At 41.8% G+C, this 57,671-nt stretch carries 50 protein-coding genes, 2 tRNA genes and 1 riboswitch (2 of these 53 only partly in view); of the genes, 15 read left to right on the top strand and 37 right to left on the bottom strand.

Going from position 1 to position 57,671, the window contains the following annotated elements:
• Positions 1–496, bottom strand: partial view of a penicillin-binding protein 1A gene (locus tag AC1DU2_RS01785; protein WP_477382496.1) — the 5' end (the start) only. Its footprint begins 1,757 nt before the window's first position; 496 of the gene's 2,253 nt are visible here — the first part of the coding sequence; it begins with the start codon at positions 494–496; the stop codon falls past the left edge of the window.
• Positions 497–501: 5 nt separating this feature from the next.
• Positions 502–3,549: a type IX secretion system periplasmic lipoprotein PorW/SprE gene (gene porW / locus AC1DU2_RS01780; RefSeq protein WP_477382494.1), complete on the bottom strand. Its 3,048-nt coding sequence runs from the start codon at positions 3,547–3,549 to the stop codon at positions 502–504.
• Positions 3,550–3,627: 78 nt separating this feature from the next.
• On the opposite strand from porW, the gene AC1DU2_RS01775 reads away from it, so the two are divergent.
• The 12 genes from AC1DU2_RS01775 (at position 3,628) to AC1DU2_RS01720 (ending at position 17,714) form a co-directional block, all read left to right on the top strand.
• Positions 3,628–3,861, top strand: a complete 234-nt coding sequence (locus AC1DU2_RS01775; RefSeq protein WP_477382493.1) for an AtpZ/AtpI family protein — start codon at positions 3,628–3,630, stop codon at positions 3,859–3,861.
• Complete coding sequence (locus AC1DU2_RS01770; RefSeq protein ID WP_477357593.1) at positions 3,858–4,244, top strand: hypothetical protein; 387 nt, start codon at positions 3,858–3,860, stop codon at positions 4,242–4,244. Before AC1DU2_RS01775 ends, AC1DU2_RS01770 begins: the two co-directional genes overlap by 4 nt.
• 32 nt (positions 4,245–4,276) lie before the next feature.
• Positions 4,277–5,347: a F0F1 ATP synthase subunit A gene (atpB, locus tag AC1DU2_RS01765; protein WP_477382492.1), complete on the top strand. Its 1,071-nt coding sequence runs from the start codon at positions 4,277–4,279 to the stop codon at positions 5,345–5,347.
• A 55-nt stretch (positions 5,348–5,402) separates the two neighbouring features.
• A complete protein-coding gene (gene atpE / locus AC1DU2_RS01760; RefSeq protein WP_274213861.1) occupies positions 5,403–5,645 on the top strand; it encodes an ATP synthase F0 subunit C in 243 nt (80 codons plus the stop codon).
• Between the two features lie 103 nt (positions 5,646–5,748).
• On the top strand, positions 5,749–6,240 hold the full coding sequence (gene atpF, locus AC1DU2_RS01755) for a F0F1 ATP synthase subunit B (protein ID WP_477357587.1): 492 nt from the start codon (positions 5,749–5,751) through the stop codon (positions 6,238–6,240).
• Positions 6,241–6,373: 133 nt separating this feature from the next.
• Positions 6,374–6,922, top strand: coding sequence for an ATP synthase F1 subunit delta (gene atpH / locus AC1DU2_RS01750; RefSeq protein ID WP_477382491.1), 549 nt, complete (start codon positions 6,374–6,376; stop codon positions 6,920–6,922).
• Between the two features lie 33 nt (positions 6,923–6,955).
• Positions 6,956–8,530: a F0F1 ATP synthase subunit alpha gene (atpA, locus tag AC1DU2_RS01745; protein WP_477357582.1), complete on the top strand. Its 1,575-nt coding sequence runs from the start codon at positions 6,956–6,958 to the stop codon at positions 8,528–8,530.
• Between the two features lie 149 nt (positions 8,531–8,679).
• Positions 8,680–9,561, top strand: a complete 882-nt coding sequence (atpG, locus tag AC1DU2_RS01740; protein ID WP_477382490.1) for an ATP synthase F1 subunit gamma — start codon at positions 8,680–8,682, stop codon at positions 9,559–9,561.
• Between the two features lie 628 nt (positions 9,562–10,189).
• The gene (locus AC1DU2_RS01735; RefSeq protein ID WP_477357576.1) at positions 10,190–13,426 is read left to right on the top strand and encodes a SusC/RagA family TonB-linked outer membrane protein; all 3,237 of its coding nucleotides are present in this window, start codon (positions 10,190–10,192) and stop codon (positions 13,424–13,426) included.
• A gap of 26 nt (positions 13,427–13,452) precedes the next feature.
• Positions 13,453–14,889, top strand: coding sequence for a SusD/RagB family nutrient-binding outer membrane lipoprotein (locus AC1DU2_RS01730; RefSeq protein WP_477382489.1), 1,437 nt, complete (start codon positions 13,453–13,455; stop codon positions 14,887–14,889).
• Between the two features lie 27 nt (positions 14,890–14,916).
• Complete coding sequence (locus tag AC1DU2_RS01725) at positions 14,917–15,807, top strand: BT_3987 domain-containing protein (protein WP_477357572.1); 891 nt, start codon at positions 14,917–14,919, stop codon at positions 15,805–15,807.
• 179 nt (positions 15,808–15,986) lie between these two features.
• Positions 15,987–17,714, top strand: coding sequence for an ArnT family glycosyltransferase (locus AC1DU2_RS01720; RefSeq protein ID WP_477382488.1), 1,728 nt, complete (start codon positions 15,987–15,989; stop codon positions 17,712–17,714).
• 7 nt (positions 17,715–17,721) lie between these two features.
• Here AC1DU2_RS01720 and AC1DU2_RS01715 read toward each other — a convergent pair whose 3' ends face one another.
• The 5 genes from AC1DU2_RS01715 to AC1DU2_RS01695 form a co-directional block, all read right to left on the bottom strand.
• Complete coding sequence (locus AC1DU2_RS01715) at positions 17,722–18,666, bottom strand: PIG-L family deacetylase (RefSeq protein WP_477382487.1); 945 nt, start codon at positions 18,664–18,666, stop codon at positions 17,722–17,724.
• Positions 18,667–18,689: 23 nt separating this feature from the next.
• A tRNA-Cys gene (locus AC1DU2_RS01710) sits at positions 18,690–18,762 on the bottom strand.
• Positions 18,763–18,886: 124 nt separating this feature from the next.
• On the bottom strand, positions 18,887–20,326 hold the full coding sequence (locus AC1DU2_RS01705; protein WP_477382486.1) for a SusD/RagB family nutrient-binding outer membrane lipoprotein: 1,440 nt from the start codon (positions 20,324–20,326) through the stop codon (positions 18,887–18,889).
• Positions 20,327–20,331: 5 nt separating this feature from the next.
• Positions 20,332–23,514, bottom strand: coding sequence for a SusC/RagA family TonB-linked outer membrane protein (locus tag AC1DU2_RS01700; RefSeq protein WP_477382485.1), 3,183 nt, complete (start codon positions 23,512–23,514; stop codon positions 20,332–20,334).
• A gap of 421 nt (positions 23,515–23,935) precedes the next feature.
• On the bottom strand, positions 23,936–24,508 hold the full coding sequence (locus AC1DU2_RS01695; protein WP_477382484.1) for a peroxiredoxin family protein: 573 nt from the start codon (positions 24,506–24,508) through the stop codon (positions 23,936–23,938).
• Positions 24,509–24,630: 122 nt separating this feature from the next.
• A riboswitch (SAM riboswitch) is annotated at positions 24,631–24,745 on the bottom strand.
• Between the two features lie 345 nt (positions 24,746–25,090).
• Here AC1DU2_RS01695 and AC1DU2_RS01690 point away from each other — a divergent pair.
• From AC1DU2_RS01690 to obgE, 3 genes are all read left to right on the top strand, one after another.
• Positions 25,091–25,164, top strand: a tRNA-Arg gene (locus AC1DU2_RS01690).
• 98 nt (positions 25,165–25,262) lie between these two features.
• Positions 25,263–25,844, top strand: a complete 582-nt coding sequence (locus tag AC1DU2_RS01685; protein WP_477382483.1) for an adenylate kinase — start codon at positions 25,263–25,265, stop codon at positions 25,842–25,844.
• Positions 25,845–25,964: 120 nt separating this feature from the next.
• Positions 25,965–26,972, top strand: a complete 1,008-nt coding sequence (obgE, locus tag AC1DU2_RS01680; RefSeq protein WP_477357551.1) for a GTPase ObgE — start codon at positions 25,965–25,967, stop codon at positions 26,970–26,972.
• A 73-nt stretch (positions 26,973–27,045) separates the two neighbouring features.
• Here obgE and AC1DU2_RS01675 read toward each other — a convergent pair whose 3' ends face one another.
• The 30 genes from AC1DU2_RS01675 to AC1DU2_RS01530 form a co-directional block, all read right to left on the bottom strand.
• Positions 27,046–28,617: a hypothetical protein gene (locus AC1DU2_RS01675; protein WP_477382482.1), complete on the bottom strand. Its 1,572-nt coding sequence runs from the start codon at positions 28,615–28,617 to the stop codon at positions 27,046–27,048.
• A gap of 135 nt (positions 28,618–28,752) precedes the next feature.
• On the bottom strand, positions 28,753–29,307 hold the full coding sequence (locus AC1DU2_RS01670; protein WP_477357545.1) for a WcaF family extracellular polysaccharide biosynthesis acetyltransferase: 555 nt from the start codon (positions 29,305–29,307) through the stop codon (positions 28,753–28,755).
• Positions 29,300–30,715, bottom strand: a complete 1,416-nt coding sequence (gene xrtY / locus AC1DU2_RS01665) for an exosortase Y (RefSeq protein ID WP_477382481.1) — start codon at positions 30,713–30,715, stop codon at positions 29,300–29,302. Before xrtY ends, AC1DU2_RS01670 begins: the two co-directional genes overlap by 8 nt.
• Complete coding sequence (locus AC1DU2_RS01660; protein WP_477382480.1) at positions 30,712–31,851, bottom strand: XrtY-associated glycosyltransferase XYAG1; 1,140 nt, start codon at positions 31,849–31,851, stop codon at positions 30,712–30,714. The genes xrtY and AC1DU2_RS01660 overlap by 4 nt, the downstream gene beginning before the upstream one ends.
• Positions 31,848–33,257 carry an exosortase Y-associated Wzy-like protein gene (locus AC1DU2_RS01655; protein ID WP_477382479.1) on the bottom strand — a complete coding sequence of 470 codons (1,410 nt, stop codon included), beginning with the start codon at positions 33,255–33,257 and terminating at the stop codon, positions 31,848–31,850. The genes AC1DU2_RS01660 and AC1DU2_RS01655 overlap by 4 nt, the downstream gene beginning before the upstream one ends.
• Entirely contained in the window at positions 33,247–34,401 is a 1,155-nt protein-coding gene (locus AC1DU2_RS01650; protein ID WP_477382478.1) for a glycosyltransferase family 4 protein, read from the bottom strand. Before AC1DU2_RS01650 ends, AC1DU2_RS01655 begins: the two co-directional genes overlap by 11 nt.
• Positions 34,402–35,295: an FkbM family methyltransferase gene (locus AC1DU2_RS01645; protein ID WP_477382476.1), complete on the bottom strand. Its 894-nt coding sequence runs from the start codon at positions 35,293–35,295 to the stop codon at positions 34,402–34,404. It abuts the gene before it with no gap.
• Complete coding sequence (locus AC1DU2_RS01640; protein WP_477382475.1) at positions 35,282–36,562, bottom strand: glycosyltransferase family protein; 1,281 nt, start codon at positions 36,560–36,562, stop codon at positions 35,282–35,284. Before AC1DU2_RS01640 ends, AC1DU2_RS01645 begins: the two co-directional genes overlap by 14 nt.
• A gap of 3 nt (positions 36,563–36,565) precedes the next feature.
• Complete coding sequence (locus tag AC1DU2_RS01635) at positions 36,566–37,525, bottom strand: hypothetical protein (protein ID WP_477382473.1); 960 nt, start codon at positions 37,523–37,525, stop codon at positions 36,566–36,568.
• Positions 37,515–38,723 carry a glycosyltransferase gene (locus AC1DU2_RS01630; RefSeq protein ID WP_477382472.1) on the bottom strand — a complete coding sequence of 403 codons (1,209 nt, stop codon included), beginning with the start codon at positions 38,721–38,723 and terminating at the stop codon, positions 37,515–37,517. Before AC1DU2_RS01630 ends, AC1DU2_RS01635 begins: the two co-directional genes overlap by 11 nt.
• Before the next feature lie 13 nt (positions 38,724–38,736).
• Positions 38,737–39,888, bottom strand: coding sequence for a glycosyltransferase family protein (locus tag AC1DU2_RS01625; RefSeq protein WP_477382471.1), 1,152 nt, complete (start codon positions 39,886–39,888; stop codon positions 38,737–38,739).
• Entirely contained in the window at positions 39,889–40,866 is a 978-nt protein-coding gene (locus AC1DU2_RS01620) for a glycosyltransferase family 2 protein (RefSeq protein WP_477382470.1), read from the bottom strand.
• Complete coding sequence (locus AC1DU2_RS01615) at positions 40,851–41,768, bottom strand: hypothetical protein (protein ID WP_477382469.1); 918 nt, start codon at positions 41,766–41,768, stop codon at positions 40,851–40,853. The genes AC1DU2_RS01620 and AC1DU2_RS01615 overlap by 16 nt, the downstream gene beginning before the upstream one ends.
• 38 nt (positions 41,769–41,806) lie before the next feature.
• Positions 41,807–42,718 (bottom strand): glycosyltransferase, encoded by a 912-nt coding sequence (locus AC1DU2_RS01610; protein ID WP_477382467.1) that lies wholly within the window; start codon positions 42,716–42,718, stop codon positions 41,807–41,809.
• Positions 42,711–43,247 (bottom strand): acyltransferase, encoded by a 537-nt coding sequence (locus AC1DU2_RS01605; protein WP_477382466.1) that lies wholly within the window; start codon positions 43,245–43,247, stop codon positions 42,711–42,713. The genes AC1DU2_RS01610 and AC1DU2_RS01605 overlap by 8 nt, the downstream gene beginning before the upstream one ends.
• Positions 43,235–44,386, bottom strand: coding sequence for a glycosyltransferase family 61 protein (locus AC1DU2_RS01600; protein ID WP_477382465.1), 1,152 nt, complete (start codon positions 44,384–44,386; stop codon positions 43,235–43,237). Before AC1DU2_RS01600 ends, AC1DU2_RS01605 begins: the two co-directional genes overlap by 13 nt.
• Positions 44,387–44,422: 36 nt before the next feature.
• Positions 44,423–45,640, bottom strand: coding sequence for an acyltransferase family protein (locus tag AC1DU2_RS01595; protein ID WP_477382464.1), 1,218 nt, complete (start codon positions 45,638–45,640; stop codon positions 44,423–44,425).
• Positions 45,633–46,571, bottom strand: a complete 939-nt coding sequence (locus tag AC1DU2_RS01590) for a glycosyltransferase family 2 protein (RefSeq protein WP_477382463.1) — start codon at positions 46,569–46,571, stop codon at positions 45,633–45,635. The genes AC1DU2_RS01595 and AC1DU2_RS01590 overlap by 8 nt, the downstream gene beginning before the upstream one ends.
• Before the next feature lie 3 nt (positions 46,572–46,574).
• Positions 46,575–47,525, bottom strand: coding sequence for an FkbM family methyltransferase (locus tag AC1DU2_RS01585; protein ID WP_477382462.1), 951 nt, complete (start codon positions 47,523–47,525; stop codon positions 46,575–46,577).
• Positions 47,526–47,618: 93 nt separating this feature from the next.
• A complete protein-coding gene (locus AC1DU2_RS01580) occupies positions 47,619–48,611 on the bottom strand; it encodes a glycosyltransferase family 2 protein (protein ID WP_477382461.1) in 993 nt (330 codons plus the stop codon).
• The gene (locus AC1DU2_RS01575) at positions 48,560–49,342 is read right to left on the bottom strand and encodes a DUF5672 family protein (RefSeq protein ID WP_477382460.1); all 783 of its coding nucleotides are present in this window, start codon (positions 49,340–49,342) and stop codon (positions 48,560–48,562) included. The genes AC1DU2_RS01580 and AC1DU2_RS01575 overlap by 52 nt, the downstream gene beginning before the upstream one ends.
• Positions 49,339–50,184 (bottom strand): FkbM family methyltransferase, encoded by an 846-nt coding sequence (locus AC1DU2_RS01570; protein WP_477382459.1) that lies wholly within the window; start codon positions 50,182–50,184, stop codon positions 49,339–49,341. Before AC1DU2_RS01570 ends, AC1DU2_RS01575 begins: the two co-directional genes overlap by 4 nt.
• Complete coding sequence (locus AC1DU2_RS01565) at positions 50,124–51,074, bottom strand: nucleotide-diphospho-sugar transferase (RefSeq protein ID WP_477382458.1); 951 nt, start codon at positions 51,072–51,074, stop codon at positions 50,124–50,126. Before AC1DU2_RS01565 ends, AC1DU2_RS01570 begins: the two co-directional genes overlap by 61 nt.
• Before the next feature lie 8 nt (positions 51,075–51,082).
• Positions 51,083–52,105 carry a glycosyltransferase gene (locus tag AC1DU2_RS01560; protein WP_477382457.1) on the bottom strand — a complete coding sequence of 341 codons (1,023 nt, stop codon included), beginning with the start codon at positions 52,103–52,105 and terminating at the stop codon, positions 51,083–51,085.
• 27 nt (positions 52,106–52,132) lie between these two features.
• The gene (locus tag AC1DU2_RS01555) at positions 52,133–53,266 is read right to left on the bottom strand and encodes a glycosyltransferase family 4 protein (RefSeq protein WP_477357490.1); all 1,134 of its coding nucleotides are present in this window, start codon (positions 53,264–53,266) and stop codon (positions 52,133–52,135) included.
• Complete coding sequence (locus AC1DU2_RS01550) at positions 53,266–54,315, bottom strand: glycosyltransferase family 2 protein (protein WP_477357488.1); 1,050 nt, start codon at positions 54,313–54,315, stop codon at positions 53,266–53,268. The genes AC1DU2_RS01555 and AC1DU2_RS01550 overlap by 1 nt, the downstream gene beginning before the upstream one ends.
• Positions 54,300–55,169, bottom strand: a complete 870-nt coding sequence (locus tag AC1DU2_RS01545) for an alpha-1,2-fucosyltransferase (RefSeq protein ID WP_477357485.1) — start codon at positions 55,167–55,169, stop codon at positions 54,300–54,302. Before AC1DU2_RS01545 ends, AC1DU2_RS01550 begins: the two co-directional genes overlap by 16 nt.
• Positions 55,156–55,797, bottom strand: coding sequence for a CatB-related O-acetyltransferase (locus AC1DU2_RS01540; RefSeq protein ID WP_477357483.1), 642 nt, complete (start codon positions 55,795–55,797; stop codon positions 55,156–55,158). The genes AC1DU2_RS01545 and AC1DU2_RS01540 overlap by 14 nt, the downstream gene beginning before the upstream one ends.
• Entirely contained in the window at positions 55,781–56,389 is a 609-nt protein-coding gene (locus tag AC1DU2_RS01535; protein ID WP_477382456.1) for a CatB-related O-acetyltransferase, read from the bottom strand. The genes AC1DU2_RS01540 and AC1DU2_RS01535 overlap by 17 nt, the downstream gene beginning before the upstream one ends.
• A 33-nt stretch (positions 56,390–56,422) precedes the next feature.
• On the bottom strand, positions 56,423–57,671 hold the 3' portion of the coding sequence (locus AC1DU2_RS01530) for an ABC transporter ATP-binding protein (protein WP_477382455.1). The gene runs 44 nt beyond the window's last position; 1,249 of the gene's 1,293 nt are visible here — the last part of the coding sequence; its start codon lies beyond the right edge, outside the window — the gene reads right to left on this strand; its stop codon occupies positions 56,423–56,425.

Here is a 57,671-nt window from a genome sequence, read left to right as displayed (position 1 = left end):
TAACGGCTGTTATCCATTCCTGCAGTTTTTGGGTTATCCGTACAAATGGGTTGTTTGATTTTTCGGTAAATAAATTTTTTGCAAGTTGTTGGGTTATAGTACTGCCGCCCTGTTTTTGGCCGATAAGCAGGTGCAGGAATATAGTAAAGCTGCGCCCGAAATCAATCCCCGAATGGTCGTAAAAGCGTTTGTCTTCGGTAGCAACTAAAGCATTAATAACGTTAGGTGACAGCTCTTTATAGGTAACGTTTGACCGGTTCTGAACATAATACGTACCTAAAACCTGCTTGTCAGATGATATTACTTCTGATGCGAGGTAGCTTTTCGGGTTTTCCAAACGGTAAAACGGAGGAAGCTGCCCAAATACATCAAAAACAGTAAGCGTTATCATCAACCCCACAAAAGCAAAAAGGGCTATTACGGCGCGCCATATATACCAGTTGTAGTGTCGTATTTCCTGCGGACTAAGGGCTGGTTTTTTATTGTAGATTTTCATTTTTTTCAATAATATCTTTGATAGTAATCAATATAGCTATCTAATGTTTTTTTGTCGGCTAATTTATCCAGATTTTCCCTGGTAATGATAAAAAAACTGTATTTATCCTTTGGCACCTTCATAATATCGGGCATTACCGGGATAATAGAGCGGGCATACTTTTTAACATCCTCGAGGCTATAAAAGCGGCCCACGTATATAAGCTGATTATCGTCGCCCAGGGGCTTCAAATCGTGTTTGATGGTACTACCCGAAAACCTGCTGCGATTGAATTGCCCTATACCAAAACGCGACGATGCCAGGTTAGTTGTACCGGTGCCTACATTTACAACAAAATAATAATTGCTGCTATCGCGCAAGCTAAATATATAGTTTACAGGCGTAGCGGCTATTACAGGTGTAGCGCTTGCCGGTGTTTGTGTTTGTTGTGCCTGTTTGGCTGCGGCAAATTGATCAAGTAATTTCCTAACTGAGTCAACGCTTGGCGCGGCGTTGGCATTATTTGGTTGCGAAGGTAGCTGAACCACTGTTTTTACAGAATCCTTGTGGGGCACGATTACGGCGCTAACCGATGTTTTTACAGAATCTTTACGGGATGTAACTACAGTGCTAACCGCCGGTTTCACCGGAGGGCTGGATTTAGGCTTTTCGACAGGCGGAGCTGGTTTTGCCACGGTTACCGCGGGAGGCGGCACAGGTTTTCGCACCTCGGGTATTAACGCAACCGCTGCGGATGGATGATACTCCGGGCGGTATTCTGTTTGTTTTTGATATGCCACCGGTGGTGTAAAAGGTATATCATTAACATCGTTGCCGGTTAATACCACTGTACGGGTTTCCATCTCCACCCGGTTCGAGTCGATGTAAGTTAAATGCTGGGCAGCTAAAGGAGTTACCAGTTTATCATCCGGGTATTTGGCTACTATCTGCTGCAAATCGGTCATGAATGGTGCAAGCTTTTCCTGGTGGCCGGCAGCTATGGCGCGTAAATAAAATAGCTGGGCTGCAAAGCGGTTGTCGGGATATTTGGCCAGCAAATCATTTGCGCGGGTAATTACTTCGGTGTATTTTCTTTGTGCGTACAAATCATAAACGCCGTTATATAAAATCGTGAATTCTGCATTGGCATCGTCAAGGTGCTTGCTGTACTCAGGGTCGAGGATGATCTTGGCAAAAACACTTTGTCCGAATTCTTTCAGGATCATGTTCTTGTAAGCTTCGGATTTGCTTGCATCTATATCGGCATAAAGGCGGTACAGGTTATAATATAAGGCCGCTTTATCGGTGCTTTTGGGGAAGCGCGTTAGTATAGCTTCATATGTTACAATCGCTTCTTTTTTATCACCTAACAAATCGCGGTAAAAATTGGCCATATCCATGTAGGCGTTATAAACCCGCAGGTTTGAACGGTTAAGTAAATCGGGGGTCAGGGGCAGGTTTTTAATCAAATCCTGCCGGTAGCTGCCTGCATCGCCATTGGTCTGTGTAGTTGCATCCTGTGTGGTGGGGGCAAAAGGATCATCGGCCGCCGGTGCGTTGGTGCCATTGGCTACCAAGTTGGCGGTCGATCGTTTACTGCGGCGCCAGTTATCTTCCAGTTTGCGGTTGCCCCATTGTCTTTTAAAGTCGTTTACGCCAAGGCTTATTGCGGTGGAGTTATAAAAATAAAATGTGCTGCTGCCGCTTTTATTGGCCTGTTGGTTATTGAGATTATTGCCGCTTCGGCTATTTTCAAACTGTCCATTGTTACTTGCCGCTGTAACAGTTGCCGCTTTATCCTGTAATATTTTCCGGTTAACCATGGCATCAATGCGGGCGGCCCGTGTTTGCTCGTCAAGTGAGGCAAGCATTTGCAGGGTATCTTCGCGGCTGATGGTTTGCAGCAGGCCCGTTAGTATTTGCAGGTTATTGGCCTTTTTGCGAATGATCTGGTACCCCGGATAGGTTGGCGCCAGGTAGGTAAGCGTACTATCGTAATATAATTTGGCGCCTGCATAATCGGCTTTGTTCTTAAAATCGATATCGGCAATACGCAGGTACGAGAGGCCTTTCTGATTTTGGTTTTTAACGCTGTTGCGTACCGATAGTTTATAGTTTTTTATAGCGCCGTCAATATCGCCGGTGGCGTAAAGTTGTTGTGCTACCTGGTAATAAATCTGATCGGTAAACTCTTTGTTGTTTTGATTTTTAAGGAGCTTGCGCAGGCGTTCAACCTTATTTTGTTTGATGCCGTTTTCCTGGTCTTGCAGGCGGATGCGGTTCAGGTTGGCGTTAAAGGCCATCTCAAACGACGAATTGCTTTTGGCGATGCCGGCGTAATTAACTATGGCAGCATCGGGTTTTTGATTAAGCTCCTGCAACTGGGCCAAAATGAATGTCCAACGGAGCTTCAGTTCGCCATCGTGGCAAAGTTTCAGGGCTGTTTTGGCACTTTCCTCGGCGGCGGGGTAATCTTCGGTATTAATATTGTATTGCAGCTGTGTGGCATAAATGCCTGCCGGAATACTTTTTTTAGGGTTGATGTTTTTGATGGCGGTATCTATCGCCACTTTAGCTTCTGATGGATTATTGAGATACAATAGTGCCCGGCTCTTCCATATCAATGCTTCCTGCTTAAGATTAGCCTGCTTGCCGTACGATGCAATTACATAATTAAAATATTCTATCGCATCAAAATAACTGCCTTCCAGGAAACGGGCTTTGCCCATAACCAGGTAGGCATCGCCCAAATAATGGCTTTGCTCTTTAATGTTGATGATTTTATTGGCTTTGCTAAAAGCCAGTTCCAGGTCTTTATCGGGTGTGCTGCTTTGGCTTACCGTATCGGGGTAAACATTTAGCAGCTCGTTATAGGAGTCAACAAAACCGGCGGCATAGCTTTCCTGCTTAAGGCGCAGCAATTCATTTGCATTAAACAGAATATTGTAATGCGCCGTAAGGTTTTGCATCTGGCGGTTAAAACCGCTTTCCTTTTCGAGCGAGCAGCCTGCTATGATGAATAATAGCCCGGGCAACAATAATTTACGTGTTTTAGATAGGGAAAATATGCTCACTCGCCTCAAAATATGATCTGGTTATAAAAGCATTGCTAAAATACTAAAGATTATACAATAGGTTTAATAAATTTGCGCATGGCCCAAAATGAAAAAGATGACGATAAGGATAACGCTGGTAAAGAAGTAAACAGCTATGCTAAATTTAGCGGCGTGGCTTTCCAAATGATAGCCGTTATTGGGGTGTTTGCCTTTGCCGGTTATAAAATAGACCAGGCCGGTAACCATCAAACCAAATGGGCCACGGCCGCTTTATCGCTTGTTGGTGTGTTTATTTCGTTGTACATTGTTATCAAATCTGTAAAAAGTTGAAACTACTTCCTACCGCATTATCTTTTCTTGTATTTATTGTTATTATATCGTTACCTCCACTGCTTTCGGGCTACGGCGGCTTTGCCGGTTTACTTATAGAAAAGTTTTGGCTGCTGTTTTTTTTCGTCGGTGGCCTTACCTTTTTTACCGTAATGGCCATTGTATTTGTAGGTCAAATTAACAAAGAAATGTATGCACAAGCCTTTTTAGCGGCTACAACGGTTAAGATATTGGCCTGCTTGTTTTTTGTGCTCTTTTTTTTGAAGAAAAACGCTGTGAACAGGTACGTTTTTGCCGGCGATTTTTTTTACGTATATTTTCTAAATATGGCCTTTGAAATTTATGGTTTGTTACGTAACTTGCGCAACCAAAAAATAAGGTAGAAAACTTCATTTAGATGTATAACAGCTCGATTTTGAACTCAAAAATATTTAAAACATTCCTGATTTCCGCGCTTTTTTTGTTGTTAGGTGTAATGCCTACACTTTCATTCTCGCAAGAAAATGTCAAAAAAGAAGAGTCAAAACCTTTTGATCCGAAAGAGGTAGTATTTGAACATATCGGCGATTCACACTTCTGGCCAGTAACAATTCCGTTGATGCACGAGCACTTTATTTCGCTGCCGGTGATATTGTATACTGATAAAGGATTGGAAATTTTCTTGTCTGGTTCTTTATTAAAAGAAGAAGGTAAAGAAGAAGGCCCGGTTTATAAAGGCACGCACTACAGCTACAAGCTCGAAGGCAATAAAATTGTTGCGGTAAACGAAGCTGGTGAGGTGGATAAAGCTGCCAAGGTTTACGATTTTTCAATTACCCGTAACGTAGCCAGTATGTGGATGGGGATGATTATTTTGTTAATCGTTTTCTTCGCTGTTACTTCGGGTTATAAGAAAAATGTTGGTAAAGCGCCTAAAGGCATCCAGGCATTGTTGGAGCCGGTTATTCTTTTTGTACGCGATGATGTGGCTATTCCTAACATAGGTATTAAACACGGAAGGTACATGCCTTTATTGCTTACTATATTCTTCTTTATTTTAATCAATAACCTGTTGGGCTTAGTCCCGTTTTTTCCGGGAGGCTTTAACTTAACGGGTAATATTGCGGTAACCATGGTTTTATCAGTAATTGTGCTGATAGTTATTAACTTTAGCGGTAACAAATACTACTGGAAACACATTTTTACTCCTGATATCCCTTTTTGGTTATATCCTATCATGGTTCCGGTTGAGCTTATTGGTATCATTTCAAAGCCTTTTGCGTTAATGATACGTTTGTTTGCAAACATTACAGCAGGCCACATTATTGTTTTGAGTTTAATATCATTGATCTTTATCTTTAAAACCGCATGGATGTCGACAGTTTCTGTTCCGTTTGTGGTTTTTATGGATATGATAGAATTGCTTGTGGCATTTTTACAGGCGTTCATTTTTACGATGCTTACATCCCTGTTTATAGGTATGGCTGTTGAAGAGCATCACCATTAATCTGAATTAATTATAATTATATATACACGTTTTAAATTATCAAACAATGAGTGGAATGATTGGAACAATTGCTCAAGCTGCTGCAACAGGTGTTGTTAGTCTTCAAAAACTTGGTGCAATTGGCGCAGGTTTAGCTGTAATTGGYGCAGGTATCGGTATCGGACAAATCGGTGGTAAAGCCGTTGAAGGTATTGCCCGTCAGCCAGAAGCTGCCTCAAAAATTCAAACTAACATGATCATCGCTGCAGCCCTTGTTGAAGGTGTTGCTTTGTTTGCCGTGGTAGTAGCTTTGCTCTAATTAGTTTTAGGCAAAAAAGAAAAAAACAACCCGGGGCGATTGGCTCCGGGCTTGTTTTAATCCCGTTAAAAGAATAATATACAAGTAATAGCTATACAGAATTATGGATTTAGTTACTCCCGCATTAGGCTTAGTTTTCTGGACAACGATATCATTTGCGGTACTGTTGTTTATATTAGGAAAATTTGCCTGGAAACCAATCTTGGGCGCATTAAGTGATCGTGAACGTTTTATTGAAGACTCTCTTCAGAAAGCCGAAGCTGCCAAAGAAGAAATGTCCCGTTTAACTAACGAGAATGAATCGTTATTAAAACAAGCCCGTGCCGAGCGCGATCAGATCCTTTCTGATGCCCGCAAGGTTAAAGACCAGATGATTGTTGATGCTAAAGAAATAGCACACAAAGAAGGGGCACGTATGATTGAACTTGCCCGTGTTGAAATTAACAATCAGAAAGCTATCGCGATGGCTGATGTTAAAAACCAGGTAGCTACCTTATCGCTGCAAATTGCCGAGAAAGTATTGCGTAAGCAATTTGAAGATCAGCAAAAACAAGACGAGCTTGTAAGCCAGTTATTAAAAGAAGTGAAATTGTAATTTCGGATTTCGGAATTGGGATTTCGGATTTTGAAATCGCAATTTTAGAATTGTTATTTAATAGGGAATTTTGAATTGGAGGCCCGGGTGATAAATCCGAAATCGAAAATCCGAAACCCCAAATAAAAAGAATATGTCAGAATTAACGGTAGGAACCAGGTACGCTAAATCCCTTATTGATCTTGCACAGGAACAAAACAGTGTTGACGTGATTAAGGCTGATATGGATCTTTTTATCCATACCTTAAAGGCAAGCCCGGAGCTTAAAGCTGTTTTGAGCAACCCCATCATCGCCCACAGCAAAAAAACCAAGATACTTGATGCCGTATTTTTAGGTAAAGTAAATAAGGTTACCATTGCGTTTTTTAAACTGATGGTTGATAAAGGCCGTGGCGAGGTTTTATATACAACTGCCCACGAGTATATAAACCAGTTTAACATTAAAAAGCACATAACAAAAGCTAAAGTTACATCGGCTACCGAGTTATCGGCAGCTAATAAAGCCGTGCTTACCGCTGAAGTGCAAAAGGCAGTTGGCGGAACCGTTGAACTGGAAGCTAAGGTTGATGCATCATTAATTGGCGGTTTTGTACTAACCGTTGGCGACAGGCAGGTTGATACCAGCATTGCTGCAAGCTTGAAAAAATTGAAAAAAGAATTTGCCGAGAAGGTAATTCAATAATAATAAAAACAAAACTCTAAATAAATTTAAACAATGGTAGAGGTAAGACCAGACGAAGTATCGGCAATTTTGCGTCAGCAATTGGCAGGCTTCAAGTCAGAATCTGAATTAGAAGAAGTGGGTACTGTACTCCAGGTGGGTGACGGTATTGCACGCGTTTATGGATTAACAAAAGTACAATCAGGTGAGCTTGTTGAATTTGGAACAGGTTTACAAGGTATTGTACTTAACCTTGAAGAAGATAACGTGGGTGTGGTATTGTTAGGTAAATCTGACGATATTAAAGAAGGTGATACCGTTAAACGTACCAATCGTATTGCATCAATTAACGTAGGCGAAGGCATGCTTGGCCGCGTTGTGGATACTTTAGGTACCCCGATTGATGGTAAAGGACCAATCACCGGTACTACTTACGAAATGCCTTTGGAGCGTAAAGCGCCAGGTGTTATCTACCGTCAGCCGGTTACCGAGCCGTTACAAACTGGTATCAAAGCTATCGACGCGATGATCCCTATCGGCCGTGGCCAGCGTGAGTTGGTTATTGGTGACCGCCAAACTGGTAAAACTGCGGTTTGTATCGATACCATTATTAACCAAAAAGAATTTTATGATGCCGGTAAACCGGTTATCTGTATATATGTAGCCTGTGGTCAAAAAGCGTCAACAGTGGCAAACATTGTGCGCACGCTGGAAGAAAACGGTGCTATGCCGTTCTCTATAGTAGTTGCGGCAAATGCTTCTGACTCTGCTACCATGCAGTTCTTTGCTCCTTTCGCCGGTGCTGCCATTGGTGAGTACTTCCGCGATACAGGTCGCCCTGCATTGATCATCTATGATGATTTATCAAAACAAGCTGTTGCATACCGCGAGGTATCGTTGTTATTACGTCGTCCACCGGGCCGTGAGGCTTACCCTGGTGACGTATTTTACCTGCATAGCCGTTTATTAGAGCGTGCCGCTAAAATCAACTCCAATGATTCTATCGCGCAGCAAATGAACGACCTGCCGGAGTCAATCCGTGGTATCGTAAAAGGTGGTGGTTCGCTAACCGCGTTGCCTATTATCGAAACACAAGCTGGTGACGTATCTGCATACATCCCAACCAACGTAATTTCGATTACTGATGGTCAGATCTTCTTAGAGTCTAACTTATTCAACGCGGGTGTTCGTCCGGCTATTAACGTAGGTATCTCGGTATCTCGTGTGGGTGGTAACGCGCAAATCAAATCGATGAAGAAAGTTGCCGGTACTTTGAAACTTGATCAAGCCCAATACCGCGAGTTAGAGGCTTTCTCTAAATTCGGATCGGATCTTGATGCATCTACCAAAAGCGTGCTTGACAAAGGTGTGCGTAACGTAGAAGTATTGAAGCAAGGCCAGTATTCACCAGTATCTGTTGAAAAACAAGTAGCTATCATTTACTTAGGTACTAAAAACCTGATGCGTAGTGTACCTGTAAAAGATATCAGGAAGTTTGAAGCAGAATACACCAGCCAGTTAGAAGAGCGTCACCCAGAAGTATTAGCTGCCCTTAAAGCAGGTAAATTCGACGATCAGCTAACGGGAGTACTGGAAACAGTAGCTAAAGAACTGGCAGGAAAGTATTAATTTAGTAGCAAGTAGTTAGTATCAAGTATCAAGTATTTTTTGCTTCAGATATTCAGAACTAACTACTTGCATTCAAAAAAATATAGCATTGGTAGGGTAGCTTATACAAGTCTTGATACTTGATACTAACTACTTGATACTCAAAAAAGATGGCTAATTTAAAAGAAGTAAGAAACAGGATAAAGTCTGTATCGTCAACACAGCAAATTACCAAGGCCATGAAAATGGTTTCGGCGGCTAAGCTGAAACGCGCTACAAACGCTATTGTTCAATTGCGCCCATACGCCAATAAGCTGAAAGACCTTTTGGCAAACTTATCTGAAAGTTTGGAGGATGGCGCATCACCATACTTACAGGAGCGTGAGCCGGTACGTGTATTGGTGGTTGTGGTATCATCAAACCGCGGTTTGGCAGGTGCTTTTAACGCCAACGTTATTAAAACGGCCAATAACCTGATTGCCGAGAAATACAGCAAGCAATTGGCAGCCGGTAACGTTTCAATAGTAGCGATTGGTAAAAAAAGCCAGGAGTTTTATGAAAGGCGCAAGTACAACGTAATTGGTAACAATAACGACTTGTACCTTGACCTCAACTTCGAAAATGCTTCCAGAATTACTGAAAGTATTATGGAGGCATTTGTGAATGGCAAGTACGATAGGGTGGAGTTGGTGTACAACCATTTCCGTAATGCTGCTGTGCAGTTTTTAATTGCCGAGCAGTTATTACCTGTTCCGAAACCTGAGAAAAAAGAAGCTGTAAAAACCGCGAATGTTGATTACATTTTGGAGCCAAGCCAACGCGAAATTGTGGAGCAGCTGATTCCTAAAAATATCAAAATTCAGTTGTACCGTGCAGTGTTAGATTCAAACGCATCTGAGCACGGCGCACGTATGACAGCTATGGATAAAGCAACCGAAAACGCCGGTGAACTGCTGAAAGCCTTGAAACTTTCATACAACCAGGCCCGCCAGGCAGCTATTACTACCGAGCTTACCGAAATTGTAAGCGGCGCGGCAGCACTGGCCGGATAAGCAAGCCCATCATAAACTTATTTTATATGAGCCTCCTTGCAAAAGGGGGCTTTTTTTGTGTTTTAGGCCAGGCTTTTGATTGATATATGCCTCATTATTGTTAATCTATAAGGCAATAGTGATTGAACTGATGCGAAACATATTAAAGGAATATATTAAAATTAACCGCACCTAACAAGTGATTATTTGCGGTTTTGATAAAAAAACATCGAGGTAAAACGATTTACGCGAAGAATATGGGCGTAAAACATGAATAGTTATATCGGTTACAATTTGTGTTTTGCTTAACTAAAGCTTAAATGACCGGAGAAAGTTTGGAGGTAGCTGACTATTTAGGCCCTTATTTATCCAGTTTTTGACCAAAAATTCGCGGTTTTAAGGCTTTTTAAGATAAAAAAGATCATATTTGCCCTAAAATGAGGTAATACTTGATCTTTAATCGTCAATTAAGATGAATTTTTTATGAATTTTTCATTTTTTAAAAAGTTTTGCATTTTTTGATATAAAAAAGCACTGTTTTTTCTTTATTTTTAATAAAAAGTCGGCAACGTTAAAAATTTTATTTTATTGTTTGCGCATTGATGCGAAAATCATAATTTAGAAAATTAACTTAACTGATTTTTATACGATGAAAAAACTTTTATTCACAAGTTTTTGCGTCCTGTTGTTATGCTTAACGCAGGCGCAAGCACAAAACCGTACTGTTACCGGTACGGTTACCGCCAAAGATGATGGCCTGCCCATCCCGGGGGTAACAGTAATTGTAAAGGGTACAACCTCAGGTACCCAAACTAATGCCGCCGGTAAATTCTCATTAAGCGCTCCGGCAAATGCTACCCTTGTTTTCAGGTTTGTTGGTTACACACCGGTTGAAAAGCCGGCCAGTGCAGATCCAATGGCTGTAGTGCTTACGTCGGTAAGTAACCAACTGGGCGAGGTTGTGGTAACGGGCGCATTCAATACCAAGCAAACTTCACGCGCTATCTCCTACGCGGCGCAGGTTGTTAAGTCTGATGCGTTAAACACTATCCGTCAGCCAAACGTTAACAATGCGTTAGCGGGCAAGGTTGCAGGTTTGCAGGTACGTAGTCAGTCGGTAGGTGCTTTGGGCCGTAACACACAGGTAAGGCTTCGCGGTGCTACCGGTTTTGGCAACAGTTCAGGTGCCCTGTATGTTGTTGACGGTACTATTTTGCCAAACTCCGATGACCTTAACCCCGACGATGTTGAAAACATCACCGTATTGCAAGGCCCCGCTGCATCAGCGCAGTTTGGTTCTGCCGGTGCAAATGGTGCTATCGTTATTACTACTAAAAGAGGTGGTAAAGTTAAAGGTGTTGGCATTGAGTTAAATGCCGGCGTAAACTTTGATAAAGTTTACATATTGCCTAACTACCAAAATACTTATGCCGGCGGTGCGTCTGCAGATTTAATGCAATATCATTACAAAGCAGGCGATCCTGAAGGATGGAAAGCTTTGGATGGCAAATATTACCCGGATTATACAGATGATAGCAGCTGGGGTCCTAAAATGGTAGGCCAGGAGTATATTCCATGGTATGCATGGGCTCCGGGAACCAAATACTCGTTTAAAACAGCAAAGCTTGTTGCTCAGCCAAACAACGCTCGCGATTTCTTTGAAACAGGTACTACCCTTAACAACGGCATTGCCTTCACAAAATCGGCTGATGATTATAACATCAGGATGTCGTACAACAACCAGCATGTAAATGGTATAGTTCCGTATACCGCCCTGATGAAAAACGTATTCAACTTAAATGTTAACTACGATTTAGGTACACACTTTACTGTTGGAGCCAATGTTAACTTTGTTAGCCAAAAAGTACATGGTAACATAAGCGATGGTTATGCCAATGCTTCTACAGGTAACTTTAACCAATGGATGCACCGTGACCTTGATATGGGCATCATAAAGGAATTGAAGGATTTAACAAGCCCTGATGGTACGTTGGTAAGCTGGAACCACCAGAACCCAACTTCATATACAACTGATAATCCGGGTTATTTTTATGCTGGTAACTACTGGTATAACATGTACAAAATAGCCGAGCTTAATACCAAGGATAATCAGCGCGACCGTTTTTATGGTAACGTATATTTGCAGTACAAGCTTAACAAGGATTTTAATATTAAGGCAACTTACCGTAAAAATTCAAGAAGCGAATGGCAAGAAGAATTCATTCCTGCTATCCTTCAAAAAAGCGGATCGCAAACAGGTGTAAAAAATTACTACCGTACTTACAATGTTTACGAGAACCGTGAAAACTACGAGTTACTGGCAAACTACAACAAGCAGATTGCCGATTTTAAAATTGATGTAAATGCTGGTAGCGATATTTATAACAGGAGTTACAAAGATAATGGTGGTAACACTGTTGATGGTTTAAGTATCCCTGATCTTTATAATATAACCAACTCGGTTAGTGCGCCATCGGTATTTAACACCCGTACAAATGAGCAATACAGGGCGTTATTTGCAAAGGCTACATTAGGCTACAAAAACTTTTTGTTTATAGATGGAACTGTACGTAACGATTGGTACTCCTCATTATTCCCTAAAGATAACAGCGTATTAGCTAAATCATTTGGTGGATCATTTGTTTTCAGCGAGCTATTGCCACAATTTAATAACTGGTTAAGCTTTGGTAAGGTAAGGGTATCCTATGGTGAAACCCCACAGGCGCTTGCAACTGCTAACGATAACTACGGCGGATACAGAAATAACACCGTTTACGGTGTTAACCAATACAAATTTGGTACAAACATATTAATGAATACTCCAGACCAAAGCGTTGACCCTGCCTTACACGGTGCTGTATTTAAGCAAACAGAGGTTGGTTTGGATTTAAGGTTCCTTAACGATAGGTTAGGTTTATCTGCCACTTATTACGCAGGTACCGATGTTGATTTCCCTGCTTCGGTTACCGTTAACCCTGCCAGCGGTTTTTCGAGCATATTAACCAACTTTGGTAAAATTCAAAGAAAAGGTATTGAGCTTACCTTAAGCGGTACTCCTGTACGCATCAATAACTTTAACTGGGATGTAACCATTAATGGTGCGCGCCAGCTTCAGAACAAAGTGATAGAGGTTAGCAAGAAATATGGTGTAACCCGCTATACTAACCCTAACGACCAGGTTTGGGGAACAGATATGCCTTACATGGTGTTTCAGGAAGGTAAAGAATGGGGCCAGATATATGGCAACGGTATAAAACGTAATGCAGCCGGCGTTCCAATTATTGCTGCTAACGGTATGTATGCTAATGATCCGAACGTATATTTTGGCAGCGTGCTTCCAAAATGGACCGGTGGTATCCAAAACTCATTCACTGTATTTAAAAGCTTCGTGCTTAATGCCAATATCGATTACCAGATTGGTGGTAAATTTGTTTCATTATCAAACAGGTGGGGACAGTTTAGCGGGTTAACTGCTGCAACGGCTGCGCTTAATGATAAAGGAGTTCCTGTTCGCGATCCGGTTGAAGACGGTGGTGGTGTTAAAGTTAGCGGTGTTGACGCGGATGGTAAATCTGTTTCTAACTACATCGATGCTAAAACCTATTTCCAGGGCTTAACCAACAACAAAACTTACGATTCATATATCTACGATTTAACATTTGTTAAACTTCGCGAGGTTTCAATCGGTTACAAAATACCGGTAGCTAAATTAGGTTTAGGAAAAGTTATCCAGTCGGCAAGGTTTGATATAACCGGGCGCAATTTGTTGTTAATCTATGCTAAATCAAAAGATTACGATCCGTCTGAAATTAGCTCACAACAAGGTGAAACAGGTCAGTTACCAGGCACAAGGGGCATAGGTTTTAACCTTAAGGTAACTTTCTAAGCAAACACAAATTAGATTCAAAGAAAATGAAAAAGAGATATATTTATACACTAACAGCCGCGTTTGTTTGGTTAGGTACGGGCTGTAATAAGTTGAAAGACTTTGGTGACGTTAACCAAAACCCTACCGCAACAACTCAGCCTATTGTAGCTGGTTTGTTAACCAATGCCCAGGTAAGTGTTACCGGCCTGTCATCAACAGGTACCCCTGCGATAGCAGGAGGCCAGTACGCGCAATTTTTTACCGAAACCCAGTATTCTGGTACATCGTTATATACTTTGCCACAGAATGATTTTACACCTTATTACTCTGGCCCGTTATATGACTTGCAGAATATCATTAACCTTAACCAAAGCAAGGCATCATCTGCAGTGTCCAAAATTTTGCAGCAATATATATTCTGGGTTGTAACAGATTCATGGGGCGAAGTTCCATACAGCGACGCTTTAAAAGGTTTAACTTCTATCCAGCCGAAATATGATACGCAGGAGACTATTTATAAGGGTATTATAGCCACGTTAACATCTGCCCAGGCCGAGCTTGATGGCTCGTCATTAGCAGGTGATGTAATTTATGGTGGTGATGTTGCTTCTTGGAAACGTGCAGCAAACTCTATTAAACTGTTAGCTGCTGTTCAGCTGTCAAAAGTTGTTCCTGCTGCAAGCGGTTACGCTGCAACTGCCGTTAAAGAAGCTATTGCTGCCGGGGTTATTGAATCAAACAGCCAGAACATGAAGGTAACTTTCCCTGGTGGTGGTATTAAAAGCCCTTGGTATACCTTGTATGATGGCCGTAAGGATTTTGCAGAATCTGCTACAATGACCGACATACTTAAGGGGCTTAATGACACCAGGCTTAGCGTATACGGTGGTAAAAGCGAAGCAATTGGCAATACAGAATCATCTGATATCGGTGTTACATACGGTTTGGCCCGTAACAACGTGCTGGCATTTATTGAAGCTAACCCCAACTGGGCGCGTGTAATGCGCGGCGATTTCCGTACAACTACCGGTTCGGTAACTATTGTTACTGCGGGTGAGGTTTACCTTGCCAGAGCAGAGGCGGCATCATTAGGATGGACCGGCGAAGTTGTTGCAACTGATTACGTGGCTGGCATCACTGCTTCAAACGGGCAATGGGGTTTAGCGGCACCAACCGCTGCTTATATTGCAGCTGCACCTCCAACCATTGCTAACATTACTATCCAAAGGTGGATTGCAAGTTATCCTGATGGGCACCAGGCATGGGCTATATGGAGAAAGTCGGCCACTACTACTAATCCCAAAGGCTACCCTGCACTAAATCCGGCACCAGATGCTGTTAATGCTTCTAAAAAGATTGTAAGTCGCTTTGTATATCCTACCAGCGAGTATAGCTCCAATGAAAAGAACGTTAACGCGGCGGTTGCCAGGCTTACAGGCGGCGATATCCAGGACGCTCACGTATGGTGGGATGTAGACTAATCAATTGTAACTATTAATAAAAAAGACATGAAAAGGAATAAATTTTTAAATCATATTCTTCTTGCCTGCTCTGTTTTGGTATTGTTTTCTGCCTGCCGTAAGGTGCCGGCGGGCGACTTATCAAATGAGAACTCAACGGCAGGAAAATCATACATCGGATTTCCAAACGGACTTGAACAAAATCTGTTTTTTGACCCCTTTACTACAGTAAAAACTATTGATGTTTTTGCTATGAAAAAAGATGCGGCAAATAATACCGAGTTGCAAAAGGCGCAAACTATTGTTTTAACCCCGTTGCCGGCAGCTATTGACAAATACAACGACGATAACGGAACAGAATACCAAATGCTGCCTACCTCATTGTATACCATAAATGCTGCCGGGGTTACTGCGGCGGCCGATGGTAAATTGTCATTCAATTTTGCCCCCGGCGACTTTCAAAAGTACTTTACAATAAAACTTGATGGTAGTAAATGGGATTTGAGCATTAAATATGCGCTTGCATACAAGATAACAAGCGCCGGCAGTTTGAGTATTCATGCGGCAAGTAAAGATACACTGTACGCTTTTTTTGCAATAAAAAACAAGTATGATGGCGCATACCACTCAACCGGTAACTTCGATCACCCTAATGATGCTAATGACAGGGCAATTGATCGTGATAAAACGTTGACTACTGCTGGTCCTACTGCGGTTAGTACCGAAATTGCCGATATAGGTGGTTCTATGATCCTTACCATTGATGAAGCAACCAATAAAGTAACGGTTAGCGGAAACGTAAGTGCAACTCAGGCTTTGGAACCAGTTCCGGGCTTAACAAACACGTACGATCCTGCAGCTAAAACTTATCACTTAAACTACCGGTATCTTGGTGGCGGCGGTTATCGCATAATTCAGGAAGATATCGCTCATAAATAAAATCTTGTTCTATAGTTAATTGAAAGGGCTGCCCATTTGGGTAGTCCTTTTTTATTTAAGGAGGTTTTGAACTTTTTTGTCTTTTAATCTACAAGGTACAAGGCCGCCGTTATGGAAGGTGTTTTTCAGCTTACCTGTTTTATTATACCTTTACGCTATCAAACAAAAAATAGAAGCTGATGCAGGATACCGCCATCATTAATGTACAGGACACCAGTAAGCAAAATAAGCTTATCATCTATTTTTTATTGCTGTGGACGGCGCTGAACATCCTACAGGCTGCCACGTTAGAGGTGCATGCCGATGAAGCTTACTACTGGCTTTATTCGCGTTTTATGGACTGGGGTTATTATGACCATCCCCCCATGGTGGCCGTATTTATCCGCGCCGGATATGGTCTTATACATAACCAATTCGGGCTTCGGCTACTTACGGTTCTCAGCAGCAGCCTGTCGCTTTGGTTTATCTGGCTAACGCTTAAAAAATACCGGGTTGATGCGCTTACGTTTATCCTGGTGGTATCCGGAATTTTTGTGTTTCATATTTATGGTTTCATCACCACGCCCGATGCGCCGCTGCTTATTTTTACTGTACTGTTCCTGTTTTTTTTACAGCAGTACCTTGAACAGGACAGCTGGAAGCTGGTGCTGATATTGGGTGTAATAGCCGCATGTTTGCTGTATAGCAAATATCACGGCATATTGCTGTTGGGTTGCACTGTTATATCAAGCCCTAAATTGTTTAAGCGGGCATCGTTTTATGGTATTGTGCTACTGGCGCTGGTATTGTTTATACCTCATATTTTGTGGCAGATTAATAACCAGTTTCCATCCATAAGCTACCATTTGGCCGAGCGGGCAGATAAGCCTTATGATTTGTCCTTTTCCTATAATTATCCCTTGGGTCAACTGCTTATGGCCGGCCCTTTAATTGGCTGGCTGTTATTTTATAAAGGCTTTACCCTGCGTGTTAAGGATGCTTTTACACGGGTGTTGCTGGTAAACAGTATTGGCATACTGCTGTTTTTTTTCCTGACATCATTTAAAGGCGAGGTGCAGCTGCATTGGACGCTAATTGCCTATGTCCCGCTATGTATGCTGGCGCTTATCCATTTTACACAACAGGGGGGCAAGCTTGCCTGGTTTAATCGTTTGGCCATTATAAACATCATTTTGATTGTTTTTGTAAGGTTGCTGATTATAACCGGCCTACCCGTACTAAAACAAATGCATGCGCTGAGGATTTTTTACGATTTTGAAGATTGGGCAAAACTGGTACATGACAAGGCGGGCGACAACTATGTAATTTTTAACGAAGGCTTCCAAAACCCATCGAAATATAATTTTTATAACAATACCCTAAAAGGATTTGATTACGACCCGCGCTATTACCGCCGTACACAGTACGAGTTTTGGCCGATAGAAGACAGCCTGCAGCACAAACGCGCGTATTATGTATTAGAGCACCCACAGGCGGGGTTAAGTACGGATACCATCAATACACCTGCCGGTACATGGTACGGCGGCTGGATAGACGATGTGCGCACCTATCAAAAAATTGAGTTTGACGCATCCGAAAAAGAGGAGATAGTATCACCCGGGCAACAGAAGATTTTTGATTTAACATTTAAAAACCCTTACCGCGTCCCCATTAGTTTTAGCAACAAAGGTCAGTTGCACAAGCTTGTTTTTGAAGCCAGTTTTATTGTTGATACTGATGTGTTAAGCAGTCAAAAGGCCGATGATAGCTTTTATAACATCAGCCTTAAGCCCGGCCAGGCTGCCCACTTTAAGTTTAACGTAATAGCGCCAGCTAAACCTGGCAAATATCAATTGGTGTTTTCGTTACGTACCGATCCGTTTAACGGCGGGCGCAACAGCAAGGCAATTGCATATACGGTAAAATAGCCGCGGATTATTTAGATTTTGAGTACAACGGCTTTGCATCCTGGTAGCTTTTTGGCACGTAAGGGGTATAACTAAGCGCCCTGAACAAAGCCTTTGTTTTTTGTAAACCAGCCGTGCCATTCACCGCGAAATACCAGAAATTTTCCACATCGCCATCGTTCATGCTCATTTGGGTAACACCTTGCGATTTATGTTCGGCAATTTCCCAGTTGGCTATCACTTTGTAGTTTACCCTGTTTTTGTAGCTGAAGGAAGCTGTGCGGTCTACCTTAAAGTTCGCCGTGTCTGTTAACGATTTGGTTTGTGCATAACTACCGTAGCCGGTAAAATGGGTTGCTGTATCGGCCTTGTTGCTCGTAGACGCACCTAAAATAACCGGTCGGTTATTTGCCGGCAATGCTGTTATGGCATTTAAGGCAACCAGCGCGGCGGCTTTATGGGCGCCGTGGGTACCGGCCTCTGGCAACAGGGTAAATATAAAATCGTAATGGTTATTTATTAAAATCTGGTGCAGTCGGCTGTTGACGGTATTAACATTCCAGCTGGTATCAAGCGGTTCCTTTTCGTTTAAGGTATAGTGGGCATCTTTTTGATCGAGAAAATAATAGTTGTTTGCGCCCAGAATATGGCCCGCGTTTACCAGTTCGCGCTTTCGGATGCGTGGCAGGTTGGCGCGGCCGGTTTTCTCGTCGGTTAGTTCAATGCCGTAATAGCTTTCGGCCAGGGTAGCGTACTTGTAGCCGGCTTCGCCGTTTGTTATTACAAACAAATCAACAATGCCATGTTGCTCTTTGGCAATTTTGTACAGTGTTACCGAAAAAGTGCTTTCATCATCGGGATGGGCCATAACTACCAGTACACGCGGCCCTGTGGCTGTAGCCTGGGCGTTGCCCAGTTTTAATCCCGCAAAATAAAATACAACAGTTAATAATAGTACACCCAGCTTTTTCATAGCATATTTTACATTAAACCCGGAGGCGTGAGGGTGGATTCGAACCACCGTAAAGGGTTTTGCAGACCCCCGCCTGAACCACTCGGCCACTCCGCCTTTTCATAACGCCTATCAATTAATATCACCCGAAGCAAACCAGCTTTAAGCTTTTAGCATTCTGCTTTCGGCTTTAAAAACGGCCATGCCGGGTATCAACCCCAAACATGGCCGTTTATCATTTTTAATTTACATCAAACCATAATTTGGTTGTCAATACGTCTGCACCCTGGCTGGCAACCGCCGCCTTGTAGTTGGCACCGTTTAACGATTGCTCTGTTCCGGGATAAATAAACCTTACCGGCAGTTTGCCGCTTAACGTACCCGCTACAGCAGGCTGCAGCTGCGGGTAATCAAGCCTGCGCCACTCGGTAAAACCTTCCAGTCCCTGGCCAAATAGGGCTATCCATTTTTGCTCGCCAATTGACTTTTTGTAATTGGTGGCATCGTATTGCACGGCTGGCAGGGCAGTGTAAGTGGCAATATCCGCATCGGCAATGCTGTATTGCTTTAATGATGCAGTTACCGCCTGTTTGTATAACCCGGCAGCATCCCCGGCAATAAAACCGCGTGCTACGGCTTCAGCCTGGTCAAATAAGGTTTCAGCATAGCTGATGATTACGGCAGGGGCATGCGGCGCTAAAAAGTAAGTACCCGGTTTTGATGTTTTGGTAAAACCCAGGTTGCTGGCATCGCCAACCAGCAGGCCGTTGGGTATGCCCACGTAAGTTTGCGGTGTGGCATCCTTAGTTTTGCTGGCGTACACGAGGAGGCGCGGATCATTCAGCGCAACAAGTTTATCAACAATAGTTTTGCTGATGCGGTAATCGTCCCTGGTGTCAAACAAATTGCTGATAGGGTTTTGGTTTGGCGAATCTACATAGGTAAATTGCGCGGTTTCGGTATTAGCGCTGATGTAACTGCCACCCTCGGTTTGTATATCAGCCAAAACCTGTTTGGCTTTTGCAGGCTCTCTATCGGCAATGCGCAAGGCAATGCGCAGGCGCAACGAGTTGGCAAACTTTTTCCACAATGCAATATTGTTGCCATAGATAACATCGCCGGCAATGGCTTTGCCCGATGGATCAAGCGCAGTTTGGGCTGCTTTTAAATCATCAAGCAGGGCAAAATAAACATCCTTTTGGCTGTCATAAGCGGGCGTAAGATACTGATCTATGTTGGCCGCCTGCTTATAAGGGATATTGCCATAGGCCTCGGTAAGCAAGGTAAATACCCACGAGCGTAGTACCAGCGCCACACCTTTGTAATTGGTATTGGTCTGCGCATCGCCCAGTTTAATGATCTGGTTAAGGTTAACTATACTTTTAGAGTAACCTACCGTCCATAGCTCCTGGAAAGCGCTGTTGCTGTATATATACCTGTCGGGATCGGTGTATTGAATTTTGGCCCAGTATTGTACAAACAGTAATCCTGCTTCCATGTTGTTGGCGGTGCCCCAATACGTATCGGCAGTAACCTTGCTTGCTGCAGTAAGGAGGTAATCGGGCTGTGCCGTTTGCGAGTTATTAGGGTTCTGGTTAATATCTACCAGGTCTTTTTTGCACGATGCTGCCGATAATAACAGCGCGCCTGATAATATGATAGTTGTATATTTAAGTTTCATGGTTATTAAAATTTAAGGTTGATGTTGAAGCCAATGTTGCGTACGGTTGGCAGGGTAAGGTCTTCCAGACCCTGGCCGTTGCCGTTGTTAAAGGCGGTTTCAGGATCGATGTTTGGCGCGTTTTTATGGATTATCCACAGGTTGCGGCCAACAACAGATAAGGTTGCCGATTGCAGGCCGACGCTTTTTACCCAGTTTGAAGGGAAAGTGTAACCCAGTTTAACCTCGCGCAGTTTAATGTAAGATGCATCGTAAACAAAAGCTTCATCAACATTGGTAAACCCTTTGTAGTATGATTGGGCAGGTAATATGGTTGTATTGGCGGTGCCATCGGCTTTAACGCCTTTAAAGATCTTGCCATCATTGTAAACCGTTACGCCTGCGGGAGCGCTGCCGCTAACTTGTACTGCGGTTGCCGATGTATTGTTGCCGGGGTAATAATAGCTGATACCGCCGTTTGCAGTACCCCGGCCCGGCAGGGTAGAGGCCAGCACGCCGGTATAGGTACCCGTACGGTTGGTGTTTGAATAAATAGAACCGCCAAACCGTGCATCAATCAAAAAACCAAGATTTATGCGTTTGTAGGTAAAGCTATTATTGATGCTGCCCAGCCAGTTAGGTGTAAATTTGCCCAGGTATTGTTTGGTTGGATTGATAACCGGTGTGCCGTTGGCGCCTATAACAATTTGCCCGGATGCATCGCGGGTGTAGGCGTTGCCATATAGGGTACCATAGGGCTGCCCAAGGGCGGCTAACACCTGCACGGTACGGTCGCTTCCTAATATGATGCTTTGCAGGCGGCCTTCATCATCCAGCTTAACTACTTTACTGCGGTTAAGTGAATAGTTGGTGGTTATATCCCAGGTAAAATCTTTTGATTTTATTGGTGTTAAACTCAGTTGCACCTCAATACCTTTATTGTTGATGCTGCCGCCATTGATTAGTTTTTGGCTGTAACCGGTTGATGGGCTTACATCAACGGTAACAATCTGGTTTATACTGTTGGTATTGTATGCGCTTACATCTAAATGAATCCTGTCCTGGAAAAGGCCCAGCTCAAAACCGGCTTCGGCCGATGTGGTGGTTTCCGGTTTCAGCTTGCTGTTCAAATCAACAGTGCCCAGGCTTTGCTGTGGGCTTGAACCAAAAGGAGCGGTAAAATTATAGTAATTGATAAGTTGATAAGGGGTTGTAGCTTTACCCACTTTTGACCATCCGCCACGTAGTTTGGCATAGGTTAAAATGTCACTTTTAATATCAAGTGCCTCTGAAAGTATCAAACTGCCATTGACCGAAGGATAAAAGTAGGATAGGTTGGCCGCCGGAAGGGTTGACGACCAATCGTTGCGGCCGGTAAGGTTAATAAAGGCGTAGTTTTTAAAACCTATTTGTGCCGATGCAAAATAGCTGTAAGTTTTAAGCTTGCCATAATAGTTGGATGATACCAGCGGATCGCGCGAGTTACTTAAGGTGTACAAACCGGCTACTGCCAGTTTAGGTGCTATCTGGTCGTTTTGCTCATTTAATATGGTGCTGATGTTACCACCGCCCAAAACATCTAACGAGAAATCGTTATTGAGTTTTTTGGTGTACTGCAGCCTGGCTTCGGTATTGGTTTCGTTTACGGTGTAGGCATCTTCCTCGTATGATCCAAATGGGGTGCCGTTGGTCCCGTAAGCTACTTTAATTTTGCGCCTGTCGTTATAATAATCAGTCCCGGTACGGAAATTGGCCGATAAGCCTTCGATGATATTATAATTTAGTTCAACGCTTCCTATAATGCGGTTTTTGTGTTGCCCTACGGTGTTTTCATAGGCCAGCCAGTAAGGGTTGCTATAATAGCTGTTGTTCCAGTTAAAGGTGTTGCCATTAGCATCTTTATAGTTTTTAAGCTGGCTGATATCAACCTGGCGGCCAAACCACGTAAACTGTAGCATGGTGCTGGTTGCACGTTTGCCGCCGGCGCCGGGCAGGTTATCGGCATCGTCTTTAATATAATTGGCAATAGTTGTAACCGTTAACTTAGGGCTAAGCTTGAAGGTAGAGTTAAGCAAAAACGAGTTACGGCCTTGCGAGGTGTTAGGTACAATACCGGTTTGGTGCAGGTTATTGTACGATAAGCGGTAGTCAGCCTTATCGCTGCTGCCTGCCAGTGCTACACCGTTATTTAAGGTTACGCCTGTATTAAAAAAGTTTTTTACATTATCCGGATGGGCCACAAACGGAACAGCCTGGCCGTTGGAGTAAAACTGCGGAATAAGCGATCCGTCAAGCGCGGGGCCCCAGCTTTCGTCAACGCCATCGTTAACGCCGCCGCCTTTACCATCTACATAGCTAAACTTGCCGTTTGATCCTTGGCCGTATTCGTTCTGGTAATCGGGCAGGATGTTTACGGTCGAGAAGCTGGTGTTGGAGTTGATAGTAACGCCAAGCCCTTTTGTGCCCTTACCTGTTTTGGTTTTAATAAGGATAACACCCGCCGCGGCCCTGTAACCGTAAAGCGCCGCCGCGTTTGGCCCTTTAAGCACACTTACCGATTCAATATCCTCGGAGTTAAGATCGGCTATGGCGTTGGCAAAATCTCTTGAACCGTTGGTGCCCAAAAACTGGCTGTTATCAACAATAACACCATCAACCACAAACAAGGGCTGGTTGTTATTGCCTATCGAAGTTTCGCCGCGTATAATGATGCGAGACGACCCCATATCGCCCTGGCTGTTGGTAACCTGCACACCGGCAATTTTACCGGCCAGCGCGTTCACCAGGTTGGTTTCCTTGGCTTCGGAGATATCTTTTGATTTCAATCCCTGAACCGAATAGCCCAATGTCTTTTTATCTTTAGAGATATTGAGCGCCGTGATCACCACCTCGTTAAGGGAGTTTGGTGCATCCTGCAGTACAATTTGCAGGTTGGTTTCGGCTTGCTTTACCGTAATTTCCTGCGTTGCAAAACCGAGATAGGAAACTTTAAGCACATCGTTAACATTGGCGTTCAGGCTGAATTTGCCATCGGCGCCGGTTTGTGCACCATTAGTGGTGCCTTTTACAGCTACACTTACACCTGGTAAGGGCAAGCCATCGGATTTAGCGGTTACCGTGCCGCTTATTTTAACAGATTGCGCCGCAACTGTTTGGATGAGAAAAAATGGCAACAGGAGTGCCAGTAGAAATTTGTAATTTTTTAACATGATGGTTAATGATTAATAGTTTTTATTGCCGGTATAGCAAAGCCGGTCATCAGCATTTTGGGCATAGCAATGCCTGCTGTTGAATTTATAGTACCGGTAAATTGATTGTTGATTGTGTTGGTTATAAGCAGAGGCGGCCAGCTGCAGCAGGGGACCCGTGGCTAATAACCGTTGCCTTTATTTAACAGCAACAACGCATACCCTGCATATAAAGGTAAACAGAAGCGGAGGAGAATGAGACGAATTTACTGGCAGGGGATACGCTTGGAAAAGGTGTTCTTGTTGTTTTCATAACAATTTGATATATAGATAGTAGTATTAAGTAGATAGTGCCGTTTTGACTCAAAATATAAGAATTTGACTAAAGAGGTTTTTGAAACCCGAAACTTTGAGCTTTATGCCTTCTGCTTTAAGCTTTTAATTAGTTTACAGATGCAGTTTTATTGTTAACCAGCGCATCAACCACTTTTAGCATCGATGCAAATTCCTGGGTATCATAAAGGCGGGTGAGGTATACAATTTTGCCGTCTTTGTCAATAACCACGTTGCGGGTTACACCGCTTTTTTTGTTGGCAAAGCGCCCGAAAATATCGGCACCAGGATCAAGCGCCAGCGGATAGCTGATGTTCATTTCCTGCTGAAAATGTTGCACTTTTTCAAGCGGTTCGTCCCTATCAACGCCGATAAGTACCAGGCCTTTGTTCTTATAAGCCTGCCATAAATCTCTTTCAAGATGAGGCATTTCCTGGCGGCATACGCTGCACCAGCTTGCGGTAAATTGCAGGATAACTATCTTACCCCGAAGCTGTTTTAGTGAAGTTTGGGTGCCATCGGCCAGTACCAGTTTAAAATCATCGGGCGCTTGCTCGCCGGTTTTAACAATATAACCCCGGTCAATTGATGCAGGCAGGGGAGCAGGCGTTGTGGTTTGCGCAACGGCCAAATAGCTGGTTATTAACAAGGAGCAGGTGATGAGTAGCTGTTTAATTTTCATAACGTAAATTTTTAACTGCGTTTTTATAATGCAGGGTTAAAAGCACTGGAATTTAAATAAACAAGAAATTTGGGCGATAACGATATGATGGCACAGCTATATAGCTGTAAGTAACGTAACATACATTATCTTTTCCGCCACTTAAATGGCGAACAGGAATTAGCACCTTTATAACAATTGGGCTTACAGGTTGCTAAGACATCACAGGGCCTTTCCCTCCGTCTTTCTTGATAATTAAATTAAAGAACTGTTTAGTGATGCAAATATATAATATATTCTACTAAATACATAGACATTATATAATTTAATTGTCATGAAATGACAGGCGGGTATTGAACGCTGGTCATGACTCACCATGACTAAGCTACCGGCCTACTCCGGTTCATGCTGCTGCAAAAGGGGTAACCCCAATTTTGTTTAATTGGTCCTATATGCGATATCCGGGTGAAAAATTAAACATATAAAACAAGTACCTGATTTACGGAGGAAAGTAAGGCCATGTAAAACTGCGAGTTACAGGTTTTTTGAAAAAAAATGTGAGAGATTGAAAAGAAATTCTATCTTTGCATTCCGTTTCGAAAAGCACTCGTAGCTCAATTGGATAGAGCGTCTGACTACGGATCAGAAGGTTAGGGGTTCGACTCCCTTCGAGTGCACATATAATTTGCCTTTAAATGGGTTTAATCCATACAGGTACAAAGTTAATCCTAAGCCTTTCTGTGTTGTACCGAAAGGCTTTTAATTTATAACGAGCATGCTAAACCTGGTATTGTTTGGTCCTCCCGGAGCCGGGAAAGGGACTCAGTCACAAAAGCTTATTGAACAATATGGATTGATCCATTTATCAACCGGCGATCTTTTACGTGGCGAAATTGCACAAGGAACAGAACTTGGGTTAGAGGCAAAGAAGTTGATGGATGATGGCAAGTTGGTTCCTGACGCGGTTGTAATTGGTATGATCAGCAATAAGCTGGATAGCAATAAAGACGGTAAGGGTTTCATTTTTGATGGTTTCCCCCGCACGGTTGCACAGGCAGAAGCTTTGGATAGCCTGTTAACCAGCAAGCATTCGGCAATAACCGGAATGATAGCGCTTGAGGTTGATGATAATGAATTATTGCGCCGCCTATTGCTACGTGGTAAAGATTCGGGCAGGCCTGATGATGCCAACCCGGAAGTGATTAGCAAACGCATCCACGAATACAATGATAAAACGGCGCCAGTGGCCGGTTTTTATAAAAACCAGGGTAAATTTAAAAGCATTAATGGTATAGGCTCGGTTGATGAGATTTTTGGCCAGATACATGCCATTATCGAAGCCTGGTTAAAAGATTAATATTAAATATAAGTCCGGAAGACGGTAAGTCAGTAAAGTCCGAAAGTTAGGAACGTCAAAATTCTTAAACTTTCGGACTTTACTGACTTTCGGACTTTCGGTCTCAAAAAGAGAAAAATTATGTCGCAAGGTTCCAATTTTGTTGATTATGTGAAAATCTGTTGCCGCAGTGGCCACGGAGGGGCGGGCTCTGCGCATTTACACCGTGATATATTGACCTCAAAAGGTGGCCCCGATGGTGGCGATGGCGGTCGTGGCGGCCACGTTATTGTTAAAGGCAATGCCCAGCTATGGACTATGCTGCACCTTAAATACCGCAAGCACGTTATTGCCGGCGATGGTGATTCGGGCGGCAGTTCATTACGTAGCGGCAAAACCGGAAGAGACGAGATTTTAGAGGTACCCCTGGGAACAACCGTTAAAAATGCCGAAACCGGCGAAGTGATCTTCGAAATAACCCAGGATGGCGAAACCCGTATTTTAACTCCCGGCGGCCGTGGCGGCCTGGGTAACTGGCATTTTAAAACCCCAACCCAGCAAACTCCCCGCTTTGCCCAACCCGGCGAAGATGGCAAGGAAGACTGGAATATACTGGAGCTAAAGATCCTGGCCGATGTTGGTTTGGTGGGTTTCCCTAATGCCGGTAAATCAACCCTGCTTTCGGTAGTATCTGCCGCCAAGCCCGAGATTGCCGATTACGCTTTTACAACCCTGGTTCCCAACCTGGGTATTGTATCGTACCGCGATAACCGCTCATTTGTAATGGCCGATATCCCGGGCATCATTGAAGGTGCATCGCAAGGCAAAGGATTAGGTTTTAGGTTTCTGAGGCATATCGAGCGTAACTCGGTACTGTTGTTTATGGTACCTGCCGACACTACCCGAACCATCAGCCAGGAGTATGAAATATTGCTCAATGAACTGCAGGAATACAATGCCGAATTGATGCATAAACCACGTGTGCTGGCAGTAACTAAAATGGATTTATTGGATGAGGAACTTCAGGCCGAAATGAAGAAGGAGCTGCCGGAGGGCGTGCCATCAATTTTTATATCATCGGTAGCTCAAAAAAACCTGGCCGGATTGAAGGATTTGCTTTGGGCCGAGATCAATAAAGCAAGTGTTTAAATTGCTTTAAATAGTTGGACTAAAACTGTATAAAGCTTATATTTTTTTGTATTTTTTTGATATAAATTGAAACTTATTTAGCAGAATACAGCACATATTTGTCACTCAGCATATCCATATGAAAGCCCTTATAACCCGGGAAACATTTACGGATAATGTTTGATTTTGGCCCCATATAACTTGCCGGCAACATGATGAAAATTGGCCCGGCATGACCGTAGTGTACGTAGTCGTCAAACTCTATTTTTACGTCGGGACCAATGGGATCTAATATCACATAGCGGTTATGGTTTATCTCCAAACCCAGGTCGGGGCTGATGAAGACAAAAATAGCATTGGTGTTTTTACGGTCGAGTTCCATGATCTGGTCTAACGATGGCTGATCAATAAACAACTGCGCTATACCCGAAGTTCCCCTGGCATTTTTGGTTGCATTTTGATAATAACTGGGGGCAAAATATCTGATGCTTAAAGCAGTAATAAACAGGCAAAGCAAACCAAATCCAATTTTAACGGGCAGCTTACTTAAACTTACCAGGTAAACAATGCCCGGTGTTATCAGCAAACCGATTATACGCAAATGTCTTCCCTCGTAGGAGATGTTGGCCTGTTTTAAAAAACTGTACCCAAAAAACAATATGGAAAGCAAATAAAAAACGCTAAGTAGCAGCGCATAGCTTTTATCAGGAACAACACGAACGATGCGTATTACTAATAATACGCTCAATACTGCCGCTATTGACAGGACAAACAACGACCACCCCGGATTGAGTATAGGGGCATTACTATGCGTTATAAGGCCGTTTAACATATCATCCAACGAAAGGCCCGTTAATAAGGGCGACGCCAAAGGAAAGCTTAATGCCTCCCAGCTAAATTTAAAGCCAAATGAAGTGCCTGCCGGGTTTGCTCCTTTAGACATGTATTGAAAATAAACTACAGCCAATGATAGTGCAGCGGGGATAGCAATCCAGGTACCATTTTTAAACCAGTCGATTAATGTTGTTTTCTTTTGAGACAGGCTGAGCCACAGGTATAAACATCCTGCCCCGTACATCCATAGAAAGGATGATTTGCAGAAGAAGCCAATCCATCCGGATAGCAGTAAAAATAAGGCAAGCTTCAAGTCAGCTTTATCAAAGCTGACACAGCCGTATAAAAACCAGCCCAGGAAACCGAAAAGTAAAACCTCGCCACCATTATAAAATATGTAGGGTATAATAAAGGCTTGCTGAATAACAATAATTAATACACTTATAGCAGCCAAATGCTTTGCAAAGCCGGCCTTTTTAAAGAAAGTATACCAGCCGGCTATGCCCAATAATCCACAAACAAGGGTAGTAAGCGCTGCTGCACGCCCGTCGTTAACGCTAAACAACGATTTAAAAAAGTAAGGGACCAAATATTGCCCCGGCGACCACCAGGATAAAAATTCACTATAGTTTTTACTAATGTCGGCAGGATCTGGCTTGTTTGTAATGTTAAAGGCCCCACCGGCCTGCATCTTGTGCATCACCTGGAAACCCCAGCTTGGATCTGGAAACATTGCCGAGGGGGCTATAAATATCATTACACCCAAAATGACAGTGAGCAGGCTTAAAGCTATTAATATAATTTTGTGGGTATGTGATTGCTGTACGGTCATAATAAAGGTAGTGTTATGTTAATCGTGTAACAACGGATAGTCTTTAGTCGAAAGTCTTAAGTTCTAAGTCAAAAAAGAATAAATTTAACTTTTGACTTAAGACTTAGTACTAGTAACTTAAGAGTAGTGGGTTACTTATAGGCCGATCTCGCGGTCACGGATTTTTACTGCAGGGTTACCCTGGTAAATGCTGTATGGTTCCAGGTTTTTTGTGGCTATTGAGCCGGCGGTAAGTACAGCATGGCTGCCAGCTGTTATACCCAGGTTTATTATTGCAGCTGCGCCTATCCAAACGCCGTCTTCTAAAATTACACTTTTGGTTATCAAATCAAATGATGTTGTTTTATAGTTGTGGCTGCCGGTAAGCAACACGGCGCCCTGCGATAAACATACGTTGGCACCAATACTAATCATTACCAGGCTATCTATCCAAACGTTTTCGCCAACCCAGGTGTTATCTCCAATTTGCAAAAACCAGGGATACTTGATATTTACGCAAGGTTTTATAGTTACTTTTTCCCCTATCCTGGCGCCAAACATCCGCAATAAAAAAACTTTGAAATTGCTTGAGGGTATAAAACTGCTTTTAAAAAAAACAGCATTAACATAAAACCATATCAGCCTTTTTAAAGCGTTGCCACCCGGGTGAAAAGGGTAGTTATTATAAGTAGACAGGTCGGTTTTATGCATATTTGTCTGGTCGGTTATCATTTTGTTTGACCCAAAAATACAGGCTTATCATAATAATAGTGTACAAAATGATATTAAATATGGTGTGGTGATCAACTACACGGCTTGCATTTTTATTCCAGAACAGGGCCAGCAGTACAAAACGCAGAATGTTTAAAAGCTGGATGACTACAATTCCCGAAGTTAAAAAGATCAATTTTTGTTTTGTTTTTTTAGGATAGGCAATTACAAATGCCGCAAAAAAGCTCATCAGCCCAAGGCCAAGGCATGAGTACACCAGGATAATAGCCCCTTTGCCCGCAACCAGCAATTCGGTGCCGTTATGAATAGCCGAAAAGCCGAGCCAGTTAAGTACCTGGGTGCTCATGCTCAATAATAACCAACGGAGGCCCTGTATATAATTTAGGTTATTGGCCAAAAACTGGTTATAATGGCCGCCTGGATTGGTTATCCCAAAAAATAAAATGTTGAAATAATAGAAAAGCAGGAACAGAAACAGGAACCTGAATACAAATTTGCCTGGCGAGAGTTGACCCCGGTTTGCCGGTGTGTTTGGTTGTTTGTTTTTGAGGATCTCGTCAATTTTAACATCCACGATCAGCCTGAACCAGAAAGCCTGCAAAAAATGGAATATGACGCCTATACGCCCTTCTAATATGCCCAATTGGAATATCATCCGGTAAGTAAAGTAAAGCAATGGCCTTACGTAGCGGGGCAATTGCCACCACAACTGCTTAAGCCAGGCTGTGCGCTCGTCGGGCGAGCCAAACAATGATGGTTTAAGGGTTTGTTGCCGCATTTTTTGCATGCGCTCCACCTCCTCCTGTGCCAGCAAATCGCTGTAACGGTTGTGCTTGGCTATCCAGAAACTGATGTTGTTTTCTTTAAGGTTTTCTTCAAGAATATGGCCATCTTTCCAAATTTCAGTTTTACCCTGCACAATGAACCTGTGATCCATATTTTCATTCAAATCGGAGTAACCTACACCAAAGCGGATCATTTTAAGCAGGTAAAAAGGATAGTACCCGCCATGTTTTATCCAGCTGCCTTTAAAAAAATTCTTTCGGTTAAAGTAAATACCGTCAACATCCTGGTATTCCTGGTTTTTGAATTTTGCCAGCTTCTCTTTCAACTCCGGAGTAACCACCTGGTCGGCATCTAAACAAATAACCCAAGGAGTTTTGATATCGAAGTTTTTTAGGGCGAAGTCCCACTGTTTAGGGTGATTTTCGAAAGCATGCTGCAAAATGGTAGCGCCGGCTTGCTGTGCTATCACGATAGTATGATCATCGCTGCCTGAGTCTAAAATAAAAACAGGCGCATCTAACCCGTCGATAGATTGCAGCAATCGCGGTAGGTGCTGTTCTTCGTTATAGGTAATAATGATAAATGAATATGGTGGGATCAATGCTTTGCGATGATTTTTGTATACAAACCTAAATATTTTTCAACCAGGCTGCCAGCACTAAAATCAGCGTGGATAATACCAGGTGCTTGTTGTCTGATGCGTTCCAATTCAAGAGGAAGGGCCACAACCTGGTTAATAATTTCTGCAACAGACACAGCGCTTGTTTCGCATAACCAGCCAAGCTTATTTTCACTAACATAATCGGCAAGGCCAACTTCATGGCTAATGAGTACCGGCGTCCCAACGCTCAGGCTTTCAATTACTGCGTTGCCAAAGTTTTCATCATATGACGGTAGTATAAAAAGATCATGTYTTTGCAGCGCCTCAAACTTATCTTCATTAATAAAGCCGGCCCATGTTATCTTATCGCTAACGCCATTATCGGCAGCTAATTGTTTCAAGCTGTCAACATAAGCTTCGCTGCCACTGCCTGCAATGGTAAGATGGAAGGGGGCTTTGATTAAAATTAATGCGTTGAGCAATAAATCGAGTCCCTTTTTTTCTTCTATCCTTGAAAAAAAAATCAGCTTAATTGGAGTTGCTACCGAGTTTTGTGCAGCGGGCCGGTAAACAGGCAGCTTTACAAAATTAGGTATAGTGGTTGAGCTTTTAGGCACGATGATGCTATTCACGGCCTCGTTTTCGCGTTGCGAAGTGGTATGGATATGGCAGCGCTTTAATATCGGTTTGCTCAATAAGTTATGGATGAGCAATTTGATTGCCCTGTTTTTATTTTGAAAAGAATAGGGACTTAAAGTTCCCCTGGCAGATACCACTACCGGAACGCTACGTATTACCGCGATAAGGCAGGAGAGAACTGAAACCAGGTTCCACCAGGCATGGATATGCACGGCATCGTAAGTTTTGACATTTTTCCAAACGGTTTTTAATAGCGCGGGCGATAGGTGGCTATGGTCTTTTGTAATGCGTTTAAAATAGGTAACGTTTACACCGTCAACCATTACCGGTTGATTGGGTTTTACATCAAGTTCGGCTACACCGTTGGCGGTTGTGGCAAATACGCACACTTCACACCCTGCATTTGCCAGTTGCTCGCTTAACATGGCTACCGACATGGTTGGCCCGCCGTAAACATAAGCCGGTTTGTATGACGCCGAAATTTGTAGAATTCTCAAACCTCTTTTAATATATTAGATACTGTAAGTATTTTATGGATCACCAGCATACTTACGTAGCTCCAGAACACGGTATTGATCAGGAACTCAAAACTAAGGCCACGCCACATGATCTGGAACAGGCCGCTAAATACCAGAGCGGTACCCAATATGTATCCGCCAAAAAGTTTCTCAGCCTTTACCGAGATAATTTGTGCTATTGCACCGTACACCAGCATAATTACAAATACACCCAAACCTCCAAAACTAAGGTAAGCATCTACAATAAAAGCCGGTTTGGCCGATACAACCGAAGCCCTGTTAATCACCCCTGCATCGTAAACCCGTTCCATAATCAAATCCTCGGTGCTGGGCTTATCGGGCCAGAAAATTCTGGGGATAATAGCCATACCCGACTGCTCGAGCAATTTTGTGCCGTAAAAATCAACGTTTTTTGGGGTTGATTGGGTGAATTTGATAAACATATCAATTTCGCTAAGCCGGTACACCAAAAAGCCCCAGTTTGAATCATCATCGTCGCCCGAATCGCTGCTTAATGCTGCATCAAGCGCCAATTGAGTTGCCTCATCGGCCGTGGCATCGCCCGACCATGCGTTTTGCCTGAAAATACGGTTATACGTTGGCAAAAACATAAATAACAGCAGCAGGGCAGGGATAAAGATGGCTGCTACCAACTTTTTATAATTGGGATATAGAAAAACCCCCAAAACCAGTACACTGATGATAATGGGTTCCTTAAAGCCCGAAGTTAAGGCAGTGTAAAAGTTAAAAAAATAAAAGGCCAGGCAAATAAGCGTATTGCCAATTTTTTTAAGCGGGATAGCAAAAGCAAGCGCCAGTGTGCCGGCAATAAAACTTAACGAACTAAATTGGTTTGCAAATTGTGATAATCCCGGAAACCGGATAAAAAATATGGAAGCCGGGAAACTGACAACAGCAAACATCAATAGCAAATTTGCCAGTTTATCTTTTGGCATATAGTATTTTGACTTGGTACCATAATCCATAAAAATTAAAATACCCGATACAAAAGCCGCGTGCCCCAGACAATAGTAGCGTTGGCATTGCGCAGTGTATTGTAAACGATCCTGATCTACCAGTGTGGTGCTTACTTTTTCAAAATTTTGATAGCCCAATACATCCAAAAAGTAAAATATGGAGGTACAGGCCATGTACCCGGCGAAAATTATCTGTACCAGAAAAATCGGACGCATCAATTGTTCGGCTATGCTTAAGTCATCCGGTATTGGCTTAACCCAGCCTGTTAAAGTCAGCAAAAATATCAGGAACGATCCAAACCAGGCTATTATATATGACAGCTGGGGATCGCTGCTTAATAAAGCAGCCAGCGCCCAGGGTACATATAACACAATAATGCGCTCTAATGGTGCCTGCTTAGTTTGCATCGATATTATTTACTACGCCTAATATAGCATTGGCCTGTTTGCTAAAACTCCAGTTGGCTATGTTGATTTTTGCGTTGTGGCCTAAAATTGTTAACCTGTTTTTATCACCTGTAAGGGCATCCAGTTTTTTTGTTAGGGATGATATATTACCCGTTTCAAATATTTCGCCGGTAACGCCCGGGTTTACCAGGTCGACGGCGCAACCGCATTTATCAGATACCAATACGGGTTTACCAGCCGCCATTGCCTCATTTACGGCGAGCCCCCAGGTTTCGCCCGGTCCCTGCGAAGGCAGGCAAAACAAGTTACAGGCCTGGTATAAAGCAGGCATTGCCAACTGGTTTTGAAAGTTTATAAAATGAATATGGCTGTTTTTAGCTGCTGCTATTTTTAAAGCGTCCTCCAAAATACCGTTACCAACAAATAATAAATGCACGTTTGGCATGTTCAAAGTTAAAAAAGCATTCAGTAATAAAAGCGGTGATTTTTTGTCTTCGAATTTACCGGCAAACAATACTAAAACATCAGCCGGCTTAATCCCCAAATCCAACCTGATTTTGGAAGCTTCCACACCTCTTTCGGCGGCAAACCTATCGTTATCTATAGCGTGCGGCGCAAAACTAAGCTGCCGGGCTTTCAACCCGTATTTTTTAAAGTAAGCGCAATTATTGCTGCCTACATAAAAAGCATGATCAACATGGCTATAAACCCATCTCAAAAACAACGATCGCAATAATTGTTTTGCACCGGTTTTGCTGTCCAACAAGGTAGAGTCGCCACGAAAGTAAACCGGTATTTTATTTTTAAAATGCCTTATGGCCTTTAAATGGCTATCATATGCCCAGCCGTAAACCAAAACAGCATCTGCCTGCCAGGATGTTATTTGATTGATAAGGCCTGGATTGATTATCCCCTTAAAATGATGTGAGCCCGGATTTGGAGCTGTGTTTTTAACCCACTCATAGGTGTAACCCTCCAGCAGCGGGATATCCCAGGTAACGGTTTTGCCAAAGCCCGGATCAAATTTTTTCTGCGCCCCATCGCCCCAGGTATAAAACACTTTAACGTCTATTCGTTCGGCCAATAATTGGAACACCGGGGCATAGTATTGGATGGGATGGGTAGTAATGATAGCTAAACGCATCTAAATAATTTCGCCCATTATTTTAAATCCTTTGGATGCTTTTACACACGATTTTATAAATGCTTCGTCGCGGCAATAAATAGTATTATAGCTGCCGAATGAATCCATCAACTGTAGTTCCCGTTTAAAAGGATCATATTGGCATGGTTTAAAACCTACTGACAAAAGTGTTTGGTGAATATCATCTTCATTAAAACCGTAGCGCAAACCACTGCCATTCAGTTCAATAATGATGGCTTTAAGTATGGGCAGCTTTAAGGTGTCGGTCATCCCTTTTAACACTTCGGTTTCAAAGCCCTCCACATCAATTTTTATAAGGGAGGGTTTATCATTAAGGATCAGTGAATCAATACTGATGACATTTACCGTTTCCGCATCGGTTTCTGCGCTTTCGCCGGGGCTAATAATGTGGTTGGTGGTATCTTCGTTTTTGGAGAAGCTTAATATGCCCGCTGTGGCGCCTGCGGCAGCGTTTATTAAAGTAACTTTATTTTCCAGTTTATTCAGGCCGATGTTTTTGGCGGTTATAGCTGCAGTATTTGCAGAGGCCTCAATAGCAATGGTTTTGGCATTACAAACGCCCGAAGCCAATAAGGTATACGAGCCTGCATTGGCGCCAATATCAAAAAAAACATCGCCGGGCTGTAAAAAATGCAGCAAAAAAGCCATGTCATCAAACTCGTGCAGGCCGGTATAAATATTGCCGGTAATACCTGTTAAACCTTTGCGTGCATAAAAATTTATACCGGCAATAAATGGTTTTACCATAAACTTAGCGGGCTGCATACTGCTTTGAAACTGCCAGGTTAAAAAACGGATAAACGCTTTAAGCGGATGCCTTTTACCTAAAGGGTGGTTCAATATAAAGCCGAATGTTCTTTTAATTTTTCCCATTGATAACGCTGTCAAAAAGTTTGCACTGGTGTATGGTCATTTGCCTGGCCGAATATTTATTTACAGCTTCGGGATTATATTTGGGCGGTTCAACACCGCCATTGATTAAAGATAACAGGAATAAGCTGATGTTGGCATCGGAAACTGAATCGTAGTCATAAACCGATTTAACGCCATACTTTCTCATGATACTTATAGCCGAACTTGCCTTGTTAAAAATAGCCAGTAAAGGCTTTGGGGTAAGCAAATACGGATAAATTTTTGAGGCCGTGTATTTAGGGTCGTCGGAACCTGGTATAAACAACCCATCTGCCTGTTGCAGGGTTATCAGTGTATGATAGTAGCTTATTCTATCGGTAATTTCAATTACATTGCCTGCAACGCCCATTTGCCGGGCAAGCGGTAAAATGCTTGGTTTGCCCTGTCCGTTGGGCGCATAACTTGTGCCTATAAAATAAAACCGTAATGATTTTAAAGCCTGGTTGCCTTTATCCAATGCTGCTTTGAGGCCTTTTAGCAATGGGGTAACCGCCCGGTGCATGTCGGCACCGCCGCGGCCTATGTACACGATATTGATGTATTTTGAATCGAGAAGATTGGGAAAAGTATTCCTGTTCTGTTCGGCTATCTGCATATCCGGTTCAAATGCACCGAAGGTTATGGTTGCGGATGGAATGCCCTTAATTGCCGGGTAGCGATTTTTCAGATCGCTGATATAATTATCAGATACGCTGATGAGGCCACCCACATGGTTCATAGCACGGGGCTCCAGGTATTTGTTCAGGCGATAGGAGAACCAGTACTTGGGTGGCCTTTGTGCTTTGGGTTTATCCTCATAATAATCAGAAAACCAGGGGTCCTGCATATCAATTACGTAGGGGATACCATAGCGTTTTTTAAAATAAGCGCCCAAAATGCAAACAGGGAACTGGGTGGTCGAAAAATAGATCAGATCGTAGGCTTGTGTTTTTAAAAGCTCCTTTATTTTTTGCCTGTAAAACCACAACGACCGCAAAGCAATACTGCCCAGCCCCAGTTTGGATGTTACACTTTTTTTTAACGCTTTAACTTTATGAACCTTTAGGTGTTCAGGGATACTTTGTAAAAGCAATTCGTCCACGGGCAGGTCTGTGTATTGTTCGTCTACGGTTATTACTTCGGCATCCCAGCCGTTAGCTGCAAAGTAGGGCAGGCTCATACGGATGCGCTGCATATCGGCCCCGTTTACGGGTGGGAAATAGGGAGATATGATAAGCAGTTTTTTCACGGATTATTTTATAGCCCTTTTCCACCAGCGATTGTTACTAATTTTTTCGCGCGCTGCCGACCAGTCGCAGACCTCATCAATAATATCGTAAAAACCCTGCTGCTTTTCAGGGAGGTTATTGGCTGCTATATTTTTAATCAGTTGCGGTAGCCCATCATAAAAAGCTTTGGTACGATAGGGGGGATGTAATGACCATAACCCTTTGCCGCTCCCTAAAAAATCAATCCTTTTTAACTTATGGCTGTCCATGTAGGCCGATACCAGGTGTTCGGGCAAATCGGCATTAGCATTGCCTTCAAGTATTGCTTTCAACTGACCCCGTAGTGGTGGTTTGGTTAATATAAGCTTACCGGTTTTAAACCGGCTTTTATCAATCATAAAAATCCTGGTGCTCATACCTGCCAGTTGCCAGGTATAAGGGGCAATTTTATTAATTACCTGTTGCCCGGTCAAAGTATCTATACTATTGGGCGGGCCCGGCAAAGGCGCAGTAACAAAACAAGCTGTATCAGTTTCAAAAAAATGTGTTGCTTCGGCAATCCATTCTCCACTTCCGCCACCTAAAAACATATCAGAATCTAAATGGAAAACAAGGTTATTGGCCGCAGTATATATTCCAAAAAAATAGGCGTAAAAAGGGCCACCTCTAAAGTCTTTATCAGGCATGTCCTTTTTGCCGAAGAAATAGCCTGCAACTTTTTGTTTGGTTATTTCGGAATAATCAACCGGGACAATTTTAACGTTGTAGCTGCATTCAATTTCTGCCGATAGGAATTGGTTTAGTAACTCTTTATTTTCTTCCCAGCCTTCGGCAAAGCGGCCTTTGCTTGGCCGGGTATCCACTGTTAATATAATCTCATCTACCTGCGTACTTAAAATAGCTAACTGGTGTTTAAGGATATACCTGGCATGCGGATAATCGCCGGGTGCCAGGTTAATTTGCAGGCTTACCTTATTTTTCAAGAGCGTTGTTTACTAATTGAAGTAATTTTTTCGACTCATTTTCCCAATTGTAAAACGCAGCGGCCTCAACGGCTTGTTGTTGGGCCAATTTTAATTCACCGGGATTGCTAAGCCACTTATCCAGCTCATCTATCTGTTCCGGCGATGGCTGTTGCGATAATTTGAAGCCCGGTTTAAATTTATCAAATGCTTCATGCTGACCCACTGTTTCGCTGGCTATAACAGGCAGACCGGATTGGATATACTGGAAAAATTTATTGGTAATGGTATGGTTACGGCTTGGGGGCGTATCCAGCTCCAGGGCCAGGCCAATATCAAAGCCGGCTATTTTTGCGGCCAATTGATTTTCGCCAACAAGAGAATGAAAATATAACTGGTGCTGCGCGGGCAATAGGGAGGTGAGTATTGCGCGATAGCCTGCAGTTATGTTGCCCAGCAGGTGTAATTCGAGGGGTGATTTTAACGCGCTCAATACGTTCATAAACTGGTCAAGCCCCCGGCCCGGGCCAATAGTTTGCGAAAACCAGAATAACTTTAGGGGCTTGTCAAATCTTTTTATTTTATTTTGAACGGAGCCAGGCGATGGGAAAACATTATAGATAACCTTTGGTTGCGGGCACAAATACACCTGCGATAATTGGTTAGCCAGGGCATTTGAGGTTGTAATGCAATAGGTACCTTTATTTAAAGCGATAGCCTCTATCCGCCGAAGCAAGTTGATGGGCCTTTCGGCGCGTGCTTGGGGCAGCAGGTCCTCCGAGTACCAGTCCTCAAAGTCAAAAGCCACCTTGCAGCCTTCATTTAATAGCCGCGTGCCTATGTAAGTAGCCAATTCCTGGTGGCAGATGTATAAGTCTGCTTTTACTGCTTTAGCTTTATTATAATAGCGCGCAGCACCATAACCAAGGGCCAGGCTGTTTTCTATTTTAAAGCTATGCACAAGCAGGCGGCCAATTTTACTTAAAAACTTATCTGTAAATGAATTAAGGTTTGATGCGGAAAGGTTTGATATGGCCTGCAACTTAATACCAGGAAAAGCGCCTATGGCTAACAGATCTTGCCGGTAAAGGTCTGCAGAAATAATGTTTGTTAAAATAATAACATCATAACCTGCCGTAGCCAAAGTAACCGCCTCTTTTAAAACCCTGGGATTTCGACAAAGGTGCGATTGTGTGATAATGCAGACTTTTTTTGGCAATACTTTACGTCTTTTAGCTAAACAGCCGGGTTTTTATGAGTTGTAATGATTGTGTTATGGAATGGGTGTTAAGCGCTCGTTGCTGTCCATTTATCCGCAATTCTTTACGCTTGTTTTTTGATGCAATGAGTTCCCTGCATTTGTAAACCAGTTCATCGGCATTGGTGTAGGTTTCCATATCGGTGCCCAAATCATATAATTGGGCTAAGCCCGCAGTATATTCAGTGAGGTAGCAGGCACCAAGCATTGGCGCTTCCAGGTCGCGGAGCCGGCTATAGGTTACCATGTGTCTACTAAATGAGGGCACCCGGTTGATGCCGAGTGTTATACAGCTTTGGCGGCTAAGCCCGATGTATTCATCAAAGTCCGGCTTTTCAAATATATTACCGGGGGGGATATGCGCTTCGGTTAGTTTTTCATTACGTTTACGATGATACGCTACAAATCCGCCGATACCCGCGTTGCGTAGCAGGTTGAACTGGTTTTTAATTTTAGACGATGCGTTTGACGACGGTTGCTTTATTGCAGGTTCATTTGTATCGTTATTCCAGCCATTTCCCCTGATTTGTATAGGGATGCCCCCGGCAATTGCGTCTGCCAAAAGCTGTGCGCGTAAATCATCTTTTGACCCGATGAAGGAGATGACATCAATTTCCTGCCTGTTAAAATCGCGGTATTGTGGATCAACCCACATGGGCATGGGCAAATTAATATGCGGAACCCCGGCGGTTTGATAAAGGCGCAAGGCTTCAAATTCAGGCACCCATACCAGGTCGAAAACCTTAAACTGGCGTGGTAGTTTGGTAAACGAACGCACATTATCGCAATAAAAATTAACGCATGGTACTCCCATCGCCTTAATTTGTTTTATTGCCCCGGTATCTATTTGTTTGGGATATAAATAGCACAAAAAAACATCTATTTGCCCGCGGTTTGCTTTAATATGGTTTATAGTTTTTTCCCATGCCTGCTGTTTCCATTGTTGCAGGGCAGGGTCATTTTCATAGGGTACAAGGCCGGCAGCCCAGTCAAGGCCCGGTATTTCGGTCCATTGCATTCCGGCTTCCTCTATACCGTTTTTGATATAGTATGTCCAAAAACGATATGCGGGTATGGCATGTGCCTGGCCGCCATTATCCTGTAAAAATGAAAGGAGGATTCTCAATTAATGGATGTTAAATGCCTGTTTAAAGCGTTTTGTGGCTTTCCAGCCAATTAAGCCGGCAATTAGTTTGGTTATGCCCCCGGCCATGAATTTTAGTGTAGAACCGCCAAGTTCATTTACCCGTTTTTGGGCTTCGTTTGCCAGTCGCGAATGTTTGGGATAAGCAATGTATACATAATGCTGCCAGGTATTGGCGCAGGCCAGCTTGGCTTCGGCACTTGTTTTTACGGCCAGCAGGTTTTTGGTGGCTTTATCAATAGCCGTGAATGCCGACTGCATGGCCTCCTGCTGTTTACGATCAGATAAACTACCGCTATTGCCCGACCGGTAGTATAATATGGAATTTGGATCAAACACTACCGATTTGCATTTCAGTATAATCCTGGTAAAAAAATCAAGGTCGTCAATCAGGGTAAGCTGTTCGTCCCAAAGGCCGGCGTTGTCAATGATCTGCCCCGGTAATAAAAAAATGCCGGATTGTGTCATGGAATGGCCGTTTTTCCATGACGAGCAGATCCAGTCATGAGCAGGCAGTGTTTGCCAGCAATCTTCGGGGCTCAACTTAAAAGTATCCAGGCTGTTGTTGTAAAACCTGCCCCATTTGGCCGAAATTATACAATCGGGGTTTTCAACGGCAAGCTTAACCTGGCTTTCAATCATTTCCGGGTTGATGATATCGTCGCCATCTAAAAATTTGATATACTGGCCTGTTGATTTAGAGTAAGCCAAATTACGGGCAGCGGCAGCACCACGGTTTTGCTGATAATAAACACTGATATTTTGATGCGGCAGGTTTTTTAATAAACTGGGGGTGCTATCTGTAGAGCCATCATCGACCACAATTATTTCGATGTTGCTGTAGGTTTGATTGATAACCGCATTAATAGTATCACTAATATAGTTTTCACCATTATAAACAGGAATGCATACAGAAACAAATGGAGCAGAAACAGACATGTTGTTTATATCGTTTTCCATGCTTTCTTAAAGTACCCTTCTTTTGATAAATCTACGTAATGATGTAGTGCCCCAATATGGCGATCAATCCTGCTGGCATCCGGGTTAACAATATATTCATCCGCAGGTAAAACCACTGCATCAACATTGGCTAATAACATAGCAGTTAAAGCTTGTTCAAGATAATATGAACTGCTTTCTTTTTCTTCAAGTGCTTTTGTCCAGCTTTCTAAATCGTCCCAATTTATCATACTGCTATTGAGGCCAATGGCGCCAACATTTAGTAGCGTTGGAATCCTGTTTTTACAAAGCTGTTCCATCAATTGCCTGCTGTAACCGTACGATTCCTGGCAATCCTGCATGTATACAGGTTTTTGGGGTTTTTTTAACCAATTAATTAAGTCCAGCGGATCATCCCAAAACAGCATATCCGAATCTAAGACGAGTTTCCAGTTATTACCGGAAATGGTATGTACATCTGTCAGCTTTTTAATATGCGGGTAAACCTGGCGTTTGTGGTGTAAAACCGGGTATTGGTGTTTTGGCAATATTTTGTCGAGGTTTTCATCTACCATTTGCCTGTTCACTATACCGGCGCCGGGCAATTGGGTATTTATTTGTTTAATTAACTGTTCGTCAAAGCTGCCGTCATCAACCAAAATAAATTTAAAAGGAGTTTGGCTAACTTTTATTAACGATTGGATGCAAAACAGTGTTTGGTACAGGTACTTTTTTCCGGTTAAAAAGTATATCTCCAGGCCATCAACCGCCGATTGAACAGGAGGTAAATGAGCGGATGCCTGCTGCATCAGTTTTTGCCCCTGCAACATTCTGCGGTAATTAAAATATCCGCCAAAACGGCTAAAATGATTTAGCCGGGCTTTTGGGTAACGATATAAAACGTTAATTACAGACTGTAGCACCTATAAATATTGATTTAAAATAGATAAATGACGGCTTTTCATTGTTTGGCCAAACCATCAAAAGTACCGCAGGCACCCTGCCACCTGATGTAGTTTACATTATTTATCCAGGCTTTATAAGTAAACCACGCCTTTACTTTGCGCGGAAAAACTGTCCAGACTGAAATTTGCGGCCAGGGATTTATACCGTGGCTTTGCAGCAGCCGAACCCAGGAGTTGCTGCTATTATTGATTAACCGGGCTATGTAGCCGGCTTCCATCCTTTGCGCCGGGATGATATGATGCAATACCAGGCCTGGTAAATACCCCACGTGCCAGCCGGCTTTCAGTATTTCTAAAATAATATCGTTATCGCCACCCGAGCTTAAGGAATCGCCTTTTCTATCGGTAATGACATTTTTTTGCGTGGAGATTTTTTTGATATAAGTGTTCAGCGCCGTTTTCCTGATGGCTATTCCTGCACCAATGGGTGCGCAAACGGGGTATTTATAATCCCATGACGCAGTTAACACCTCGTCGCCAAGATCGCGTAACGCCAGGCTTGAATAAAACTCCGATAGCCAGGCCGGCGGGTCGCTTTCAAACAAAGGAAGTGATTTACCCCCTATGGCACCAAGCTTAGGTTGTTCCTGGAATGCTTTTAATGTGTTTTGCAGGTAGTTTTCATCCAGTATATTGTCATCGTCCACCAATATCAATACCTGCCCGCGGGCTTCATTAAAACCTTTTAGCCGGGCGTAGGTTAGCCCTTGCACTGTTTCCCTGACAATTTTATGATTAGGGTGCCATCCAAGTTCTGCATTAATGGGTTGGCTCGAGTTATTATCAACTATTATTAGTTCCCATGCCTGTATTGGCAGGCTTTGCTTTTGTAAACCGGTTAACGTTTTAGCAAGCCTGTTTGCATCAGGGTTGTAAGTGGGGATAATAACACTTAGCATATCAGCCATTCCTGTAGCTCACTATTTTTGCGGGCACCCCCATTGCTATAGCATACGGCGGCAGGCTTTTGGTAACCACCGAACCGGCACCAACAACACAGCCATCGCCAATGGTAACACCGCCTAAAACTTTAACCCCGGCACCTATCCAAACGTCGTTACCAATTTTAACCGGCAGTAAAATATCGCCCTGCGACCGGATTAGCGTAGCCTTATCGGGGATGGTATGGTTGGAACTAACAATACATGTATGCATAGCAATCAATGTGTTTTCGCCTATCTCCACATCTCCGTGACCGTAAATACATACGTATTCGCCTAAAAAAGTGTTTTTGTTTATGTTGACTCTCCCACCGTAGGCCTTGATAATTACGCCTCTTGATAACTCACACTGTGAGCCAATCGTGATCTCTCCCTTTTGCCCGTTCAAAAAGCCCCGCGACAAAAAGGTATTTGGTTTTATGATAACAGGCTTGCGAATAGTTATGCCCCTCAACCTGAAAAAAATGGCGTACAGGTTACTTATTAATTTTGACATACAAAATCATTCAATAATGTTTTCAAAAAAGGAAGGCCCTGTTTAGTGTCGTGCTCATCTTCAAAATTGAGCCAGGCTACATGATGTTTCAGCTCGCATACCGACGACAGCCTGTGAAAACAAGGCTTAAAAAGCATCCCTTCAGGATATAGCTCCAAAATATGTGTACCCTTATTACACAGGTAAATATTACTTAAACCTGCACCATGAGGTGCAATAATATGTGTGGCGGATTGCATTTTTTGAATGGTTTCAGCAACGCTCAGGCCCGAAAGGTCAATAATTTCAATTGAGGGGAAGTGTTCCATAAGCTGGTGTTCCCATGCAATATTTCGTGATTTAGTCTCTTTCCTGGTGATCCAGAGTACTTTACCGGGTGTCGTTTGATTTGTTGGTGTGATGTTGAACAGCGCTTTTAGGGCTCCAATGCCCCATGGGTTTATTTGCTGATCATTAACCAGCCTGCTGGTAAATAACAGCTGCTCACATTCAAAATGAGCGCTATTATCAGCCCAGATTATTTTTGACGTATCGATATCTGCCCTTTGCAGCCACTTTAATTTCCAATCGGTTGCCGGTCCGTTAAACAGGATATGATCAACATGCTTTATTATTGGCATGGCAAAATGGATTTTGACTATGGATTCAAATAAAAAATGATAAAAGCCGCCGTCGGCACCGTTTGTGAGGCAGGAAAGGGTGGTGCCTTCAAGGTAAGTTTTTTTCGGAAAATGAACAACGTTAGTAAAAACTGAATCTGTTAAATCAATTGTCCATTCCTTTGCAGATTCATCAATAAAACATCGCCGTTGGCTATCGTATACCAAACCGATAGCACACCACACTGTACCTTTTGATACACTGTACAGGTACCGTTCAGGCTCTTTAAACACACCATTGGTTTTAAACCTTGGCTGTTCTCCAACAGTTTGCCGCGGGGCGGTTTCGTTATAAGTTATAAGCGGTAAATGGTAAGCCACCGGCTTGCCCGACTCATGCAGTAAAATGCCGGTAAGCGATTCGGGACGGTCAATAGCTTCGCCTATTTGGGGACGGTATATGTCTATAAAACTTTTAATTTGGTATGGGTTACCGGTGAAGTACCTTATCCACATTTTTTTTAAAAGTTTTATAATCATTTTATAAACCTGCGGTTTTTAATTGCATTATCAAAGCTAACTTTTACCGACGAGATATCTTTTTATACGCGGTTGAACAACGAGCTCGGCAGTTGTTGACAGGGTGCCGATAATTATTATTGATGCCGATATGCCCAGCACAAATAAAGGAACGCCCGAAAGATATTTTGTAAGACATTTATTTAAAAAATAAAATACAGGGAAATGGAAAACATACAGGGCGTATGAGATACTTCCCAATTTACTTAACCGCTTAAAAAAGTCAATTTTAAAATTGATGGGTAGTGTAATAACCGCAATGGCGAAATAGCATGTTCCGTAAATCCAATCGGGCTTCGAAAACAGGTGATGTTTAAAGTAAAGCAATAAAAACAAGTGGAATGCGGGGATAGCGTACGCAGCAAGCTTTATCCAATTTATATATTTTACGCTCCTGTTGCTTAGCTCCATAATTATAATAAAGCAGACCGGTAAATAAAGTAAATCCCCAAAAGTAACTTTAAAAATATAGTCGAGTTTTAAATGTACCATTTGATGGAAAAGCTCGCGGGTATCAAAACAATGAATAGACAGGATTATAGCAAAATAGCTTATAAATGAACGCCACTTTCTGCTGACTGTTGCTATAATTATGGTTTTAGTTTGGGCTATATAAAGGCCAAGCATCCAGAAGATTGCGCCAATCAACAGCGATTTTAAAATTGTGGCGCCCGGATTTTTTAACACATACGCAACCGATAAAATACTAATTGCTAAACATAAATAAGTGTTGTATTTGCCTGCCCGCCATAAAACTAAAAAAAACAGATAAAACACAACCTCATAGCTAAGCGACCATAAGGGGCTATTTGACGAAATAGTTGTTACAAGAATTTCCTGTGTAAAAAACAGGTGCCCTATTAATTGTTGTACAGAAAACGCCTCATTTGTGATAATCAAAAATGAAATGATAATTGCCATCAGGTATATCGGGTACAAACGGACGACCCTTTTTTTAAGATAAGAAATAACGTTTATTTTATTAAAAGGGGTATGGATATGATTTAACCCGATGACGTAGCCCGAAAGCATAAAAAATATAAGAACAGCCTCGTGTCCAAAATCAAGGTAACGTAAAGGATTGTTGGGCGACATTTTAGACGATTGAAAGTACCCCCAGGGGATCAAATGAGCATATACTACAGCCAGCGCACAAAAACCTCTCAGTCCTTCCAGCTTGTTATCATAAACCGGAGGTGTTTTTTTCTCAATCATTAGCGCTGTTTTTAAATGCAAACTTTAGTTGTTCCATCCTTAACTTAATTCTTAACCGTGCCGGCAAAATAGTGTCCAGTACTCTCCAAACCGGGTTTTTGCTATCTGGTACTTTTAAACCACATAGCTCGCTTAGTTTGAAGGCAGATTTTGCTGCATCATATTGCCGCGAAAGGATAAGCTTACTTGCTGTAAGCTGTGCCTGCCGGCCTATCATATCCCTAATGATTTTATCAGCATACTGCTTTTGATAAGCCTGCAAAAGGCTTAACCTGGTTAGCCAGCCGGCTGTTTGATCCTGGCTTGCCGAGTTTGAGTACCGGATAGAAATAGAAAGTACTTCCTCAATAACATAAAACCTGGCACCGGCGCCGGCCAACCTCACGTGAAGGTCGGCATCTTCCCAGATACGCAAACTGGTATCAAAGCCGCCTGCTGCTGTAAATTTCTCTTTTCGGTACAGGCCGTTAATACCGCCAATAGGGTGGCCGATGGTGTACGAAACCGGGTTTTGTTTTATCTGTTCATTGGAGTATTTCCAACTGAGTAAAATAGTCTTTTGATCGGTACTATACCAGTCAACGTTACAAAGCACAACGTCGTAATTGCCGGTTTGGGCTATGGCTGCCGTTTTTACAAGGTAGTCGGGCTCTAAAAGATCGTCAATATCATGAAAGTGAAACCATTGGCCTTTTGCCGCTGATGCAAGCGTATTGCGTGCAAAGCCCGGCCCCTTGTTAGTTTCGCCTCTTATTACGGTGCAGCCCCTTTTCTGCAGCACAGAAACTGTATTATCGGTGCTTGCATCGTCATAAAACAAAACCTCGTCAAAAGCTTTATTCAATTTACCGATGCTGGCTAAAAAGCCGTCGATAAACCTTTCTGAATTATAACAGGGAACAAGAAGCGAGTATTTAAGAGCAGTTGTCAAAGCCTATTTTTTAAAGGCATAAATCATACCGGCCGATTTACTTGCCGGGTCAAAAGAGAATATGGTATATCCTGACTCTTTCAGATATGTCAATATGGGTTCGGGACCTTTAGCATGCCACTCAATAATAATGGCATTGAAGCTGCTCAACAAATCCGAAGCTGCAAATGATTCAAAAATTTCATATTCGGCACCCTCGCAATCTACCTTTAAAACTATAGTATCGGTTGTTTCTTTTATCAATTTTATAATTGGCAAAAGCGTTTCGGCTGCATTCCTGATTTCTATTTCATCGTTCAAAATCTCCTGGTTTGGGCGCATAGAATGGCTGGGAATACCATTGATGCCCATATTGCCTTTGATTATTTTATCATAGGGTACGGTTATCTGTCTTGCTGTATCACCTAAGCCGAAATTGGCCGGGTTAATCTTATTCTTTATGCCCGGATTTAAAGACATATTGAACAATGCTTGTTCAAATGTTAATTTAAATGGCTCAAACGAGTAAATAGATAAACAATCGGCGTTGCCCGCAAAATACAGAGAAGTGATGGCTACATTCATCCCTATATCAATCAATGCAAACTTGCCCGGAGTTTCAATGTTGTAAACTCCATGAATAAAAACCTCATTTAAAATAAAAAACTCTTCATAGGTTTGAATATTATAAGCTAACGAGCCTATTTTAACAATTAACCTTTCATTGTCGTCAAATTCAAATTGTGCGTTTTGTTTTTCCTTTAAATCATATAAATAGCTGATGCTTTTTAAAATATAATCATGTTTTAGCGGATCTATTAAGAGTGAAAAATCTGTTAATAACAGCCTTTGGCCATTATCCACCAATTTGTAGTTATTGTTATCCAGCCCCAGCTTAAGTAAATGGTGTTTTTTATTTTCAATCGTGACTTTGATGCTAAAAACGGAAAGTAATTTTTTGACAAGATTTTTCAAAATCGGTTATTAATCAGGTGTTATTGTAATACGGTATAAAAGCGTTTTTTATGTGGTTTATGAAGAGGTTATGGACATTGGCTTTCACCGTTTTTATTTAAGGCTAATCTTGTCTAAAATGAGTATAATCTTAAGATATACCCGGTGAAACAATATCCTTCTGTCCCAATCATTAACCGGGCCGTGGCCATCGGGGCTGCAAATGAGCCAATGGTCTTGTTCCCGTGCCGCATCCAATTTCGGGCTTGATGTTTTTGCATCCGCATGTACGTTGGCCACCGACAATGGTTGTTTAATTAAACACCGTGTATTGCCTTTTACCAGGCGCAGCCAAAGTTCATAATCTAACGAACATTGTAAGGCCTCATTAACCGGCTGATGAATGCGGGCAGCCCAGAAACAGGATGGCTGCGGCAGCACCGGGATACGTATAAAATAATCTAATAAAGGATTAACTTTTATTAATTCAAATTGTGCTGTTTTAACGCGGAGGTTATATGCATAGCCATATATAAAATCGACCCCGGTGGTAATAAACTTGCGGGTTACTAAGTAAAACACATCTTTTAGATAATAATCATCGCTATTTACCCAGGCCATATAATTGCCCGATGCCAGGCTAAAGCCTAAGTTAATAGCATGGCTTTGGCCATTATCTTTTTCACTTTGCCGGTAACTGATCCATGGCGAGTATTTTTCAATGATATCTTTGGAATTATCTGTGCTGCCGCCATCTATTATAATATACTCGAGGTTAGGGTAGTTTTGTAACAACACCGACCGGATGGTTTGCTCTAAAAATTGGCCCTGGTTAAAGGAGGGGGTAACAATAGTTAATTTAGGCCATGTTGTGTTATCGTCATAAATAGCCGGGCTGCTTTCTTCTGTCCACGGCCAGCCGGTTTTACCCCCGGGGCAGGGGGGCAGAAATTTTAATAAACCATCTTTTGCCGATGCCACTACAGGTAAAGGATAACCTACTCCCTTTTTTTGGAATAAAGAACGGTATGCTGCAAGATCGGGAAGCGGGAGGTTCAATTTGGTGTTTGACTGTTTTTTAATACCAGTGGTTTCCAGGTTTCCCATTCATATTTTTCAAAGGCATGGCAGCCAAAAGGCAGTTGGCCGTTAAGTTTTTTTAATGATTGGGCCGGCGACTCTTCTACCGAGAACCTTAGGGCCACTTCATCGGCAGGCAATTTAAAAAGCGGGTAAAATACATTTCCCCAATATTTAAAAAAACCATCCTCATTATGGGTGCCCCAGGCTTTAACTTTTCCTTTTAGTATTTTAAGCAACCAGTAACATGTTTTGGTTTTCCTTAAAGAAAAGCCACCGTTGCCTACGTTGCTTATTTGATGCTTTGTTTTAAAAACCCGGTTAACAAAGGAAATGAACTTGGAATATCCCCTTAAAAATTGAATGCCGGTAGCTTGGTTTTCGTGAGGTATGTGCGGCGCGCCAATGAAATCGTAATTTTGATTGCACCAGTACGTTAGCTCATCTTTAAAAACATAGGCATCTAACTGGTAAATAAGGATGAATTTATAATTAAGGAACCGTTTATAAAAACCGGGCGATAACATCAGTTGATTATACCCGGCAATGCTATCGAAATAAAATTCGTCAAAAGTTGCCATTTTAAACGGGATATTACCACAGAGATCACTGTAAACGGCAGCATCAAAATTTTCAGCGCCTAAAAATATGATGGGATAGTCTTTTAAAACAGATAGACATTGTTTCAATGACATAAGCTCGGTACTACCTGGCTTTTTTTTATATATAGGGATAACTACAGCTACAAGGTTACTCATTGTGGCGTTAGGGTGGCAACAGGCTGGCTACGGTAACAAAAGATATTGATCAGCATGTCCATCCCCAAAAATATCTCTTTGTTAATAAACGGATATGATTTATGCGCGCCTTCTTTGATGTAATAGCGCATGCCGGCAGCTGTAATATAGCTTAGCAGTAATTCAAGGTTCTGTGGTTTATCAATAAAAGAGTGATATTCCAAAAACAGGTAATCAACCTTTTTTAGCTCTTCTGCTATATCAGGTATTACGTTAATTTCTTCTCCCTCTATATCAATTTTTAAAAAGGTTATGTTTTCGTAAGTTTCCAGGAATGATTTTAAACGTGTTGCTTTTACTTGTGATGTTTTCCTGTCGCCGGCTTCATTAACAATCATGCCCGAATGGCCTCCTTCCAGCCAAAAGGTTAACAGGGCATCCCGGTTGGATAAAGCCTCGTTACGGCAAATAATTGAACCATTGCCAAATGTAGCAGCGTTTTGCTTTAATACTTTGAAAATATTAGGGTCGGGCTCAAAAGCAACAATTTTTGCAGTGGGATAATTTATCGCAAAATAAATAGCTGCAAGACCAATATTGGCTCCACAATCAATTATGGTAATTTCTTTATTTGTTGGCTCAAATTTGTAAATGCCATGTACAAATATTTCATCATAAGAACCTAAAAAAGTGACGGCGTCGACAATTTTTATTGTTTTACCGTGAAAAGGCACATCTACAGGTTGAAATCGATCCTGTTTTTGAAGCAGCCGCTTATCTTTAACCGAAAGCGCTTGATCATCTACCTTAAAAAGCTCAGTAACTTTCTTCTTAACCTTTTTAAGTTGTTTTTTAATTTCCATGAAAGTTTTTGTTTTTCTAATTCAGCACGCCAATCAAAACCAAGGTAGTGTTTATAATACAATGTGTCGTTTTCGGTGTTAATATCTCTGTTGCTCTGGTGGCTAATGTGCAATATAGAATCTAATTTTACTTTAGCATAATTTGAATTGGGGTTGGTTGTGTGCGTAGCATTTGTATCAAAACCTATATTTTTGGTCAAATTTGCTGTTGGATTTATAGCAATGCCGTTTTGCTTATACACCGCAAATATCCACTGGTAATCCCATATGTCGTTTCCTTTAAATTGCATGTTTGAAAAAATATTTTTCCAAAATGGGTAATGATCGCCATAATAGCTTTTCAGTTGCGCATCGGTGTTTGATGACGACCAGTCTTTCATGTCATAGTCATAAAATTTCCAGGCCCTCCTCCATGTTGCCCAGCCCCAGCCATGTATCTGTTTGCTAAAATAGTAGCTGTTTGTGGTGTCTTTAGGTTTTAAGTCGGTAAAAAAGTAACTGCCGCTTATATGCATTATTTGTTCGTCGTTTTTATAATAATTAAGCAATTCTTCACAAAAGGTAAAAAACGACGGATCGGTATCTATATCATCTTCAAGTATTATGCCCTGTTCAACATTTTCAAAAAACCAGGTAATGGCTTCGGCAGGCGCCAATCCGCAACCCAAATTTTCTTCCCTGAATAAAGTTTTTACTTCGCATTCCCAGTCAATTTTTGAAACAATGTTCCTGGTGATTTTACATAGTTCAACATCGGCCTGGTTATTTTTTCGCGGACCATCTGCGGCAATAAATAGGCGTTTGGGTTTTTGCTTGCGTATTTTTTCAAAAACCTTTTCTGTAGTTTGGGGACGGTTGAAAATTAAAAAAAGTATTGGCGTACTAAACATCTGCAAACTCAATAATCCTGATTAAGTATCTCCTGTTTTTTTAACATACTCATTAACTGAGCATGATGCTTTATGATTTTATTTCGGTTATTGAAAATTGATAGCAGGGAACCAAGGTAGGATTGTAGCTTCAATTTTTCATCAACACTTAGGGGCTGCCATTTTGTGAGTTTTTGCCTGGTCAATTTTACTGTAAACATGATCAGGGCTTTTACATTATAAATAAACCAATCATTTAATTTTTTCTTTACTGAGCGCTTATCTCCATCCATCAGCATAAGATAATTGTTTAGTAATACATAAGAGTAGCTTATCCAGTACTGTAAATTTAGAAGGTATTTTAAGTTTTGCCTTTTTAACGGCACAAAATGATGAAAAGTTAATTGGTCATTTGCTACTATTTTGTAACCAGTTAGGTAAAAAGCAAAGCAAATTTCAACATCTTCGCCGCAAATTAATTTGGTGCCATTTCTTCCGGATGTAATTTGCTGCCACTCTTTATTATAAAGGTTTGTAAATAAACTTTTTCTGCAAACACATCCTGCACCATATACCCAATGTTCTGTTGCAGCCCAGGTTTGCGAGCCATTTACATAAGACTGCTTATGTTTTTCAACATCCGGCCAGGCGGGCTGTTCCGGGTCGAATATGCCACAACCGCCCAGCACGCCAATTTTATTATCGGCGCACATAATTTCGTAAGCTGTACTCACATAGTCGGCACATAACCTGTTATCATCATCGCAGGTAAGTATATATTCATACCTGGCAGCGATGATTCCCATTTTATGAGCATGATTTTTACCGGGAATTGGTTGGGACAATACCCTGAAACCAGCATTTGGAGTAATGTATTTCTCCCATTCCTGAGAAGCAACCTGGAAGGTGTTATCTGTTGATGCATTATCAATTACAATAACTTCCCATAAAATATTTGCGGGTACCAGTTGCATTGCCAAATGTTTCAGGGTTTCAGGTAGGCGTTTAGCACTATTATAACAACAGATGATAACTGATACGCCTAATTGCATTTACAAAACTTTAAAATAAACATATTCTTAAGCGTTATATAACGCATCCATATTCGATTTAAAAGATTCGAAACTAAATAGTTCATTGTATTTTAAATAACCATTTAGGCCATATTGCCTGCACAAGTCCGCATCATTCAACAGCGTTGATATAGCGTTTGCCTGCCCTTGTACATCAGTAGGGCTTAGGAGTAATCCATTAAACTGATGTTGTACCGATTCGGGAAGGCCACCTGCATCAGATGTTACACATGGTAACTTATTGGCCATGGCCTCAACAACAGCAATGCCATGTGTTTCTTGTAAACTTGGTTGATAATAAATACACGCGCTTTTTAAATACGTGTCGGTATCAGCTTTATAACCTTCAAAACGAATGTTATCAAGCATTTTTGTAGCATCTTTAAATTCTTTTAAAAGCGGTCCGTCACCAAGCCATACAAAAATGGCATTGCTATATTTAGATGTTACGAGTTTGGCAACATCTAACCAAACATAGGGGTTTTTATAATTTATAACATGACCCATAGTTATGATATGTTGTTGATTATTACTTATTGTGGTTTGTGTTTTTATGTAGTTCGACTCGACTGTTAACAGGCAATTATAAACCACGTTAACATATTTTTCTTTATTATGAGCTATATCCCAATTTTTACAAATGAGTTGTTTGTTTGATTGCGATACAGTTATTATTCTTTTGTGTTTACCCAAATTGGTGTTGCTGGTGTACGATGTAAAGCGCGTATGTTTTTTATTTGGGGTAGAGTGCAGTATGTAATATACTTTGCTCAAAGGCAACCACAGCAGGTATAAATATTTTTCTGGTTCAACCGAGCAGATAGTTACACTTGCATTGCCGTATTTGAAACATAATAATTGTATGGCAAAAACTGATCGAAGTATTTGGAATAGTTCTTTTATGTTGGTGGTAAACCTGTTGCTCAAATTGGCGTAGCCGTGTAGTTTTTGTTTGATTTTTATAATAATGCCGGCTGTATCACCTAAGGTTTTTAAATAAAGGAGTTGATCTTCATTTTCCAGCAGTAGTATAATATTCTCTTTACCGAGGTATTTTATTAATGCTTTAAGGTGACTATTACTGCCTCCAAACTCAAATAATTTGACGATAATAATATGTTTATTTGCGGCTTTAATCATTATCTCACGGCAAAGGTTGGTTTCCAAAACGCAAGGCATTTTAAAACCAGTTTAAAATACTCCAACGCGCTGAAACAACCTTTATAATTCTGATAAACTCTCAGAAATTGGTATAGCACCTTTGGGCTATATGTAGTTTGATTTAAATAGAAGCGACGGATGGTGCGTTTTTTTTTTATGTTTATGTAGTCTTTAAATTTGTGTGCATCAAAACATGCTTTCTGAATATTTAAATCAACCAGTTGGTCCATCCAACCAATCACATCGTTTAGTTTGTTTATATTATCGAAGCTTTCGTTTTGGAAAAGCAGCTCACGTGTATATAGATCATTTAAAGAAGCCGTTTCCCAAACCTGGCTTAGCATATTAACCCTGCAAATAGCCGAATTTTTATCCTGGTTGCTTTTATTGGTAATAGAGAATTGATTATCATGGTGCCTGTATGAAAGCAATACATCGGGCATGTTATTTACTTTACCAAGTGATACACACCTGGTCCATAGTTCATAGTCTTCGGCACATTCAAATTCATTTAAGTATCTGAGGTTGTTATTATCAACAAAGCTTTTTTTTATCATCACAGTAGGATGAGCCAACTGGCAAGATTCAAGCATGCTTAACTTTATATCATCATGACCAATAGGGAAGCTTACAATTTTTTGAGTGTCTATCAGTTCATAAGCAGTTCCGCATAGATCAGTTTCTGAATGCTGCTCAAAGTAGTTTACCTGTTTTTCAAGCCGGGTTAAGTTGCTAATGTCATCTCCATCCATACGGGCTATATACTTGCCCCTGGATAGGTTAATGCCTATATTTAAACTGGCAACCAGGCCGCTTTTGATTTTTTTTTGGATTAGGTTAACCCTTTCATCTTTATAGCTACTGATAATTTCAATGGTTTTATCAGTAGAACAATCATCAATTATAATGAGTTCAAAGGCTGTAAGGGTTTGATTGAGCATACTGTCAATGGCAGCGGTAATAAAGCTTTCGCAATTATAAACCGGCATTATTATGCTAACAATGGGATTGGTTATATTCTTATCCACGTTTCGGGTACAATATCCTTTGCCTGGTAATTTAATCCGGCGTCATTAAACCAGTTTACTGGCGCAACCACAATTTTGTCGGGTTTAGTGTTTAACCACGCTCCCCACCAGCTAAAGGTGCTGTTGGCAATAATATGATGTTTGCAGTTGTACATTAAACGAAGATCTTCAAACGCCGAATGTTCGTCATTAATATCAACAAAATGTAGTTTATAGTTTAGTTTGAGGTTGTACCTTGCCCAGTTTATATCATCTGAAAAAATGAAAAAAATGGGATCAATAAGCTTATTGGCAACTAAATCAGCAGCATTTTGGTAATAAGCTAATGAGCATGTGCCGTGAATTTTGTTCACGGCTTTATCCATTTCAAAATCCCCCCGGCGTATATGTAAGCTTATCGCGTTGTTTGATTTAATTTTATCAAGCAACGCGCAATTTGTGGCGGATGGGGCAGTTTTGGGAGTAAATTCCTTTTGTATTTGCGTTTTTATATCTGAAAAATATTTTTCAGATTGCCAGTATCCGCTTAAATAAGCATTAGTTGAGCGGGTGAAATACACTGAATTAAATTCCAGGCTTTTTTCTTCAACTATATGTGCCTCAGTATTAAAAAGCTTACTTTTTAGAAAATTAAATGCTGAACTTTTAGTTTGCTTAAATACCGAAATTTCATTTAACGATGCGATGTTTTCTATAACATTGAAATTGCACAGGTTATAGCTACGTAATGCCTGGTTATCAAAAAAATGGATATCAAGTTTGAAATCAGTGTTGTTTTTACAGGCCAGGCTTTTTGCAAAAGCGTACTGAAATAATTGATTCCCTAATCCTCCATGAATTTTAACAATTAGCATATTTATTTATAAAAGCATCAATGTCATGTAGTTCACTAAAATGTTCTTGCAGCCATTCATGTTCTTTATTCCACCATTCAAATTTCTCCAAAAAGGATATTTGCTCCGGTTCAAACCGATACTTTATAACCTTTGCCGGTATTCCAACAGCAATGGCATAGGGGGGGATGTTTTTTGTTACTACAGCGCCTGCCCCAATTATTGCACCATTACCAATTGTAATATCATCCATAATAACTGCATTTACACCAATCCACACATCGTTACCAATGATAGTTTTGCCCATTTCAGTAAAGTATTCTTTATCACTAAATGTCATACCATTTTGTTTGTGAATAGAAAAAAAAGCCGGATGGGTACTTACAAATTTAGCCGCGGGATGCTTTCCTAAGCAAATGGAAACTCCCTGTGCAATAGAGCAAAATTTACCGATTTCGGTATTCATCATCGATACGTTTTTGGAAAGATAGGTGTAATTGCCAATAGTGCAATTGTCGACATAGCAATTCTCTCCAATTTTAACAAAAGGATTATTTGAGCCTGAATCAGGTATGCTAATATCGCGGTTTTGTGCCTTTGACTTATAATTGAAAAATTGCTTTAGCCAGTTTTTAATTCTCTTCTTCAAGTTTTTTTACAATTATTTTTGCTTGTTCAACATCTTTTTCCCACCATGATGAAGCCAAAATTCTATCGATTTTTTCCTGTGGAAAGCGATATTTTAAAATCTTTGCAGGTACACCGCCAACAACTGCATAAGGCGGAACATCTTTATTAACAAATGCATTGCCCCCAACAACGCACCCAATTCCAAGAGTTACCCCTCGTCTTATAGTGGCGCCAGAGCCAATCCAAACATCGTGTGTAATGATGCACTCTTTTTGTATTAATACCTCGTAAGGTGTATCGTTAAGAAAGCTGGATGTTGAAATTAAATTAAGCGGGTGTTCTCCGTGCCCTATATTTACATTATTGGCAATAGAATTATATCTGCCTATAATTGTCTTTGAAATTAATGTATTAAAACCAATATAGGTATAACTGTCAATTGTGCTGTTTGCACAAACATATGACCCTTTTAAAACAGTTATGTTGTGTCCTGTAACGGCTTTTTCATCCACATCGTCAGAATGAATGTTGTTTGACTTTTTTTTGAAGTATTGTATTCGTTTTTGCTCTTCTGTATGTTTTTTTAAAAAATCATACCATATAATCTTCAATTTTTTTAGTTGGGATAATAACATGCTTAATTCCTACTCAACTTTCTTCCACTCCGGCGTAAAGAAAAACAACCCTGTCGATTTTGGCAAGTAGCGGCTGGTTAGTTTGCCTCCATCAATAATTTCAAAAGAGATACAATCCTCCCGGTAATCATATATTTCGGTGCTTGAGGTATCACCACAATAAAGACTTAAATAATATGTGCCTGGATATAAGCGCAGGTCGTTTAATGCTATTAGGTAAAGAGCAGTGTTTCCGGGTGATACTGTAACCTGAAAACATGAATCTTCGTCGACCATGTTAGCCATTTTAATGCCATCAACGGTTTTTAATTCAATAGATGTGCGGACCTGGCTCTGGTTGGGGTTTTTGAATTGCATATGGATATATATATGCATGTCGTCGCCTAACGAGAATAGCCGCGTACTCTCTGGTTGTCCTTGCTTTTTTATATAAACATCTTGAAAACTAACTTTTCTATTACCTATTCCAACTGATGTAGGTTCGCTTAAGTTTACGTAAGCTTCGGTTAAAAGATCAGATTTTAAATAGTCATCAACAATTTTACTTGTTAGGCCATTCATGGCCACCTGCCCGTTTTTTAATAAAATAGATTTATCGCAAAGCTGACTTATAGCTGCCATATTATGGCTAACAAACAAAATGGTTCTGCCTTCGCCCTTACTTACGTCGCCCATTTTACCCAGGCACTTCTTTTGAAATTCGGCATCGCCAACGGCCAATACTTCATCGACAATCAATATTTCCGATTCCAGGTGAGCAGCCACGGCAAACGCAAGGCGCACATACATGCCCGATGAATACCGTTTTACCGGCGTATCCACATATCGCTCAACTCCTGAAAAATCTACTATCTCATCAAATTTTCGCTTAATTTCGGCTTTGCGCATACCCAGGATAGCACCATTGAGAAAAATATTTTCTCTGCCACTCAGTTCAGGGTGAAAACCTGTACCAACCTCCAGTAAACTGGCTATACGCCCCTTTAGTTTAACCGAGCCGGTAGTAGGAGCAGTAACCCTGCTTAGTATCTTAAGCAATGTGCTTTTGCCGGCACCATTACGGCCAATAATGCCAACAGCATCGCCGTGCTCTATATCAAAATTGATATCCTTTAAACTCCATACAACATCGCTTTCGCCTTTCTTTGCACGATCGTTAACCTCGCCTATTTTTAAAAAGGGATCTTCTTTACCTCTCACTCTTGCCCAATACCGTTCCAGGTCGCGGGACAGGGTTCCTGTTCCTATTTCTCCCAGC

Source organism: Mucilaginibacter sp. P4_C11, assembly GCF_056402115.1.
This window is presented reverse-complemented; position numbering and strand designations above follow the sequence as displayed.

What these genes read in the sequence shown, in the direction of transcription:
- atpA (WP_477357582.1), top strand. Translation starts at nt 6,956, where the DNA reads ATGGTAGAGGTAAGACCAGACGAAGTATCGGCAATTTTGCGTCAGCAA.
- AC1DU2_RS01675 (WP_477382482.1), bottom strand. Translation starts at nt 28,617, where the DNA reads ATGACCGTACAGCAATCACATACCCACAAAATTATATTAATAGCTTTA.
- AC1DU2_RS01705 (WP_477382486.1), bottom strand. Translation starts at nt 20,326, where the DNA reads ATGAAACTTAAATATACAACTATCATATTATCAGGCGCGCTGTTATTA.
- AC1DU2_RS01725 (WP_477357572.1), top strand. Translation starts at nt 14,917, where the DNA reads ATGAAAAGGAATAAATTTTTAAATCATATTCTTCTTGCCTGCTCTGTT.
- AC1DU2_RS01555 (WP_477357490.1), bottom strand. Translation starts at nt 53,266, where the DNA reads ATGATTAAAGCCGCAAATAAACATATTATTATCGTCAAATTATTTGAG.
- AC1DU2_RS01700 (WP_477382485.1), bottom strand. Translation starts at nt 23,514, where the DNA reads ATGTTAAAAAATTACAAATTTCTACTGGCACTCCTGTTGCCATTTTTT.
- AC1DU2_RS01565 (WP_477382458.1), bottom strand. Translation starts at nt 51,074, where the DNA reads ATGTTTAGTACGCCAATACTTTTTTTAATTTTCAACCGTCCCCAAACT.
- AC1DU2_RS01580 (WP_477382461.1), bottom strand. Translation starts at nt 48,611, where the DNA reads ATGGGAAACCTGGAAACCACTGGTATTAAAAAACAGTCAAACACCAAA.
- AC1DU2_RS01695 (WP_477382484.1), bottom strand. Translation starts at nt 24,508, where the DNA reads ATGAAAATTAAACAGCTACTCATCACCTGCTCCTTGTTAATAACCAGC.
- obgE (WP_477357551.1), top strand. Translation starts at nt 25,965, where the DNA reads ATGTCGCAAGGTTCCAATTTTGTTGATTATGTGAAAATCTGTTGCCGC.
- AC1DU2_RS01730 (WP_477382489.1), top strand. Translation starts at nt 13,453, where the DNA reads ATGAAAAAGAGATATATTTATACACTAACAGCCGCGTTTGTTTGGTTA.
- AC1DU2_RS01655 (WP_477382479.1), bottom strand. Translation starts at nt 33,257, where the DNA reads ATGCAAACTAAGCAGGCACCATTAGAGCGCATTATTGTGTTATATGTA.
- AC1DU2_RS01545 (WP_477357485.1), bottom strand. Translation starts at nt 55,169, where the DNA reads ATGCTAATTGTTAAAATTCATGGAGGATTAGGGAATCAATTATTTCAG.
- AC1DU2_RS01735 (WP_477357576.1), top strand. Translation starts at nt 10,190, where the DNA reads ATGAAAAAACTTTTATTCACAAGTTTTTGCGTCCTGTTGTTATGCTTA.
- atpF (WP_477357587.1), top strand. Translation starts at nt 5,749, where the DNA reads ATGGATTTAGTTACTCCCGCATTAGGCTTAGTTTTCTGGACAACGATA.
- AC1DU2_RS01670 (WP_477357545.1), bottom strand. Translation starts at nt 29,307, where the DNA reads ATGCATAAAACCGACCTGTCTACTTATAATAACTACCCTTTTCACCCG.
- AC1DU2_RS01720 (WP_477382488.1), top strand. Translation starts at nt 15,987, where the DNA reads ATGCAGGATACCGCCATCATTAATGTACAGGACACCAGTAAGCAAAAT.
- AC1DU2_RS01715 (WP_477382487.1), bottom strand. Translation starts at nt 18,666, where the DNA reads ATGAAAAAGCTGGGTGTACTATTATTAACTGTTGTATTTTATTTTGCG.
- AC1DU2_RS01645 (WP_477382476.1), bottom strand. Translation starts at nt 35,295, where the DNA reads ATGGGAAAAATTAAAAGAACATTCGGCTTTATATTGAACCACCCTTTA.
- AC1DU2_RS01605 (WP_477382466.1), bottom strand. Translation starts at nt 43,247, where the DNA reads ATGTCAAAATTAATAAGTAACCTGTACGCCATTTTTTTCAGGTTGAGG.
- AC1DU2_RS01560 (WP_477382457.1), bottom strand. Translation starts at nt 52,105, where the DNA reads ATGCAATTAGGCGTATCAGTTATCATCTGTTGTTATAATAGTGCTAAA.
- AC1DU2_RS01650 (WP_477382478.1), bottom strand. Translation starts at nt 34,401, where the DNA reads ATGCGTTTAGCTATCATTACTACCCATCCCATCCAATACTATGCCCCG.
- AC1DU2_RS01575 (WP_477382460.1), bottom strand. Translation starts at nt 49,342, where the DNA reads ATGAGTAACCTTGTAGCTGTAGTTATCCCTATATATAAAAAAAAGCCA.
- AC1DU2_RS01570 (WP_477382459.1), bottom strand. Translation starts at nt 50,184, where the DNA reads ATGGAAATTAAAAAACAACTTAAAAAGGTTAAGAAGAAAGTTACTGAG.
- AC1DU2_RS01600 (WP_477382465.1), bottom strand. Translation starts at nt 44,386, where the DNA reads ATGATTATAAAACTTTTAAAAAAAATGTGGATAAGGTACTTCACCGGT.
- AC1DU2_RS01620 (WP_477382470.1), bottom strand. Translation starts at nt 40,866, where the DNA reads ATGGAAAACGATATAAACAACATGTCTGTTTCTGCTCCATTTGTTTCT.
- atpG (WP_477382490.1), top strand. Translation starts at nt 8,680, where the DNA reads ATGGCTAATTTAAAAGAAGTAAGAAACAGGATAAAGTCTGTATCGTCA.
- AC1DU2_RS01610 (WP_477382467.1), bottom strand. Translation starts at nt 42,718, where the DNA reads ATGGCTGATATGCTAAGTGTTATTATCCCCACTTACAACCCTGATGCA.
- AC1DU2_RS01595 (WP_477382464.1), bottom strand. Translation starts at nt 45,640, where the DNA reads ATGATTGAGAAAAAAACACCTCCGGTTTATGATAACAAGCTGGAAGGA.
- atpH (WP_477382491.1), top strand. Translation starts at nt 6,374, where the DNA reads ATGTCAGAATTAACGGTAGGAACCAGGTACGCTAAATCCCTTATTGAT.
- AC1DU2_RS01685 (WP_477382483.1), top strand. Translation starts at nt 25,263, where the DNA reads ATGCTAAACCTGGTATTGTTTGGTCCTCCCGGAGCCGGGAAAGGGACT.
- AC1DU2_RS01775 (WP_477382493.1), top strand. Translation starts at nt 3,628, where the DNA reads ATGGCCCAAAATGAAAAAGATGACGATAAGGATAACGCTGGTAAAGAA.